The 55,752-nt window shown below is 60.4% G+C and carries 55 protein-coding genes (2 of these 55 only partly in view); 32 read left to right on the forward strand and 23 right to left on the reverse strand.

Annotation, left to right across the window (positions count from 1 at the left end):
• Window positions 1-33 carry the 5' end (the start) of a TetR/AcrR family transcriptional regulator gene (locus tag ACP7CZ_RS17225; RefSeq protein ID WP_034128300.1) on the reverse strand. It extends 534 nt beyond the left edge of the window, so 33 of the gene's 567 nt are visible here — the first part of the coding sequence; it begins with the start codon at window positions 31-33; its stop codon lies off the left edge, out of view.
• Between the two features lie 125 nt (window positions 34-158).
• Here ACP7CZ_RS17225 and ACP7CZ_RS17230 point away from each other — a divergent pair, with 125 nt between their 5' ends.
• Window positions 159-947 (forward strand): SDR family NAD(P)-dependent oxidoreductase, encoded by a 789-nt coding sequence (locus ACP7CZ_RS17230; protein WP_057976206.1) that lies wholly within the window; start codon window positions 159-161, stop codon window positions 945-947.
• A gap of 61 nt (window positions 948-1,008) precedes the next feature.
• Window positions 1,009-2,037 carry an NADP-dependent oxidoreductase gene (locus ACP7CZ_RS17235; protein WP_294165266.1) on the forward strand — a complete coding sequence of 343 codons (1,029 nt, stop codon included), beginning with the start codon at window positions 1,009-1,011 and terminating at the stop codon, window positions 2,035-2,037.
• Here ACP7CZ_RS17235 and ACP7CZ_RS17240 read toward each other — a convergent pair.
• The 3 genes from ACP7CZ_RS17240 to ACP7CZ_RS17250 form a co-directional block, all read right to left on the reverse strand.
• On the reverse strand, window positions 1,994-2,863 hold the full coding sequence (locus ACP7CZ_RS17240; protein WP_034128297.1) for a carboxylate/amino acid/amine transporter: 870 nt from the start codon (window positions 2,861-2,863) through the stop codon (window positions 1,994-1,996). The two genes, ACP7CZ_RS17235 and ACP7CZ_RS17240, sit on opposite strands and share 44 nt — an antisense overlap.
• 202 nt (window positions 2,864-3,065) lie before the next feature.
• Entirely contained in the window at window positions 3,066-3,665 is a 600-nt protein-coding gene (locus ACP7CZ_RS17245) for an FMN-dependent NADH-azoreductase (protein WP_294165263.1), read from the reverse strand.
• Between the two features lie 151 nt (window positions 3,666-3,816).
• Entirely contained in the window at window positions 3,817-4,131 is a 315-nt protein-coding gene (locus tag ACP7CZ_RS17250; RefSeq protein ID WP_014719425.1) for a 3-phosphoglycerate kinase, read from the reverse strand.
• Window positions 4,132-4,180: 49 nt separating this feature from the next.
• On the opposite strand from ACP7CZ_RS17250, the gene ACP7CZ_RS17255 reads away from it, so the two are divergent.
• The 5 genes from ACP7CZ_RS17255 to aqpZ all read left to right on the forward strand — a co-directional run bounded on the left by ACP7CZ_RS17255 (window position 4,181) and on the right by aqpZ (window position 9,281).
• Window positions 4,181-5,104: a LysR family transcriptional regulator gene (locus ACP7CZ_RS17255; RefSeq protein ID WP_003193120.1), complete on the forward strand. Its 924-nt coding sequence runs from the start codon at window positions 4,181-4,183 to the stop codon at window positions 5,102-5,104.
• 14 nt (window positions 5,105-5,118) lie between these two features.
• Window positions 5,119-5,922: an alpha/beta fold hydrolase gene (locus ACP7CZ_RS17260; protein ID WP_054897839.1), complete on the forward strand. Its 804-nt coding sequence runs from the start codon at window positions 5,119-5,121 to the stop codon at window positions 5,920-5,922.
• A gap of 3 nt (window positions 5,923-5,925) precedes the next feature.
• Window positions 5,926-6,489: a peptidylprolyl isomerase A gene (locus ACP7CZ_RS17265; protein ID WP_014719428.1), complete on the forward strand. Its 564-nt coding sequence runs from the start codon at window positions 5,926-5,928 to the stop codon at window positions 6,487-6,489.
• 82 nt (window positions 6,490-6,571) lie between these two features.
• Entirely contained in the window at window positions 6,572-8,404 is a 1,833-nt protein-coding gene (locus tag ACP7CZ_RS17270) for an ABC transporter ATP-binding protein (RefSeq protein WP_294165257.1), read from the forward strand.
• Between the two features lie 175 nt (window positions 8,405-8,579).
• Complete coding sequence (gene aqpZ, locus ACP7CZ_RS17275) at window positions 8,580-9,281, forward strand: aquaporin Z (protein WP_294165255.1); 702 nt, start codon at window positions 8,580-8,582, stop codon at window positions 9,279-9,281.
• A 120-nt stretch (window positions 9,282-9,401) separates the two neighbouring features.
• On the opposite strand, the gene ACP7CZ_RS17280 is transcribed toward aqpZ, so the two are convergent.
• A complete protein-coding gene (locus ACP7CZ_RS17280) occupies window positions 9,402-10,535 on the reverse strand; it encodes a GNAT family N-acetyltransferase (protein ID WP_294165251.1) in 1,134 nt (377 codons plus the stop codon).
• Between the two features lie 285 nt (window positions 10,536-10,820).
• Between ACP7CZ_RS17280 and ACP7CZ_RS17285 the strand changes: the two genes are divergently transcribed.
• Window positions 10,821-12,143, forward strand: a complete 1,323-nt coding sequence (locus ACP7CZ_RS17285; RefSeq protein WP_003193136.1) for a putative porin — start codon at window positions 10,821-10,823, stop codon at window positions 12,141-12,143.
• A gap of 132 nt (window positions 12,144-12,275) precedes the next feature.
• On the opposite strand, the gene ACP7CZ_RS17290 is transcribed toward ACP7CZ_RS17285, so the two are convergent.
• The 5 genes from ACP7CZ_RS17290 to aceK form a co-directional block, all read right to left on the reverse strand.
• Window positions 12,276-12,512: an anti-sigma factor family protein gene (locus ACP7CZ_RS17290; RefSeq protein ID WP_020302662.1), complete on the reverse strand. Its 237-nt coding sequence runs from the start codon at window positions 12,510-12,512 to the stop codon at window positions 12,276-12,278.
• Window positions 12,506-13,120, reverse strand: a complete 615-nt coding sequence (locus tag ACP7CZ_RS17295; RefSeq protein WP_294165241.1) for an RNA polymerase sigma factor — start codon at window positions 13,118-13,120, stop codon at window positions 12,506-12,508. The genes ACP7CZ_RS17290 and ACP7CZ_RS17295 overlap by 7 nt, the downstream gene beginning before the upstream one ends.
• Window positions 13,121-13,265: 145 nt before the next feature.
• Window positions 13,266-14,387 (reverse strand): beta-ketoacyl-ACP synthase III, encoded by a 1,122-nt coding sequence (locus ACP7CZ_RS17300; protein ID WP_034128411.1) that lies wholly within the window; start codon window positions 14,385-14,387, stop codon window positions 13,266-13,268.
• A gap of 240 nt (window positions 14,388-14,627) precedes the next feature.
• Window positions 14,628-18,539 (reverse strand): ATP-dependent RNA helicase HrpA, encoded by a 3,912-nt coding sequence (gene hrpA, locus ACP7CZ_RS17305; protein WP_294165235.1) that lies wholly within the window; start codon window positions 18,537-18,539, stop codon window positions 14,628-14,630.
• Window positions 18,540-18,671: 132 nt separating this feature from the next.
• Window positions 18,672-20,381, reverse strand: a complete 1,710-nt coding sequence (gene aceK / locus ACP7CZ_RS17310) for a bifunctional isocitrate dehydrogenase kinase/phosphatase (protein ID WP_034128409.1) — start codon at window positions 20,379-20,381, stop codon at window positions 18,672-18,674.
• A 161-nt stretch (window positions 20,382-20,542) separates the two neighbouring features.
• Between aceK and ACP7CZ_RS17315 the strand changes: the two genes are divergently transcribed.
• Window positions 20,543-21,427, forward strand: coding sequence for a DMT family transporter (locus ACP7CZ_RS17315; RefSeq protein ID WP_054897844.1), 885 nt, complete (start codon window positions 20,543-20,545; stop codon window positions 21,425-21,427).
• A gap of 130 nt (window positions 21,428-21,557) precedes the next feature.
• Here the strand turns inward: ACP7CZ_RS17315 and ACP7CZ_RS17320 are convergent, their stop codons facing one another.
• Window positions 21,558-22,418 carry a DMT family transporter gene (locus ACP7CZ_RS17320; protein WP_054921759.1) on the reverse strand — a complete coding sequence of 287 codons (861 nt, stop codon included), beginning with the start codon at window positions 22,416-22,418 and terminating at the stop codon, window positions 21,558-21,560.
• A gap of 96 nt (window positions 22,419-22,514) precedes the next feature.
• On the reverse strand, window positions 22,515-22,679 hold the full coding sequence (locus ACP7CZ_RS17325; protein ID WP_158688696.1) for a hypothetical protein: 165 nt from the start codon (window positions 22,677-22,679) through the stop codon (window positions 22,515-22,517).
• Window positions 22,680-22,839: 160 nt separating this feature from the next.
• Here ACP7CZ_RS17325 and ACP7CZ_RS17330 point away from each other — a divergent pair, with 160 nt between their 5' ends.
• From ACP7CZ_RS17330 to ACP7CZ_RS17345, 4 genes are all read left to right on the forward strand, one after another.
• Complete coding sequence (locus ACP7CZ_RS17330) at window positions 22,840-23,631, forward strand: CPBP family intramembrane glutamic endopeptidase (RefSeq protein ID WP_054921757.1); 792 nt, start codon at window positions 22,840-22,842, stop codon at window positions 23,629-23,631.
• A gap of 216 nt (window positions 23,632-23,847) precedes the next feature.
• On the forward strand, window positions 23,848-25,413 hold the full coding sequence (locus ACP7CZ_RS17335) for a methyl-accepting chemotaxis protein (protein WP_034128405.1): 1,566 nt from the start codon (window positions 23,848-23,850) through the stop codon (window positions 25,411-25,413).
• Between the two features lie 163 nt (window positions 25,414-25,576).
• Entirely contained in the window at window positions 25,577-26,425 is an 849-nt protein-coding gene (locus tag ACP7CZ_RS17340) for a hypothetical protein (RefSeq protein ID WP_294165222.1), read from the forward strand.
• Window positions 26,426-26,510: 85 nt separating this feature from the next.
• Window positions 26,511-26,957, forward strand: a complete 447-nt coding sequence (locus tag ACP7CZ_RS17345) for a hypothetical protein (protein ID WP_181124897.1) — start codon at window positions 26,511-26,513, stop codon at window positions 26,955-26,957.
• Between the two features lie 43 nt (window positions 26,958-27,000).
• Here the strand turns inward: ACP7CZ_RS17345 and ACP7CZ_RS17350 are convergent, their stop codons facing one another.
• Window positions 27,001-27,687, reverse strand: a complete 687-nt coding sequence (locus tag ACP7CZ_RS17350) for an alpha/beta family hydrolase (protein ID WP_072447440.1) — start codon at window positions 27,685-27,687, stop codon at window positions 27,001-27,003.
• A gap of 79 nt (window positions 27,688-27,766) precedes the next feature.
• Here ACP7CZ_RS17350 and ccoN (ACP7CZ_RS17355) point away from each other — a divergent pair, with 79 nt between their 5' ends.
• The 16 genes from ccoN (ACP7CZ_RS17355) to hemN all read left to right on the forward strand — a co-directional run bounded on the left by ccoN (ACP7CZ_RS17355) (window position 27,767) and on the right by hemN (window position 42,563).
• Window positions 27,767-29,191 carry a cytochrome-c oxidase, cbb3-type subunit I gene (gene ccoN, locus ACP7CZ_RS17355; protein WP_034128402.1) on the forward strand — a complete coding sequence of 475 codons (1,425 nt, stop codon included), beginning with the start codon at window positions 27,767-27,769 and terminating at the stop codon, window positions 29,189-29,191.
• A 10-nt stretch (window positions 29,192-29,201) separates the two neighbouring features.
• Window positions 29,202-29,810: a cytochrome-c oxidase, cbb3-type subunit II gene (gene ccoO, locus ACP7CZ_RS17360; RefSeq protein ID WP_003193159.1), complete on the forward strand. Its 609-nt coding sequence runs from the start codon at window positions 29,202-29,204 to the stop codon at window positions 29,808-29,810.
• A gap of 3 nt (window positions 29,811-29,813) precedes the next feature.
• Window positions 29,814-30,014 carry a cbb3-type cytochrome oxidase subunit 3 gene (locus ACP7CZ_RS17365; RefSeq protein ID WP_003193161.1) on the forward strand — a complete coding sequence of 67 codons (201 nt, stop codon included), beginning with the start codon at window positions 29,814-29,816 and terminating at the stop codon, window positions 30,012-30,014.
• On the forward strand, window positions 30,011-30,958 hold the full coding sequence (ccoP, locus tag ACP7CZ_RS17370) for a cytochrome-c oxidase, cbb3-type subunit III (RefSeq protein WP_294165210.1): 948 nt from the start codon (window positions 30,011-30,013) through the stop codon (window positions 30,956-30,958). Before ACP7CZ_RS17365 ends, ccoP (ACP7CZ_RS17370) begins: the two co-directional genes overlap by 4 nt.
• Window positions 30,959-31,375: 417 nt before the next feature.
• Window positions 31,376-32,818: a cytochrome-c oxidase, cbb3-type subunit I gene (ccoN, locus tag ACP7CZ_RS17375; protein ID WP_014719443.1), complete on the forward strand. Its 1,443-nt coding sequence runs from the start codon at window positions 31,376-31,378 to the stop codon at window positions 32,816-32,818.
• Window positions 32,818-33,426: a cytochrome-c oxidase, cbb3-type subunit II gene (gene ccoO / locus ACP7CZ_RS17380; RefSeq protein ID WP_003193167.1), complete on the forward strand. Its 609-nt coding sequence runs from the start codon at window positions 32,818-32,820 to the stop codon at window positions 33,424-33,426. Before ccoN (ACP7CZ_RS17375) ends, ccoO (ACP7CZ_RS17380) begins: the two co-directional genes overlap by 1 nt.
• 5 nt (window positions 33,427-33,431) lie before the next feature.
• A complete protein-coding gene (locus ACP7CZ_RS17385; protein ID WP_003193169.1) occupies window positions 33,432-33,617 on the forward strand; it encodes a CcoQ/FixQ family Cbb3-type cytochrome c oxidase assembly chaperone in 186 nt (61 codons plus the stop codon).
• Window positions 33,614-34,591: a cytochrome-c oxidase, cbb3-type subunit III gene (gene ccoP, locus ACP7CZ_RS17390; RefSeq protein WP_014719444.1), complete on the forward strand. Its 978-nt coding sequence runs from the start codon at window positions 33,614-33,616 to the stop codon at window positions 34,589-34,591. The genes ACP7CZ_RS17385 and ccoP (ACP7CZ_RS17390) overlap by 4 nt, the downstream gene beginning before the upstream one ends.
• Before the next feature lie 169 nt (window positions 34,592-34,760).
• Entirely contained in the window at window positions 34,761-35,015 is a 255-nt protein-coding gene (locus tag ACP7CZ_RS17395; RefSeq protein WP_034128400.1) for a type II toxin-antitoxin system Phd/YefM family antitoxin, read from the forward strand.
• Window positions 35,015-35,425, forward strand: coding sequence for a type II toxin-antitoxin system VapC family toxin (locus ACP7CZ_RS17400; protein WP_057976224.1), 411 nt, complete (start codon window positions 35,015-35,017; stop codon window positions 35,423-35,425). Before ACP7CZ_RS17395 ends, ACP7CZ_RS17400 begins: the two co-directional genes overlap by 1 nt.
• Window positions 35,426-35,632: 207 nt before the next feature.
• Entirely contained in the window at window positions 35,633-37,036 is a 1,404-nt protein-coding gene (gene ccoG / locus ACP7CZ_RS17405; RefSeq protein WP_057976226.1) for a cytochrome c oxidase accessory protein CcoG, read from the forward strand.
• 14 nt (window positions 37,037-37,050) lie between these two features.
• Window positions 37,051-37,590: a FixH family protein gene (locus ACP7CZ_RS17410; RefSeq protein ID WP_014719446.1), complete on the forward strand. Its 540-nt coding sequence runs from the start codon at window positions 37,051-37,053 to the stop codon at window positions 37,588-37,590.
• Window positions 37,591-37,715: 125 nt separating this feature from the next.
• Window positions 37,716-40,166 (forward strand): heavy metal translocating P-type ATPase, encoded by a 2,451-nt coding sequence (locus ACP7CZ_RS17415; RefSeq protein WP_198791450.1) that lies wholly within the window; start codon window positions 37,716-37,718, stop codon window positions 40,164-40,166.
• Between the two features lie 22 nt (window positions 40,167-40,188).
• Window positions 40,189-40,401, forward strand: a complete 213-nt coding sequence (gene ccoS / locus ACP7CZ_RS17420; RefSeq protein ID WP_054898601.1) for a cbb3-type cytochrome oxidase assembly protein CcoS — start codon at window positions 40,189-40,191, stop codon at window positions 40,399-40,401.
• Window positions 40,394-41,077 carry a sulfite exporter TauE/SafE family protein gene (locus tag ACP7CZ_RS17425; protein ID WP_198791449.1) on the forward strand — a complete coding sequence of 228 codons (684 nt, stop codon included), beginning with the start codon at window positions 40,394-40,396 and terminating at the stop codon, window positions 41,075-41,077. The genes ccoS and ACP7CZ_RS17425 overlap by 8 nt, the downstream gene beginning before the upstream one ends.
• Window positions 41,078-41,180: 103 nt before the next feature.
• On the forward strand, window positions 41,181-42,563 hold the full coding sequence (hemN, locus tag ACP7CZ_RS17430) for an oxygen-independent coproporphyrinogen III oxidase (RefSeq protein WP_054921742.1): 1,383 nt from the start codon (window positions 41,181-41,183) through the stop codon (window positions 42,561-42,563).
• On the opposite strand, the gene ACP7CZ_RS17435 is transcribed toward hemN, so the two are convergent.
• Window positions 42,564-43,031 (reverse strand): FlxA-like family protein, encoded by a 468-nt coding sequence (locus tag ACP7CZ_RS17435; protein ID WP_080757733.1) that lies wholly within the window; start codon window positions 43,029-43,031, stop codon window positions 42,564-42,566. It abuts the gene before it with no gap.
• Between the two features lie 152 nt (window positions 43,032-43,183).
• On the opposite strand from ACP7CZ_RS17435, the gene fnr reads away from it, so the two are divergent.
• Together fnr and ACP7CZ_RS17445 are read left to right on the forward strand one after the other, a co-directional pair.
• Window positions 43,184-43,918, forward strand: a complete 735-nt coding sequence (gene fnr / locus ACP7CZ_RS17440) for a fumarate/nitrate reduction transcriptional regulator Fnr (protein WP_005790290.1) — start codon at window positions 43,184-43,186, stop codon at window positions 43,916-43,918.
• Window positions 43,919-43,994: 76 nt separating this feature from the next.
• On the forward strand, window positions 43,995-44,543 hold the full coding sequence (locus ACP7CZ_RS17445; protein ID WP_034128393.1) for an adenine phosphoribosyltransferase: 549 nt from the start codon (window positions 43,995-43,997) through the stop codon (window positions 44,541-44,543).
• Window positions 44,544-44,651: 108 nt separating this feature from the next.
• Here the strand turns inward: ACP7CZ_RS17445 and ACP7CZ_RS17450 are convergent, their stop codons facing one another.
• From ACP7CZ_RS17450 to ACP7CZ_RS17475, 6 genes are all read right to left on the reverse strand, one after another.
• Window positions 44,652-45,800, reverse strand: a complete 1,149-nt coding sequence (locus ACP7CZ_RS17450) for an acyl-CoA dehydrogenase family protein (protein WP_054921740.1) — start codon at window positions 45,798-45,800, stop codon at window positions 44,652-44,654.
• A 218-nt stretch (window positions 45,801-46,018) separates the two neighbouring features.
• Window positions 46,019-46,621: a recombination mediator RecR gene (recR, locus tag ACP7CZ_RS17455; RefSeq protein ID WP_014719453.1), complete on the reverse strand. Its 603-nt coding sequence runs from the start codon at window positions 46,619-46,621 to the stop codon at window positions 46,019-46,021.
• 66 nt (window positions 46,622-46,687) lie between these two features.
• On the reverse strand, window positions 46,688-47,722 hold the full coding sequence (locus tag ACP7CZ_RS17460; RefSeq protein WP_003193196.1) for an NADP-dependent oxidoreductase: 1,035 nt from the start codon (window positions 47,720-47,722) through the stop codon (window positions 46,688-46,690).
• A 140-nt stretch (window positions 47,723-47,862) separates the two neighbouring features.
• A complete protein-coding gene (locus ACP7CZ_RS17465; RefSeq protein WP_003193199.1) occupies window positions 47,863-48,201 on the reverse strand; it encodes a YbaB/EbfC family nucleoid-associated protein in 339 nt (112 codons plus the stop codon).
• 43 nt (window positions 48,202-48,244) lie between these two features.
• Complete coding sequence (gene dnaX / locus ACP7CZ_RS17470; RefSeq protein ID WP_054898606.1) at window positions 48,245-50,320, reverse strand: DNA polymerase III subunit gamma/tau; 2,076 nt, start codon at window positions 50,318-50,320, stop codon at window positions 48,245-48,247.
• A 77-nt stretch (window positions 50,321-50,397) separates the two neighbouring features.
• Window positions 50,398-51,339 carry a DMT family transporter gene (locus tag ACP7CZ_RS17475; protein WP_054898607.1) on the reverse strand — a complete coding sequence of 314 codons (942 nt, stop codon included), beginning with the start codon at window positions 51,337-51,339 and terminating at the stop codon, window positions 50,398-50,400.
• A gap of 98 nt (window positions 51,340-51,437) precedes the next feature.
• Between ACP7CZ_RS17475 and ACP7CZ_RS17480 the strand changes: the two genes are divergently transcribed.
• Window positions 51,438-52,301: a LysR family transcriptional regulator gene (locus tag ACP7CZ_RS17480; RefSeq protein WP_060772981.1), complete on the forward strand. Its 864-nt coding sequence runs from the start codon at window positions 51,438-51,440 to the stop codon at window positions 52,299-52,301.
• A 141-nt stretch (window positions 52,302-52,442) separates the two neighbouring features.
• Here ACP7CZ_RS17480 and ACP7CZ_RS17485 read toward each other — a convergent pair whose 3' ends face one another.
• The 3 genes from ACP7CZ_RS17485 to ACP7CZ_RS17495 form a co-directional block, all read right to left on the reverse strand.
• The gene (locus ACP7CZ_RS17485; protein WP_034128387.1) at window positions 52,443-53,033 is read right to left on the reverse strand and encodes a hypothetical protein; all 591 of its coding nucleotides are present in this window, start codon (window positions 53,031-53,033) and stop codon (window positions 52,443-52,445) included.
• Window position 53,034: 1 nt separating this feature from the next.
• Window positions 53,035-54,081 (reverse strand): N-acetylmuramidase family protein, encoded by a 1,047-nt coding sequence (locus tag ACP7CZ_RS17490; protein WP_034128386.1) that lies wholly within the window; start codon window positions 54,079-54,081, stop codon window positions 53,035-53,037.
• 158 nt (window positions 54,082-54,239) lie between these two features.
• On the reverse strand, window positions 54,240-55,752 hold the 3' portion of the coding sequence (locus ACP7CZ_RS17495) for a hypothetical protein (protein ID WP_054898609.1). Its footprint extends 449 nt past the window's final position; 1,513 of the gene's 1,962 nt are visible here — the last part of the coding sequence; the start codon falls outside the window, past its right edge — the gene reads right to left on this strand; it ends in the stop codon at window positions 54,240-54,242.

Consider the following 55,752-nt stretch of genomic DNA (forward strand, 5'->3'; position numbering starts at 1 on the left):
ATTGCTCTGTGACTGCGCCTTGGTGATCTTCATGTCTGTGGTCCTGACAGCGTGCGAGATAGGCATATTACTATGATGTCGATCATAATCAAAACCGTTGACAGCTTTGATTATGATCGACATCATAAAACCTCCTCGCACTCACAGAGCATCACACCATGAGTACTTCCAACACCGTTCTGATCACTGGCGCTTCGACCGGCATTGGCGCCGCCTACGCCGAACGCTTTGCCGCACGCGGCCACGACCTCGTACTGGTCGCCCGTGACATCACGCGCCTGGAAGCGCTCGCCGCCAGGTTGCGTGAGCACCACGCCGTCAGCGTTGATATCCTCCCCGCCGACTTGACCCAGACCGCTGACCTGGCAGCAGTTGAAGCGCGCCTGCGTGATGACGCCAGCATTGGCACCCTGGTCAACAATGCCGGCGCCGCGCAGTCCGGCGGTTTTATCGAGCAGTCCACCGACAGCGTCGCGCAGTTGGTCGCCCTCAACACCACTGCACTGGTGCGCCTGGCCAGTGCCATCGCCCCGCGCCTGGCGGCAGTCGGCAACGGCGCTATCATCAACATTGGCTCGGTAGTGGGCCTGGCCCCGGAATTCGGCATGACGGTGTACGGCGCGACCAAGGCGTTCGTGCTGTTCCTGTCCCAAGGCATGAGCCTGGAACTGGCGCCCAAAGGCGTGTACGTGCAAGCCGTGCTGCCCGCTGCCACGCGTACCGAGATCTGGGAGCGTGCGGGCATTGATATCAACACCCTCACCGACGTGATGGAAGTGGGTGATCTGGTGGACGCAGCGCTGGTCGGTTTCGACCGCCGCGAGCCGGTGACCATTCCGCCGTTGCAGGACGGCGCCCGTTGGGACGCGTTGCAGGCTGCGCGGCAAGGCTTGCTGGCGCAGATCAAGCAGTCCCAGGTTGCCGAGCGTTACCTGGCCAACGCCTGATCAACCGGTAGCAGGCGTGCTCCGCGCCTGCCCTTCTCACCGAAGCAACGAGCGTTGAACCATGAAGGCATTTTCCATCGAACGGTACGGCAAGCAGCCCGGCCGCCTCATCGAGACCCCCGCGCCTGTTGTGGGTGAACATGACGTGCTGGTCCAGGTGCGGGCCAGCAGCGTCAATGTGCTGGATGCAAAGATCGCCAAGGGCGAATTCAAACTGATCCTGCCCTATGCATTGCCGTTGACACTGGGCAACGACCTGGCCGGCGTGGTGCTCAGCGTCGGCGCTGCGGTACGACGCTTCAAGCCGGGGGACGAAGTCTACGCTCGTCCGCCCCAGCAACGTATCGGCACCTTCGCCGAGCGGATTGCCGTGCACGAAGACGCACTGGCGCGCAAACCCGACAACATCACCATGGAGCAAGCCGCGTCCCTGCCCCTGGTCGCGCTCACGGCGTGGCAGGTGCTGGTGGAAACCGCGAAGCTGAAGAAAGGCCAGAAGGTGTTCATTCATGCGGGCTCAGGCGGGGTGGGCAGTATCGCCATCCAGCTGGCCAAGCATTTGGGCGCTTTTGTCGCCACCACCACCAGCACCGCCAATGTGGAGTGGGTCAAGGCGTTGGGCGCGGATGTAGTGATCGACTACAAACAGCAAGCCTTCGAGGCCGTGCTGCGGGATTACGATGTGGTGCTGAACAGCCTGGGCCCGGATGCGCTGGCCAAGTCACTGAAGATTCTCAAGCCCGGCGGTCAGCTCATCTCCATCTCCGGGCCGCCGACACCCGCCTTCGCCCGCGCCCAGAACCTGCCCTGGTTATTGGGCCTGGTCATGGGTGTGTTGAGCAGCGGTATCCGCAGGAAAGCACGCAAGCAAGGCGTGAGCTATGAGTTTGTCTTCATGCGTGCCAGTGGCGCACAACTGGATCAAATCACCGCGCTGGTCGAGTCCGGCAGTATCCGGCCGGTTATCGACCGTACCTTTCCGTTCGAATTCACAGCGGCGGCCCTGGACTATGTCGAACAAGGCCGCGCCAAAGGCAAGGTGGTGATCACGATGGGGACGATACCGCCCGACGCACACCCAGCCGGCTGATCCACACCGCCCCCAGAATCACCAGACCGCCCAGGGCCAAACGGCCCAGCGGTTCGTGCTGGTTCCAGATCAGCAGGTTCAGCAGCAACCCCACCGGCACATGCAGGTTGTTCATCACCGCCAGGGTGCCGCCATTGACCAGGCAGGCGCCCTTGTTCCACCAGTACATGCCCAGCGCAGTGCTGACCAACCCGAGGAACACCAGCACACCCCATTGCAGCGGCGCTTGCGGCAGGAAGTCAGCCTTGCCGAACAGCAGGAACGCCGGCAACACCACCAACAAGGCGCCCAGGTAGAAATAACCGAAACGCCGGAAGTGCGGCTGGTCACTGGGATAACGCGCCACCAGGTGCTTGTACATGACTTGCCCGGCGGCGTAGGTGAAATTGGCCAATTGCAGCAGCAAGAACCCCATCAGGAAATGCGGGGTGATCTGATCGAAACGAATCACCGCCGCCCCCCCCACCGCCACCAGGGCCGCCACCAGTGCCCAGGGATTGAAGCGACGATTAAGCGCGTCCTCGATCAGGGTCACATGCAACGGTGTGAGGATGGTGAACAGCAGCACTTCCGGCACCGTCAGCACACGAAAGCTCAGGTACAGGCATACGTAGGTCACGCCGAACTGCAATGCACCGATCACCAACATGCCGCGCATGAACGCGGGCTCCACCGAGCGCCAGCGCGTCAGCGGAATAAAGATCAGCCCGGCCAGCACCACGCGCACCAGCACCGCAAAGTAACTGTCGACGTGACCGGCGAGGTATTCGCCAATCAAGCTGAAGGAAAATGCCTGAATCAGGGTGACAACCAGTAGATAGCCCATGCGCGCCTCGTTTCGAATGGGCGCGACATTAAAGCTTTTTGGTTTTTGAAGAAACTCGGCGCAAAAAAAACCCGACCTCGCTAAAGCGGCAGTCGGGCGGGAGCACTCAGGAGCAAAAGTGCAAAGGGAGGTTCGATACGCGTACTTGAAGGGTTTGCGTGGGGCTATATAAGCAGCACGGGATTATCTGACGATTAACGCCTCAGGCCACCTGGGCCAGTTGCGCCTTGGCATGATTGAGGCCCTTCTCCTGGAAGTCGCCGCCCAGGTTGACGCCTTCGGCGTGAATGAAGGTAACGTCATGAATGCCGATAAATGCCATGACCTGGCGCAGGTACGGTTCCTGGTGATCCGAGGTGGCGCCAGTGTGGATACCACCGCGTGCGGTGAGCACGATAGCGCGCTTGCCGGTCAACAGACCCTGGGGCCCGGTGGCGGTGTATTTAAAGGTCACACCCGCCCGCAACACGTGATCCAGCCAGGCTTTAAGGGTGCTCGGAATGGCGAAGTTGTACATCGGCGCGGCCATCACCAACACGTCGGCGGCCAGCAGTTCGTCAGTTAACTCGTTGGAGCGGTCCAGGGACACCTGTTCGTCGTCGTTACGCTGCTCCGCCGGTTTCATCCAGCCGCCCAGCAGGTTGGCATCCAGATGGGGTACCGGATTGAGCGCTACGTCGCGCACGGTGATGCGGTCTGCCGGACGGGCGACTTGCCATTGGCTGATGAACTGTTGGGTGAGCTGGCGGGAAATGGAATCCTGCTGGCGCGCACTGCTTTCGATGATCAGAACATTGGACATGGCTTCGTAGGCTCCATCGGTAATTGCTGTAAGTCGATGGAGAGAAGGTTAACCAGGGCCTATTCGATAAAAAAGCGCAAAAAACTGCTACAACCCATCTAGAAATTTGTTTATAAGCGGAGTATTCCTGTGAGCACGCTCCGCTGTTGCTTTATTTTGGCGCGCAGTCCAGGGCAATACGCATCTTGATGATGGCGCGGTTGAACTTGACCGTGGTGTTAGTGCTTTTGCCAGCAGGCACGGTCACGGTACGACGGCGTGGCGATTCCGGGCCGTTGGTAAAGGTGACCTTGCACACCGCGTCCTGGGCGCCGTAGTTGTTCAGCTGGATCGAACTGATGTCGCCGTCCACATCGGAGGCGGTGTAGTCAATGCTCACGCCATCGATCTTTTTCGTCACGTCGATAGGATAGGCAAACGCGCTCATCGGCAGCAACGCCAGCAACACACAACACAATTTTCTCATTCGGCAGTCTCCAATAAGGACCGCCAGCTTAGGACAAGAGGAGCTCATCTTGAAAGCGCCCCGCGTTACCCTCGATCAATGGCGCACCTTGCAAGCCGTGGTCGACCATGGCGGCTTTGCCCAAGCCGCCGAAGCGCTGCATCGTTCGCAATCTTCAGTGAGCTACACCGTGGCGCGCATGCAGGACCAACTCGGCGTCCCCTTGCTGCGTATCGACGGGCGCAAGGCGGTGCTGACCGAGGCCGGTGAGGTGCTGCTGCGCCGATCCCGCCAACTGGTGAAAAACGCCAGCCAACTGGAGGACCTCGCTCATCATATGGAACAGGGCTGGGAAGCCGAAGTGCGCTTGGTGGTGGACGCCGCCTACCCCAGCGCACGTCTCGTTCGCGCATTAACCGCCTTTATGCCGCAAAGCCGTGGCTGCCGGGTACGCCTGCGCGAAGAAGTACTGTCCGGCGTCGAAGAGTTGCTGCTCGACGGCATGGCGGACCTGGCCATTTGCGGGTTTATCATCCCGGGCTACCTGGGCACGGAAATGAGCGATGTGGAGTTCGTCGCCGTGGCCCACCCCGATCACTCGCTGCATCGCCTCAACCGTGAGCTGAGTTTCCACGACCTGGAGAGCCAGATGCAGGTGGTGATCCGTGACTCCGGCCGCCAACAACCGCGCGACGTCGGCTGGCTCGGCGCCGAACAGCGCTGGACCGTCGGCAGCCTCGCTACTGCCGCCACCTTCGTCGGCAGCGGCCTGGGCTTTGCCTGGCTGCCCCGGCACATGATCGAGCGCGAACTCAAGGAAGGCGTGCTCAAGCAGCTTCCCCTGGAAAAAGGTGGCAGTCGCAACCCGACGTTTTACCTGTACTCCAACAAAGACAAACCCTTGGGGCCCGCCACGCAGATCCTCGTGGAATTGCTGCGCACCTTTGACACCGCTCCCCTGGACGCGCCCTTCGCCGCTCCCCAACAAGCCTGAAACGGAGTTCATCCATGGCCTGGTTCGATCATGAAGGCTGCAGCCTGCATTACGAGGAATACGGCCATGGCAACCCCCTGATCCTGATTCACGGCCTGGGCTCCAGCAGCCAGGATTGGGAACTGCAAGTACCGGTACTCGCCCGGCACTACCGCCTGATCGTGGTTGACGTGCGCGGCCATGGTCGCTCGGACAAACCCCGGGAGCGCTACAGCATCAAAGGGTTTACCTTCGACCTGGTCGCCCTGATCGAACACCTCGACCTGCCAGCGGCCCACGTGGTGGGTTTATCCATGGGCGGCATGATCGCCTTCCAACTGGCGGTGGATGAACCCCTGCGGGTCAAAAGCCTGTGCATCGTCAACAGCGCGCCTGAGGTCAAGGTGCGCAGTGCCGACGACTATTGGCAGTGGGCCAAACGCTGGACCCTGGCCCGCGTGCTCAGCCTGGGCACCATCGGCAAGGCCTTGGGCGATCGGCTGTTCCCAAAACCTGAGCAGGCCGACCTGCGCCGCAAGATGGCCGAACGCTGGGCAAGCAACGACAAACGTGCTTATCTCGCCAGCTTCGACGCCATCGTGGGCTGGGGCGTGCAGGAACAACTGTCGAGAATTGCCTGTCCAACCCTGGTCATCAGCGCCGACCATGACTACACCCCCGTGGCGCAGAAAGAAATCTATGTAAAACTGCTGCCCGATGCGCGGCTGGTGGTCATCGAAGATTCCCGCCATGCCACGCCCTTGGATCAACCCGAGGTCTTTAACGCGACCTTGCTCGAGTTTCTAAAGACCGTCGAAACCACTACCCAGGATCACTGACCCATGCTGAAAAAAATCGCCTTCTTTGCCGGTTCCGCCCTGTTCGCTGCCAACCTGATGGCGGCCGAGCCGGCCAAGGCGCCACACGTGTTGCTCGACACCACCAACGGCCAGATTGAAATCGAACTGGACCCGGTCAAGGCGCCGATCAGCACCAAGAACTTCCTGGCCTATGTCGACAAGGGCTTCTACACCAATACGATCTTTCACCGCGTGATCCCGGGCTTCATGGTCCAGGGCGGCGGGTTCACCCAGCAAATGTCACAAAAGCCGACCGAAGCACCGATCAAGAACGAAGCCAGCAATGGCCTGCATAACGTGCGTGGCACCTTATCCATGGCTCGCACCAATGACCCGAACTCGGCCACCAGCCAATTCTTCATCAACGTGGCCGACAATGCCTTCCTCGACCCGGGCCGCGATGCCGGTTATGCCGTGTTCGCCAAAGTGGTCAAGGGCATGGACGTGGTCGACATCATCGTCAACTCCCAGACCACCACCAAGCAAGGCATGCAAAACGTGCCTATCGATCCTGTGATCATCAAGTCGGCCAAGCGCATCGACTGAGGTCCGCAGGCAGCTTTGCACGGTGCCCGCATGGCACCGTGCACCTTTGAAAGGAGAGCCCGCCCGGCGGGCGTCAAACCTAATGCTCTATCGTCGTTTTGAACAACTGATCGATATTTTCCGCGACGCCCCCAGCGCGGCCCCTCCCGAAAAAGTCCTGCCCTTCTATCTCTATTACCTGCGCCAGGTGTGGCCGTGCTTCGCCGCACTGCTGGTGGTGGGGCTGGTCGGCGCCCTGATCGAAGTTGCGTTGTTCAGCTACCTGAGCCGCATCATCGACCTGGCCCAGGGCACGCCACCGGCGAATTTTTTCCAGATCCACAGCGCCGAGCTGATCTGGATGGCCGTGGTCGCCTTGTTGTTGCGCCCGCTTTTCAACGGCCTGCATGACTTGCTGGTGCACCAGACCATCAACCCTGGCATGACCAGCCTGATTCGCTGGCAGAACCACAGCTACGTGCTCAAGCAGAGCCTGAATTTCTTTCAAAACGATTTCGCCGGGCGCATCGCCCAGCGGATCATGCAAACCGGCAACTCCTTGCGTGACTCGGCGGTGGCGACCGCGGAGGCTATCTGGCACGTGTCGATCTACGCCATCAGTGCCCTGGTGTTGTTTGCCGAAGCCGACTGGCGGCTGATGATTCCGCTGATCACCTGGATCGTTTGCTACAGCCTGGCCCTGCGTTACTTCGTACCTCGGGTGAAAGAACGCTCGGTGATTTCCTCCGAGGCGCGCTCCAAACTGATGGGCCGAATCGTCGACGGCTACACCAATATCACCACTTTGAAGCTGTTCGCCCATACGCAGAACGAACAGGAATACGCCAAGCAAGCGATCATCGAGCAGACCGAAAAAACCCAACTGGCCGCCCGCGTGCTCACCAGCATGGACACCGTGATCTGTATTCTGAACGGCCTGCTGATCGTCACCACCACCGGCCTGGCCCTGTGGCTGTGGACCCAGTCGCTGATTTCCGTGGGCGCGATTGCCCTGGCCACCGGCCTGGTGATCCGCATCGTCAACATGTCCGGCTGGATCATGTGGGTGGTCAACGGCATTTTCGAAAACATCGGTATCGTGCAGGACGGCCTGAAGACCATCGCCCAGCCACTGGCCGTTATCGATCGTGAAAACGCTCCGCGCCTGACGGTGCCCCACGGCCAGGTACGCTTTGAGCAAGTGGACTTCCACTACGGCAAGAAGAGCGGAATCATTGGCGGCCTCAACCTTGAGATCAAGGCCGGGGAAAAGATCGGCTTGATCGGCCCATCCGGCGCGGGCAAATCGACGCTGGTCAACCTGCTGCTGCGCCTGTACGACCTGCAGGGCGGGCGTATCCTCATCGACGGCCAGGACATCGCCGAAGTGGCCCAGGAAAGCCTGCGCGCGCAGATCGGCATGATCACCCAAGACACCTCGTTGCTGCACCGCTCGATCCGCGACAACCTGCTGTATGGCAAGCCCGACGCAACTGACGAAGAACTCTGGGCGGCGGTGCACAAGGCCCGCGCCGATGAGTTCATCCCGCTGCTGTCGGATTCCGAGGGCCGCACCGGGCTGGATGCCCATGTGGGTGAACGCGGGGTGAAACTCTCCGGCGGGCAACGCCAGCGTATCGCTATCGCCCGCGTGCTGCTCAAGGACGCGCCGATCCTGATCATGGACGAAGCCACCTCCGCGCTGGACTCGGAAGTAGAAGCGGCGATCCAGGAGAGCCTGGAAACCTTGATGCAGGGCAAGACGGTGATCGCAATTGCACACCGGTTGTCGACCATCGCACGAATGGACCGCCTGGTGGTGCTAGAAAAAGGCCTGATTGCCGAGAGCGGCAGCCATTCCGAGTTGCTGGCATACGGCGGGCTTTATTCGCGGTTATGGCAGCATCAGACCGGGGGTTTTGTCGGCATAGACTGATTTCGCTGGGTAAAGCCCCGCTCAATTCCGAACAATTCTGACAGCTTCCTCTATCTGGCTGGTCTTGCGACACAATCCTGCTGTACTGCAATCAGGCCCCAGGAGGGCCCTGATTTAAGGCGGCAGGGAAGCCACACAGACCGTTAATCAGATAGAGCAATCTAAGGAAGTGTTCATGTCACTGTTCAAACGTTCCGTAACGGAAGGACTGGGTACGTTTTGGCTGGTGTTGGGTGGCTGCGGGAGTGCGGTATTGGCCGCAGTGTTCCCCAACGTTGGCATCGGCCTGCTCGGGGTGTCCCTGGCTTTTGGGCTCACGGTGCTGACCATGGCATTTGCCATAGGGCATATCAGCGGCTGTCACCTTAACCCGGCCGTCTCGGTGGGGTTGGTGGTCGGCGGCAGATTCCCGGCCAGGGAGTTGCCGGCCTACATCGTGTCGCAAGTGATCGGTGGCGCCATCGCCGCCGCACTGCTGTACTTCATCGCCAGCGGCAAACCCGGGTTCGAACTGGCCTCCGGGCTGGCAAGCAATGGTTATGGCGAGCATTCACCCGGTGGTTATTCAATGGCGGCAGGCTTTGTCTGTGAGCTGGTGATGACGGCGATGTTCGTGCTGATCATCCTTGGCGCCACCGACCGTCGAGCCCCGGCAGGCTTCGCGCCCATCGCCATTGGCCTGGGGCTGACGCTGATCCACCTTATCTCCATCCCGGTGACCAACACCTCGGTCAACCCGGCCCGCAGCACAGGGCCTGCGTTGATTGTCGGCGGCTGGGCGCTGCAGCAATTGTGGCTGTTCTGGCTCGCGCCCATCCTCGGCGCGGTGATCGGCGGCATTACGTACCGATGGGTGGGTGCAGAAAAAACAGCTTGACCCAATCCCTGCAGGAGCGAGCTTGCTCGCGAAAAACGCCAACGATGACGCGGTGCATACAGCTGTAATCCCGCGTCGTCTGCACGTTCTTCGCGAGCAAGCTCGCTCCTACAGGGTGTTTCACGTGCCGTCAGAGTGCCGATAAGGCAGGGCCGCCCTCGCCTCTTCGGCATACGCCAGAACCCCCACCCGTTCGCGCTCAAGAAAATCTTCCACAGCGTTCTTCAACCCCGGGTGGCGCAGGTAGTGCCATGACCGCGTAATCACCGGCTCAAACCCGCGAATCAATTTGTGCTCCCCCTGGGCACCCGCATCGAAGCGTTGCAGGCCGTGGGCGATGGCGTAGTCCATGCCTTGGTAGAAACAGGTCTCGAAATGCAGGCGGTCGAATTCCGCCAGGCAACCCCAGTAGCGGCCGTAGAAGCTGTCGCCACCGATCAGGCTGAAGGCCATCGCCACCGGGCGCGTGCCTTGTTTGGCCAAGACTACGCGTATGGCTGTGGGCATGCGCTCAGCCAACAGGCTGAAAAATGCGCGGGTCAGGTAGGGCGATTGCCGACGCACCGCGTAGGTGTTGGCGTAGCAGGCGTAAACAAAATCCCACTGGGATTCGCTCAGCTCATGGCCTTGCAACCACTCGAACTCGATACCCTGCCCTGCCACTTGTTCGCGCTCTTTGCGCATCTGTTTGCGCTTGCGTGAACTCAGGGCGTCGAGGAAATCCTGGAAGTCGCGGTAACCACGGTTCTGCCAATGAAACTGACAACCCAGGCGTTGCAACCAGCCGGGGTGTTGGGCCATGGCTTCATCGGCGAGGGCATCGGCAAAGTTGATATGGGCGCTCGACAGGCCCTCGATCTCCAGATACCCCGGCAGGCTATTAAGCAATTCGAAAGCGTCTGCGGCACTGGCAGCCAATACGCGCGGCCCACCGACCGGGCTGAACGGCACGGCCGTCAGCAACTTGGGGTAATAGTCGATGCCGGCGCGCTCGCAAGCGTCGGCCCAGCCGTGATCGAACACGTACTCGCCATAAGAATGCCATTTGCGATAACCCGGCAATGCCGCCATCAACCGGTCGCCTTCCCAGTGCAGCAAGTGCTCCGTCTGCCAGCCCGAATGCGGGCCGATGCTGGCGCTGTCTTCCAGCGCACTGAGAAACCCATGCTGCATAAACGGCTGGGCCTGTGGCATCAGGGCATCCCACGTGTGCGCAGCGATATCGGACAGGCTGTCCAGGCGTTGCAGCGGCATCGGCATCCTCATTGTTTCTTGGCATGAAAACCTGGGGAGTATCGCTGATCACAGCCGCGCACACATCCTCAAAACACGCGGACAGACGTCAAAACCCTTAGTTCCGTTGCGTAACGATTTGTCATCTAGATGAAATCACTTAGCCACTACTCCGTCATAAACGGTCGCGATACTGACGCCAGTTTTTAGAGCGTCCGGGTCTACCGGGCGACATTTTTTCCGTCCGTCATGGGTCGGTTGTGTCCTGGAGGGTGTTGCCCTCCCTCCTCACTTTCGGAGATTGATATGCGTCTTGCTTCCACTAAAACTGCGGCGGTCCTGTGTGGCGGCCTGTTGCTGGCACTGAGCGTTCCGGCCAGCGCTGCAGTCGACGCTAAATTGCTCGACATGCTCAAGGCCAACGGCCAGATCACCGCGGCGCAGTACACCGAACTGCAAATGGAACTGGCCAGGGATCAGAAAGAGCAGCAGATCGCACGCCAGGCTCAACAAGAGACCAACGAGCAGATCGCGGCCACTGCGAAAAAAACCAACGAGCTGAGCAGCTTCGACCAGAAATTGGCTTGGGCAGCCAAGACCCAGTTCAAGGGTGACGTGCGCTTCCGCCAGGAAACCATCAAGATCGACGGCGAGCCCAACAACGGTGGGCGTGACAAAGACCGTCAACGCATTCGTGCCCGCCTGGGTGCCTACACCGAAATCAACCCGCAGGTGGACACTGGTATCCGTATCGCCACCGGCGGCGGCGATGATGCACGCTCCACCAACCAAGACCAGGATGGTTACTTCGATAAGAAGTCGATCTGGCTGGACCTCGGCTACATCGACTACCACCCGGACCAGATCAAGAACCTGCACGTGATCGGCGGCAAGATGCTGCAGCCGTGGGTGAACATGGGCGATGTGATCTGGGATAGCGACATCAACCCTGAAGGCCTGGCCGTCACCTACAAATACCCACTGGGTAGCAGCGCTGAGCTGTTCGGTAGCCTGGGTAACTACAACCTCAAGGACAACGTGGACGGTGACGGCGTGCAATTTCGCCATGACCTGCGCCTGACGTCCGGCCAGTTGGGCACGCGGTTCTCGGTCACCGACAACCTGAAAATGACCTTGGGCGGCAGCATCTACGCCTACAAGAATGACGAAGACAGCCGCTGCACAACCACCACCACGCCTTGCGCATTGGCGGTCAACGGCAACTCGGCCAACAATGAATTCCGCTTGTACGAAGGCTTTGCGCAAGCAGACATCGGTGGCCTGGCCGTGCCGCTGTCGTTCTACGGCCAGTACGTGAAAAACAACGATGCGGTGACCGACCAGGACACCGCCTGGTTGCTGGGTGCCAAGTCCAAGGTGTTCGGTTTGAACCTGGACTACAACTACCGCGACGTTCAACGTAACGCCGTCGTAGGCGCCTTCACCGATTCGGACTTCGCCAACGGCACCACCGGCTCGCGCGGTCACAAGATGAAAGTCAGCTATGACATCGACAAGAACTTCGCCATCGGCGCCACCTACTTCCTGACCAAGGCTGACTTCGCCAGCCGGACCCAGCGGGATGCCGATACCAACACCTTGCAGCTGGATGCTGAAGCCAAGTTCTAACGCTTAGCATGTAGGAGCGAGCTTGCTGTGGCGAGCAAGCTTGCTTGCGCTGGGGTGCGAAGCGCCCCCAAAAGCCTGCGACTGCTGCGCAGTCGAGCGGGAGCAAGCTCCCTCGCCACAGCAAGCTCGCTCCTACATGATGTCTTTAAGCCGCTCGGCGGCCAGTTGTTCGGCCAGCGCATCAACACCCTCCACCGGTTCCTGAGGCATGCGCTTGAGCGTTGCCTGCATCAGGCGCATCTGACGGATAAAGCGCCGGCAGTTCGGACAAAACATCAAGTGATGACGCACCAGCAGACGCTCCCGAAAGGTCAATTGCCCATCGAGATAGTCACTGGAACGCGCTACTTGTTCTTTACAGGTCAACATTCGCCCGTTTCCTCAAAATGCTCCACCGTGGCGAAGACTTTAAGCCGCGCTCGATGCAACAGCACACGGACGTTGGAGAGTGAAAGGGTCAGAAGATTACAGATTTCTTCCAGTTCCAGGCCCTGGCGTTCACGCAGGACCAGCACACTGCTTTGCAATTCGGACAAACTCAGAATCGTATGCTCCAGGCATTTGCGCAGTTCATCTTCGGTCAGCAGCGCTTCCGGGGTGTCCTGGTGCCAAGCGTAAGGGGCGACAGCCCAATGGCCATCATCCGGGCTGAAGCGTTCATCGCCAATGGTGCCGTGGGGTGAGGGCAAATCGTCGAGAAGGACTTCCCGACGACTTTGTTTGTAACGGCTCTTTGCGGAGTTGGCAGTGATCGTCAATAACCATGTCTTGAGGCTCGATCGCCCTTCGAACTTGGCCAGGTTGCGCACCACCGAGAGCCAGGCATCTTGCACCACCTCATCGGCATGGCGCTGGCCGACGATGGCATACGCCACTGCCCGCATCGCACTCTGGTAAGTGTTGACCAAATCCTTATAAGCCCGCTGCTCACCCTTGAGCAGGCGTTCAAGCAGGTGCGCATCGTCCGCTGCTGCCATCGATTACCTCAATATTGCCGTGGAAATACGCTCAATGTGGGAGCTGGCTTGCCTGCGATCCAGACAACTCGGTGATTCAGGCACACCGAGCCGATGCCTTCGCAGGCAAGCCAGCTCCCACAGTTGATCGCGTCCGGCCACACACTCAGCGTTTGCGCAGGATCACACTGCCAATCGAATACCCGGCGCCAAAGGAGCTGAGTACGGCAACCGCGCCCTTGGGCAGGTCATCCTGATAAGTGTGAAACGCAATCACCGAGCCGGCCGAGCTGGTATTGGCGTAAGTATCGAGGATCACCGGCGCTTCTTCCACCGATGCCTCGCGCCCCAGCAATTTTTTCACGATCAAGTGATTCATGCTCAGGTTGGCCTGGTGCAGCCAGAAACGCTTCACATCAGTCACACTCAGCTGGTTTTCTGCCAAGTGCTCGCCGATCAATTCGGCCACCATCGGGCAAACATCGCGGAATACCTTGCGGCCTTCCTGCACGAACAGCTTGTCGGGGGCGCCGATGCCCTCTTCCGCCGTGCGGTTGAGAAAGCCGAAGTTGTTGCGAATGTTGTTGGAAAACTTGGTCAGCAGCTTGGTGCTCACCACATCGAACTGATGTTCGGACGTCGCCAGGTCAGCACGTTCCAGGATCACCGCCGTGGCGGCATCACCGAAGATAAAATGGCTGTCACGGTCACGAAAGTTCAGGTGGCCGGTGCAGACTTCCGGGTTGACCATCAGGATCGCCCGGGCCTGGCCCAACTGGATGCTGTTGGCCGCGTTCTGGATGCCGAAGGTGGCCGAGGAACACGCCACGTTCATGTCGAAGCCGAAACCCTGGATACCCAAGGCTTCCTGGACTTCAATGGCGATCGCCGGGTAGGCACGTTGCAGGTTGGAGCAGGCGACAATCACGCCATCAATGTCGGCGGCGGTCTTGCCGGCGCGCTGCAGGGCTTGTTCGGCGGCACCGATGGCCATCTGGCAAAGCACCGACCATTCGTCGTTGCTGCGCTCGGGCAGGCGCGGCGCCATGCGCTGCGGATCGAGGATGCCGTCTTTGTCCATCACAAAACGGCTCTTGATGCCGGATGCCTTTTCGATGAATGCCGCGCTCGACTCGGTCAGCGCCTGCACCTCGCCACGTTCGATCGCGGCGGCGTTGTCGGCGTTGAACTGTTGGACGTAGGCATTGAAAGACTGCACCAGCTCTTCGTTGGAGATGCTGTTGGCCGGGGTGTACAGGCCGGTGCCGCTGATGACGACGTTATGCACGGTCGTTCCTCTAAATCTGTCAGGCAGAAGATATTGGTACCGTCGTACCAAACTGTAAGTCGTTTGATTCCGTCCAGCAGGCATCAAACTGGCAACGCTTTATCTAATCTTGTAACCGCGAAGTTTGCCACAACGCCGGTGATTTGGCGCCATATGCCAGACAAACATCCAATTGTGGGAGAGGTTTGTCCTCATACCTGTAGGAGCGAGCTTGCTCGCTCCTACAGTTGGGGAAGCGCTTCAGGGCTCTACCTGACTCCACTGCTTGCTCAAGCGCTTATCGGAAATCGGCACTTTGGTACCCAACTGCTGGGCAAACAGCGACACCCGGTACTCCTCCAGCCACCAGCGATATAGCTCCAACTGCGGGTCGCGCTTGCCTTCCTGGGTGTGTTTGTTCAGGCGGTTCTGGTACTGCGCCCACAGGCCGCCCAATTCGCTGCTCCACACGCGGTCCTTTTGCACCTGGCTCGGCAGTTTTTCCAGGCGCAGTTCGATGGCCTTGAGGAAACGCGGCAGTTCCTTGAACCACTGGGCCGGGGTTTCCCGCACAAAACCTGGATACACCAGGTTGCTCAGTTGCTGCTTGATATCGTTCAAGGCCACGGCCTGGGCCAGGTCGATCTTGCCTTTGAAGCGTTTTTGCAGGCCGTGCCAGAGTTTCAGCACTTCCAGGGTCAGGCGCGCGAGGCGTTCGGCGTGCTCAGTCCAACTGCCGCGCTTGCGTTCAGCCAAGGCTGCCAGGCCAGCGCCATCGCGTGGCAGGCTGGCTTCGCCTTCAAGTACACAGGTATCGAGGCTGGCCAGCAGGATGTCTTCCACCAGCGCGTCGATTCGCCCCAGTTCACGGTACATCAAGCCCAGTTCGGTCAGGCCCGGCAATTTGCCGCGCAGGAATTTCGCCGGCTCCGCCAATTGCTGCATCAGCAGGCGCTGCAAGGCGCGACGGTGCTGGAACTCGGCTTCGGCAGCGGTGGAGAAGCGCCCCTCCTTGACCGTGCCGTTCTCTTCCACCAGTGCCGGATACACCGTCATCGACAGGCCGGCGATGTTCTGCTGGGTCTTTTCCGCCACCGCCGCAAACACCTTGGCCTCTACCGGCTGCTGGCTTTTCGCGGTTTGCGGCACGGCCAAGGCCGCCTGACTGGCTTCGGCGAACCGTGCGGTGAGCTCGGCCAAGTCACGGCCTTCGCCGAGGAACTTGCCCTGGCCGTCGACCACTTCCAGGTTCATCTTCAGGTGGTTTTCCACCTGTTGCGCCGCCTCGGCCCACGCCTCATCGCTGACCCGCGCACCGGTCATGCGCAGCAATTCACGCCCCAGCGCCTGGGGCAGAGAGCCCTGGCCGAATTCGATACGTTGCAGCGCAGCCTTGACGAAGTCCGGCACCGGCACGAAGTTTTTGCGCAGCGCCTTGGGCAAGTTGCGCACCAGAGCGATACACTTGGCTTCGATCAACCCCGGCACCAGCCACTCCAGGCGCTCGGCTGGCAACGCCGGCAACAACGGCGCCGGCACCCGCAGGGTCACGCCGTCACGGGGGTGGTTGGGTTCGAAGTGGTAACTCAAGGCCAGGGCCAGGTCGCCCAGGTGCAAGGTGTCCGGGTAATGCGCGGCGGTGACTTCACTGGCCTCGCGGGCCAGTACGTCTTCTTCACGCATGATCAGCAGTTGCGGGTCTTTCTGGCTGTTGACCTTGTACCAACTGTCAAAGGTGGCGGTCTGGTGAATCTCTGCGGGCAGGCGCGCATCGTAGAAGGCGTACAGGGTTTCTTCGTCGGCCAGGATGTCGCGACGGCGGGCCTTGGCTTCCAGCTCGTCGAGTTGCTCCAGCAGTTTCTGGTTGGCCGTCAGGCACTTGGCACGGGACTGAATCTCGCCGCGCACCAGGCCTTCACGGATAAACAACTCACGGGACACCACCGGGTCAATCGGCCCGTAATGCACCGGCCGGCGCCCGACCACGATCAGCCCGAACAGGGTGATCTGCTCAAAGGCCACCACCTGGCCACGCTTCTTCTCCCAATGGGGTTCGAAGTGGTTCTTCTTGATCAGATGCCCGGCCAGCGGCTCGATCCAGTCGGCGTCGATTTTCGCCACCATGCGTGCATAGAGCTTGGTGGTTTCCACCAGTTCAGCGGTCATCAGCCATTGCGGGCGCTTCTTGCCGATGCCCGAAGACGGGTGAATCCAGAAGCGACGCTGGCGCGCCCCGAGGTAATCGCCGTCTTCGGTCTTCTGGCCAATCTGGCTGAGCAGGCCGGACAGTACCGCCTTGTGCAATTTTGGGAAGTCTGCTGGTTCTTTATTGATGCTCAACTGCATGTCGCGGCAGATGAGGCTCAACTGGCGATGGGAGTCGCGCCACTCGCGCAGGCGCAAGTAGTTGAGGAAGTTTTTGCGGCACCAGTTGCGCAACGGACTGGCGGTCAGTTCCTGGCGCTGCTCCTCGAAACCGCGCCACAGGTTGACCAGCCCGGCGAAGTCCGAATCCGGGTCTTTCCACTGTGCGTGGGCCTGGTCGGCCGCTTGTTGACGCTCCGGTGGGCGCTCGCGCGGGTCCTGGATCGACATGGCGCTGGCGACGATCAACACTTCCTGCAAACTGCCCAGCTTGGCCGCTTCCAGCAACATGCGGCCCATGCGCGGGTCCACCGGCAAGCGGGCAAGCTGGCGACCCAACGGCGTGAGCTGGCTGTTGCGGTCTACCGCCGAGAGTTCTTGCAGCAGGTTGAAACCGTCGCTGATGGCCTTGCCATCCGGCGGTTCGATAAACGGGAAATCGGTGATCTCGCCCAGGCGCAGGTGCAGCATCTGCAGGATCACAGCAGCGAGGTTGGTGCGCAGGATCTCCGGATCGGTAAATTCCGGGCGCCCGATAAAGTCTTCTTCGCTGTACAAGCGCACGCAAATACCCGGCTCAACCCGGCCGCAACGGCCTTTACGCTGGTTGGCGCTGGCCTGGGAAATCGCCTCGATGGGCAAACGCTGCACTTTGGCGCGGTAGCTGTAGCGACTGATGCGCGCCGTACCGCTGTCGATCACGTAGCGAATGCCCGGCACGGTCAGCGAGGTTTCCGCGACGTTGGTCGCCAGTACCACGCGCCGGCCCGGGTGGGACTGGAAAATGCGCTGCTGCTCGGCCGGCGACAGCCGTGCGTACAACGGCAAAATCTCGGTGTGCTTGAGCTGGGCCTTGCGCAGCATGTCGGCCGCGTCACGAATCTCGCGCTCGCCGGGCAGGAACACCAATACATCGCCAGGACTGCGCCGTTCGCTGCGCTCATAGGCGGCGATTTCATCAAGGGTGGCAAGGATCGCCTGGTCGACGGTCAGGTCGTCCTCGACGCGGTTGCCCTCCTCGTCCTGTTCCAGGGTGAGTGGGCGATACCAGGTGTCCACCGGGAAGGTACGGCCCGACACCTCGACAATCGGCGCATCGTCGAAGTGCTTGGAAAAGCGCTCCAGGTCGATGGTGGCCGAGGTGATGATGACTTTCAGGTCGGGGCGACGCGGCAACAGGGTCTTGAGGTAGCCGAGCAGGAAGTCGATGTTCAGGCTGCGTTCGTGGGCTTCGTCGACGATGATCGTGTCGTAGCGCTCGAGGTAGCGGTCGTTCTGGGTTTCGGCCAGCAGGATGCCGTCGGTCATCAGCTTGATCAGGGTGTTGGAGTCACTCTGGTCTTCGAAGCGCACTTGGTAACCGACCAGCGCACCCAATGGCGTGGCCAGCTCTTCAGCGACGCGGCTGGCGACACTGCGCGCCGCGATCCGGCGCGGCTGGGTGTGGCCGATCAGGCCGAACTGGCCACGGCCGATTTCCAGGCAAATTTTCGGCAACTGCGTGGTTTTACCCGAGCCGGTTTCACCGGCGATGATCAGTACCTGGTGCTTGTTCAGCGCGTCCTTGATCTCATCGCGCTTGGCGGCAATCGGCAGGCTGTCGTCGTAGCGAATCACCGGCAGGCTGGCACGCCGCGCCGTGACCTGGGCGCACGATGCCTGCATGCGCGCCACCCACTGCGCCAACTTGTCCTCGTCGGGCTTCTTGCGCAGCTCAAGCAACTGCCGGCGCAAGCGGTGGCGGTCGGCGAGCATGGCGTGATCGAGGGTTTTGAGCAGTTGGTCGATGGTGGGTGCTTGGTCAGTCATCAGGTGCGTTTGGGTCGTCTATTTATGCAGGGGGCGGATTGTCGCAGAAAAGCAGCTGCTAGCGGCAAGCTTCAAGCAGCAAGTAAGGGCAGACCTACTTTCACTTGCCCCTTGCAGCTTGCAGCTTGCAGCTTATGGCTGCTCTTTCCTCTTATAAGGGAACACGTCGATCACCTTGCCGGCACGAATCGCGTCCTGCAGGCCTTTCCAGTAGTCAGCGTTGTACAACTCGCCATGCAGCTCATCGAACAACCGGCGCTGCCCGGCGTCGGCAAACAGGAACGGCGGGAACTCTTCGGGGAACACATCCAGCGGGCCGATGGAATACCAGGGCTCGGAGGCCATTTCATCCTCGGGGGTGCGCGGCGCGGGAATATGGCGGAAGTTGGCTTCGGTGAGAAAGCAGATTTCGTCGTAGTCGTAGAACACCACGCGGCCGTGGCGGGTGACGCCAAAGTTCTTCAGCAACATGTCGCCGGGGAAGATATTCGCCGCCGCCAGTTGCTTGATCGCCAGGCCGTAATCCTCCAATGCTTCGCGCACCTGAGCGGGGTTGGCGTTGTCGAGGTAGAGGTTGAGCGGGGTCATGCGTCGCTCGGTCCAGCAGTGGCGGATGAGCACGGTGTCGCCCTCCACTTCGACGGTACCGGCGGCGACTTCCAGCAGCTCGGCCAGGCACTCGGGCTCGAACTTGCTCAAGGGGAAGCGGAAGTCGGCGAACTCCTGGGTGTCGGCCATGCGCCCTACCCGGTCGACGCTTTTCACCAGACGGTACTTTTCGATCACCGTGGCGCGGTTGACGTTTTTTGACGGCGAGAAGCGGTCCTTGATGATCTTGAACACCGTATTGAAACCCGGCAGCGTGAACACGCTCATGACCATGCCGCGCACGCCGGGAGCCATGATGAACTGGTCGTCGGTGGTGGCCAGGTGGTTGATCAGCGCGCGGTAGAACTCGGATTTGCCGTGCTTGTAGAAACCGATGGAGGTGTACAACTCGGCAATGTGCTTGCCCGGCAGGATGCGCTTGAGAAAGCCGATGAATTCCGCTGGCACGGGTACATCGACCATGAAATAGGAACGGGTGAACGAGAAGATGATCGACACGTCGGCTTCGTCAGTGATCAACGCATCGATCTGGATGCCACGCCCTTCGCGGTGCAGCAGCGGAATCACCAACGGCCATTGTTCGTCGCGGGTGTAGATGCGCCCCACAAGGTAGGCGCCTTTGTTGCGATACAGCACCGAGGAAAACAACTCGACCTTGAGGTCCGGGTCCTTGCATACCCAATCCGGCAGGTTTTCCCGCAACTGGGCTTCGAGGCGGCGCAGGTCGGCGGGCAGGTCGGCGTAGGGCTCGCTGAAGCTGTAGTCAGAGAAGACCTGCGCCAGCATGTCCGCTATTTTACCGGCCGGCGTGTAGATACGGGTTTGCGCCGCCCGCGCCCGGCGCAGGCTAGGCCGAGTGGTGTGGATGAACATGCAGCCGTCACTGATCAGGTCATGGCTGAACAGGCCGCAGAAGATCGAGTTGTACCAGGTCTCCGACAGCTCATCGTCAAAGCGCAGGTCGATCAAACCGATATAAGCGCTTTTTACCAAGGGCCACTGGCCGATGTCCTGCAATCCAGCAGGGTCGAAACTGGCGCGCAGACGGGTAGTCACCTCAGCGACTTTCTCCTCATAGAGATTGATGCGCGCCGCCGACGCGGCCTGCCCCTGCTGCCACTGGGCCTTCTCGAAACGCTCACGGGCGCCATCGGTGATCTGGCGGAAGTGCTCACGGTAATCGTCGAAACCGTCGAGGATCATCCGGGCGATAGCGAGGGCGGACTGCGACATGCGGGAAACCTCGAACGGGTATCTGGAAGCCCAGAGCTTAGCCAGTGAACCGAGGCAGGAGAAGAATGATTTTGCACGGGGGCAAACTGACTGCAATTAGCCATTGTGCCGACCTGCCCGCTGGGCAACACTTCTGCGCCCGATTGGCATAGGAGTTTTCCGTGAGACCTGTTGACACCCTGTATCTGCTGGGGCTGGCTGCCATCTGGGGCGCGAGTTTCCTGTTTATGCGCATCATCGCGCCGGAAATCGGCACGGTGCCCACCGCGTTTTTCCGCGTGTCGATTGCCGCCGCGGGCCTATTGGTGATCCTGGCGATGCTGCGCGTGAGCTGGGATTTCCAGGGCAAGTTCAAGACGGTCCTGCTGCTGGGCGTGATCAACTCGGGGATTCCCGCGACGATGTACTCGGTGGCGGCGCAGGTACTGCCGGCGGGTTATTCGGCGATTTTCAACGCCACTACACCGCTGATGGGTGTGCTGATCGGCGGGTTGTTTTTCAGCGAACGCCTGACGCCGGCAAAAATAGCGGGTGTGGCCTTGGGTCTGCTTGGTGTTGCCGTGCTCACCCGCGCAGGGCCGGTGGCATTTGATCTGGAACTGTTAATAGGCGCATTAGCATGCCTGCTGGCGACCACCTGCTATGGCTTCGCCGGTTTCCTGGCGCGACGCTGGCTGGATCAGCGCGGCGGGTTGGACAGTCGTCTCTCTGCCTTGGGCAGTATGCTGGGTGCTACGTTGTTTTTGCTGCCGTTCTTCGCCTTCAGCGCCATCACCCAGCCACCGGCGAGTTGGGGCGGCTGGCAGGTGTGGGTGTCGCTGCTCGGATTGGGGCTGGTATGTACGGCGTTCGCCTACATCCTGTACTTCCGCCTGCTGTCATCCATCGGCCCGGTCAAGTCAATGACCGTGACCTTCATGATTCCGCCGTTCGGCGTGTTGTGGGGGGCGTTGTTGTTGGATGAACCGCTGTCCATGGCTCATCTGTATGGTGGTGTATTGATTGCCGGGGCGTTGTGGTTGGTGTTGCGCCCGCAAAAACTGTAGGAGCGCCCCTGTGGCGAGGGAGCTTGCTCCCGCTCGACTGCGTAGCAGTCGCAAGCTCCAGGGGGCGCTTCGCACCCCAGCGCAAGCAAGCTTGCTCGCCACCGCTAGCTCGCTCCTACAGGGGTGGTTTCTAGCTCTTACGGAACACGAAGACCAAGCCGACGATGATCAACGCCATTCCCAGCACGCTCAACAGCGCCAGGCGGTTACCGAAGATCAGGTAGTCCATCACCGCGGTCACCGCCGGCACCAGATAGAACAAACTGGTGACATTCACCAGGTTGCCGCGGGCAATCAGCCGATACAGCAACAGCGTCGCCAGCACCGACACCACCAAGCCCATCCACAGCACCGGCAGGTAAAAGCCTGCACTGTGCTCGAAGTGGAACGGCTGGAACGGCACGAACACTCCGCACAGCAACAGCCCGGCCAAGTATTGCAGTGGCAGCGTGCCCAAAGGATTGTCGGTGATGCGCTTTTGCATGATCGAGCCAAACGTCATGCTCGCCAGCGCCAGCAGCCCGAACAGCATCCCCGCCAGGGACATGCCCGCCAACCCGATGCCCTGGTACACCACCATGATCAAGCCAGCCAACCCCAACCCCAGGCCGAACAGCCGGCGCCAGGAGCGTTGGCGCTCCATCAGTACCACGGTGAGGATCGGCTGCACACCCATGATGGTCGCCATCACCCCAGGGGTGACGTTGAGGTCCAGGGCCAGCAGATAGAAAATCTGATAGGCCCCCAGCAAGACCAGGCCCGTCGCCGCCGCATACAGCAGCGGCTTGCCGGGACGTGGCAGCTTCAACTTGAGGAGCGGGACCAGCACTACCAACCCCATCAGGGCAATGGCAAACCGGATCAACAGAAAGGCAAAGGGCGACGCATGGGCCAGGCCCAACTTGGAGAAGATCGCCCCGCTGCTCCACAGCAAGACAAACACGCTCGTCGAGGCCGCCGCGGCCACGGATTGTTTCGAAAGCACAGACATGGTTACCACCTGTTATCAGGCAAAAAAGCCGACTCAGTAAAAAACTGAATTTCAGTAGGTTTTTTCAGGCAGGCACGGGCAACAGCGAATCGCTGATCAGCCCGAAATGCCAACACCCGGCGGTGATACGACTGCGTACACCGGCGTGCTACTGACAGGTGGGGGGTAATGACTGATCTGCGCAGGCTGCTTGCCACGGCACGGCACGACCACGGCGTTGACCGCTGAATCGACTACCGCTATGCGCTGGGAAGCTGGCATGTGCTGATCTTTTTGAAGGGATATAAAGACGCGACGACTATAACCAGCCGCAAACATACTTTGCAATCCTTTCCCCCTTGCCTTGTACATGGAGGCGTTTTCATGCCCTGGAACCTGGCCACTCGCTATAATGCCGCCCGGATTTTTCGAAGGATTTCACATGATTGCTTTGCCCTGGCTGTACCTCACCCTACTTTCCATTGGCTATGTCGTGGCTTTGATCTACGGCCAACTGGGCGTACTGGCGGCGGTCTCCATCGCACTGCTGCTGGTGGCCGGGTACGCCGTGCGCCAGCAACGCAACCCTTGGGCACGCTACTTGGGCCAAGGCTTGTTTATCGTACTGGCCCTGGGCCTGGTGATGCACTGGCTGCCGGGTTTCTATAACGGCCGCGGTATTGCGCCCCAGCGTTTAACTCCGGACTCAGTGCCCTTCTCGATGTACCTGAACCAGGACAAGCCCCTGATAGGCTTCTGGCTGTTGCTGGCCTGCCCGTGGATTGTGGCGCGACGCTCATTGCGCCTGTCGATCTGCGTCACCGCCCTGGCACTGACCCTGACCGCCATCGTCGCACTGGGTGGTGCCGCACTGATGGGAATGATCAGTTGGGCGCCGAAATGGCCGGACCAGGCATGGCTGTGGGTACTCAATAACCTGCTGCTGGTGACGCTGGTGGAAGAAGCGCTGTTTCGTGGCTATGTTCAGGGCGGCCTGAGCCAACGTTTCAAACACTTGCCCTACGGCGAGAACCTTGCGCTGCTGCTGGCTTCGCTGTTATTCGGCCTGATGCATTTCGGTGCGGGTTGGCAATGGGTGACGCTGGCCAGTATTGCCGGGGTCGGTTACGGCCTGGCGTATCGCTTTGGCGGGCTCGGCGCAGCGATTGCCACGCATTTTGGCTTGAATCTGCTGCACTTCGGCTTGTTCACCTACCCAATGCTGGCCAGCTAAGCCTGCCCGACTGTAAGAACGAGCTGTTGTGGCGACGGAGCTTGCTCCCGCTCCGGTGCGTAGCGCCCGCAAGTTGTTTGGGGCCGCTTCGCAGCCCAGCGGGAGCAAGCTCCCTCGCCACAGTCGGCACTCTGCTCCCAGGATTGTTGCAAAAATAAGTTAAATAAATGCCCAGCATGGCCGATAACCCCTGAAAGCCTTGCGGATTGAACAATCATGCGTAATAACCAACCCGTTACCCAGCGCGAACGTACCTTCCCTGCTCAGCAACGGTTGATCTCCACCACAGATGCCAAGGGTGTCATTACCTACTGCAACGACGCGTTTGTCGAAATCAGTGGGTTCACCCGCGACGAACTGGTCCGTGCTCCGCACAACCTGGTGCGTCACCCGGATGTGCCCTCGGCGGTGTTCGCACACATGTGGTCCACGCTCAAACAAGGCTTGCCATGGATGGGCATTGTCAAGAATCGCTGCAAGACCGGTGACCACTACTGGGTTAACGCCTATGTAACACCGGTGTTCGACGGTAACCAGGTGATCGGCTACGAATCGGTGCGTATCAAGCCCACCGCCGAGCAGATCCGCCGGGCCGAGGCGCTCTATCAACGCATCAACCAGGGCAAGTCGGCGATTCCCCAGCGCGACAAATGGCTGCCGGTGCTGCAGGACTGGCTGCCGTTTATCCTGGTCAGCCAACTGAGCTTCATGATCGGCGCCACCCTCACCTCCCAGTGGGGCTTTGCCTTGGCGGCAGCGTTGTCCGTGCCGTTGGGCCTGCTGGGGCTGAGCTGGCAACAGCGCGGCCTCAAGCGCTTGCTGCGCCTGGCCGAGCAGACCACGTCCGACCCGCTGATTGCGCAGATGTACACCGACAGCCGTGGCGCCCAGGCCCGACTGGAAATGTCGATTCTCAGCCAGGAAGCGCGTCTGAAGACCTGCCTGACCCGCTTGCAGGACACTGCCGAGCACCTCAACGATCAGGCGGCACAGTCCAACACCCTGGCGCACAGCAGCTCCAGCGGCCTGGAACGTCAGCGTGTGGAAACCGAACAGGTGGCCACCGCCGTCAACCAGATGGCTGCAACCACCCAGGAAGTCGCCAGCCACGTGCAGCGCACCGCCGACGCCACCCAGGAAGCCAACCGCCTGACCGGTCGCGGCCGCGATATCGCCGGGGAAACCCGCGAGGCGATTCAGCGGCTTTCGGCCGCCGTTGGCGAGACCGGCGTGACCGTCACTCAACTGGCCAAGGACAGCGATGAAATTGGCGGCGTTGTCGATGTAATCAAGGGCATCGCCGACCAGACCAACTTGCTGGCACTCAACGCCGCTATCGAAGCCGCGCGTGCCGGTGAGATGGGCCGTGGTTTTGCGGTGGTCGCCGATGAAGTGCGCCAACTGGCGCAGCGTACGGCCGAATCCACCGGGCAGATCCATGCCCTGATCGCCAAGCTGCAACACACGGCGGCCGCGGCCGTGCAAACCATGGACGCCGGGCACCGCCAGGCCGAAGAAGGTGTGGCGCGGGTGATGGAAGCGGACCAGGCATTGGTGGGTATCAGCGAGGCGGTGGCCAATATCACCGACATGACCACCCAGATTGCCGCGGCCACCGAGGAGCAAAGCGCCGTGGCCGAGGAGATCAGCCGTAACATCAGCACTATTGCGCTGTTGGCAGACCAGACCTCAGAGCAGGCGATGAACTCGGCGCAGTTGAGTGAAGAACTGACTCATACGGCGAATACTCAGTACTCGCTGGTGGAGCGTTTTAACCGGTAGAACTTCAAGGGCTCACTTTCTCCAACAAGTGAGCCCCTTGCAGATGGCTATCACTCATCATCTTTTTATCACCAAGCATTCTATAAAACTGTCAATTCTCACAGTTAACCTTTGAACGCCTCCCTCCTTATAGTGTGAACCTGTCAAACAGGAGCACACCGCCATGTCCCGACCTGCCGATTCAAATAGCGCCCTGCATCCCTTCCCAAAAACCATGGGGCGTGTGCAATGGACTGAAAAATCATCGAACAACGAAAGAACATTGGAAGGCTGGGCTCTCCCACTGCACCTATCCGAATACAATAATCAGTATTGGGTCAAGTTGACGCTCCAGTCCCCAGACACTCAACAATCACTGTTACTGAAAATACCTTGCGACTCCATAAGTACATCACCTAACAAATCAATCAAGCAAAACCCGGAAGCCTTCACCCACCTGTACATTCAAGGTGCAAACAATAACGCACCTGAAACGGAAGAACGTATTAAACCTGTCGGCGACATTGAAGTAACCGTTGACGAAAGCACAGGGAACACAACGCTGAATTTCGAAGGTTCTTTCACTGACACAGCGTCGGAATTACGCGAAATAAAATGCTGCTGTGAGTGGCCTGGAACTACCCTTGCCTCACAACATTCGATCTTTAAGTGGACAGAAGGACAAACTCAATACAAAACGGAGGGCTGGCTGGCCTACTCCAGTTCAAGCAAGGCATGGTATCTGACCAGCGAGGAGGGAGAATGGGGTACGCCTCAATACCGTGAGTGGGCTATTTTTATTTACTGCGACGATGAAAATGAACAGATCATCGATGAAACATTTAAAAACGGTGATGAGAAATCGAATTTTTACTATGCTCCCTTCGGCGGTGGCACCTATGAAGACGAATACAATGTAACGCTTACACTGACTCAGCAGCCGTTGCGCTGCGAAGCCACCTTTAAAAATAAAATCCGCGACCGTGTAGACATGACTAACGGCACGTTTCAGCCTATAAAAGACTGCCCCTAGCCACATCGTTTTCACGGATGCTCGTACAGTGAGACCTCAACCCCCTGACAAACTTAAACCCACCCCGATATAAAGGAGCTTTATAATGTCGACCGACCTCTACTCCTTGGAAAATCAAGAAAACTACACGTCTAAAAATACGTTTACGTGGATTAAATGCAACGAAAGTACATCTGCGGAAAAAGTGTATTTTTACCACAACAAAGATAAAACGCAATGGGCTATCGAAGGATTAATAGGATCTTATAAGGATAAGAACCTGCTGGGTTATCATTTCAACATCCCTTATGAAGAAGGCGATATAACTAAAACTTATAACCTCACAAGTGAATTTGTAGCTTACCACTCCACCGACTCTCCAGGTCATGAAACTCAAAGTTACAGAGCTGAGGAGGCCGAAGTAACGATTAGCATCAATACGTTTACCGAAAGAGCAACAGGTTCTTTCAAAGCAACCTTTAGAGAACAGTCGGCCCACATGAATGTTACAGGTGATTTCGAAATGTACTATATTCAAAAAGAATACCTTTAAAAAAACTCATCACCTTTGCAACACCCAACCTCCTCACAAAGCGTCAGGCGAGAAAACCTGACGCTTTGATGGCCGCCGCCTCCAAATGCTGCTCATGACTGAACCCCGACGCCTTCAACGGCTTCAAATCATGATCCCCCGCCACCAGCCACATCACCTCAATGCTCGGCGATAACGCATACCCCTCCACCGCCGCTCGATTGCCCAAGGCATCACGCTCGCCCTGCACTATCAGCGTCGGCGTCGCAAGCGCAGCCAGATGCTCCACCCGAGGCTTTTGCGGCTTGCCCACCGCATAAAACGGATAGCCCAGGCACACCAACCCATCTGCGCCCAGCTCATCGGCCAACAAACTGGCCATGCGCCCGCCCATGGACTTGCCGCCAATCGCCAGTTTCCCAGCGACATGACGTCGCACCTGGGCATACACCTCACGCCACGCCTCCAGCAGTTTCGGTGCCGGATTCGGCGGGCGTTTGCCCCCGTCCAAGCGGCGCTGGGCCATGTACGGGAACTCGAAGCGCAACACGTTCACACCATGCCCGGCAAGGCGTGCAGCCATGTCGTTCATGAACGCCGAGTCCATCGGTGCACCGGCGCCATGGGCCAGAATCAGCGTGACCGGCTCGCCCGAACGCTTGCCCGTGGCGACATCCCACAACCAGCCATGTTCCCGTACACACTGCGCCCATTGATCCCCGTCAATACTGGCCTTGTGCTCTTTGCCCATGCTTGCCTCGCTTTTTAGTCTGCCTATAACTCCAGCCCAAGTGCCGCACTTGCTTGGGTTGAACCGTGGATGGGGAACCATGAACACTACTTTAAGTACCGCCTATAACTACAAGGTGGTCCGCCAATTCGCCATTATGACGGTGGTGTGGGGCATCGTCGGCATGGGGCTCGGGGTTTTTCTCGCCGCCCAATTGGTTTGGCCTGCGCTCAACTTCGATTTGCCCTGGACCAGCTTCGGCCGTCTGCGCCCATTGCACACCAATGCGGTGATCTTCGCGTTCGGTGGCTGTGCGCTGTTCGCCAGCTCCTTTTACTCGGTGCAACGCACCTGCCAGACGCAGCTGTTCGCGCCGAAAGTCGCCGCGTTCTGCTTCTGGGGCTGGCAGCTTGTGATCCTGCTGGCCGCCATCAGCCTGCCACTGGGCTACACCAGCTCAAAGGAATACGCCGAGCTGGAATGGCCCATCGACATCCTGATCACCATCGTCTGGGTCGCCTACGCCATCGTGTTCTTCGGCACGATCATGAAACGCAAGACCAAGCACATCTATGTGGGTAACTGGTTCTTCGGCGCGTTCATCATCACCGTGGCCATTTTGCATATCGTCAATAACCTGGAAATCCCGGTCAGCCTGACCAAGTCCTACTCGCTGTACGGCGGTGCGACCGATGCCATGGTGCAGTGGTGGTATGGGCACAACGCGGTAGGCTTTTTCCTGACTGCGGGCTTCCTCGGCATGATGTACTACTTCGTGCCCAAACAGGCCGAGCGCCCGGTGTATTCCTATCGTTTGTCGATCGTGCACTTCTGGGCGTTGATCACCCTGTACATTTGGGCCGGTCCTCACCACTTGCACTACACCGCCTTGCCGGACTGGGCGCAGTCCCTGGGCATGGTGATGTCACTGGTGCTGCTGGCGCCAAGCTGGGGCGGCATGATCAACGGCATGATGACCCTCTCGGGTGCCTGGCATAAGTTGCGCAGCGACCCGATCCTGCGCTTCCTCGTCGTCTCCCTGGCCTTCTACGGCATGTCGACCTTCGAAGGCCCGATGATGGCGATCAAGACCGTCAACGCCCTCTCCCACTACACCGACTGGACCATCGGCCACGTACACGCCGGGGCGCTGGGCTGGGTGGCGATGATCTCCATCGGCGCGCTGTATCACATGATCCCGAAAGTCTTCGGTCGCGAGCAGATGTACAGCCTCGGCCTGATCAACGCGCATTTCTGGCTGGCCACCATCGGCACCGTGCTCTACATCGCCTCGATGTGGGTCAACGGCATCGCCCAGGGCCTGATGTGGCGTGCGGTCAACGAAGACGGCACCCTTACCTACTCCTTCGTCGAAACCCTGGTGGCCAGCCACCCAGGCTTCATCGTGCGTCTGGTGGGCGGTGCGATCTTCCTCAGCGGCATGTTCCTGATGGCTTACAACACATGGCGCACCGTGCGTTCGGCGCAACCTGCCGAAGTCACCGCTGCCGCGCAGATGGCCTGAGGAGTCGATGATGAAACACGAAACGATTGAAAAGAACGTCGGCCTGTTGATGCTGCTGATGGTGCTCGCCGTGAGCATCGGTGGCCTGACCCAGATCGTCCCGCTGTTCTTCCAGGACGTGACCAACAAACCGGTCGAAGGCATGAAGCCCTACACCGCGCTGCAACTGGAAGGCCGCGACATCTACATCCGCGAAGGCTGCGTGCAGTGCCACTCGCAGATGATCCGCCCGTTCCGCGCCGAGACCGAGCGCTACGGCCACTACTCGGTGGCTGGCGAAAGCGTGTGGGACCACCCGTTCTTGTGGGGCTCCAAGCGTACCGGGCCGGACCTGGCCCGCGTCGGCGCGCGCTACTCGGACGACTGGCACCGCGCGCACTTGTACAACCCGCGCAACGTGGTGCCGGAGTCGAAAATGCCGGCCTACCCCTGGCTGGTCACCGCCGCCGTCGACAGCAGCCACACCGAGACCAAGTTGAAAGTGATGCGCACCCTCGGCGTGCCGTACACCGACGACGACATCAATGGCGCCGTCGCCAGCCTCAAGGGCAAGACCGAGATGGACGCGCTGGTTTCCTACCTGCAAGTGCTCGGCACTGCCATCAAGAGCAAGAGGTGAGCCATGGGATTTGAATTCGATGCGGGCACCATCCGCGGCCTTGGCACGCTGGTGGTCGCCATCGCCTTTATCGGCCTGTCGCTGTGGGTGTTCAACAACCGCCGCAACGCGGAATTCGAGCAGGCCCGCCTGCTGCCGTTTGCCGATGAACCTTCCCCACCCGACGCTCAAGCAGAGCCAGCCACAAGGAGCACTCGGCCATGACTACGTTTTGGAGTACATGGATCTGCGTATTGACCCTGGGCAGCCTGATCGGCCTGACCTGGCTGTTGGTCGGCACCCGCAAGGGCGAAACCAAGGGCAGCGTCGACCAGACCATGGGCCACGCCTTCGACGGTATCGAGGAATACGACAACCCGCTGCCCCAGTGGTGGTTTATGTTGTTCGCCGGCACCCTGGTATTTGCCGTCGGCTACCTGATCCTCTACCCGGGCCTGGGCAACTGGAAAGGCGTACTGCCGGGCTATGAAGACGGCTGGACCCAGACCAAGGAATGGGACAAGGAAATGGCCAAGGCCGACGCCAGGTTCGGGCCGATCTTCGCCAAGTTCGCGGCCATGCCGGTGGAAGAAGTCGCCAAGGACCCGCAAGCGTTGAAGATGGGCGGTCGCCTGTTTGCCTCCAACTGTGCGGTGTGCCACGGCTCGGACGCCAAGGGCGCCTATGGCTTCCCCAACCTGGCCGACAACAACTGGCGCTGGGGCGGTTCGGCCGAGGCCATCAAGGCCACCATCCTGAACGGTCGCCACGCGGCGATGCCGGCCTGGGGTGAAGTGCTGGGCGAGGACGGGGTGAAGAACGTCGCCGCCTACGTGCGTCACGACCTGGCCAAGCTGCCGTTGCCCGCCGACAACACCGCCGACCTGGCCGCCGGGCAAGCCGCCTTCAGCACCACTTGCGTGGCGTGTCATGGTCCGCAAGGTCACGGCGTGGAAGCCATGGGTGCGCCCAACCTGACCGAGCCTGCCGGCTTTATCTACGGCACCAGCCTGGCGCAGTTGCAGCAGACCATCCGCCATGGTCGCCAGGGCCAGATGCCGGCTCAGGACGTGCTGCAAGGCAATGACAAGGTGCACTTGCTGGCGGCGTACGTGTACAGCCTGTCCCATAACGCTGATGACGCAACGCCAGACAGCCAACCGCAGTAAAAGCTCTACCTGTGGCGAGGGAGCTTGCTCCCGCTGGAGTGCGAAGCGCTCCCACGATTTTGGGGCCGTTGCGCAGCCCAACGGGAGCAAGCTCCCTCGCCACAGACATAAGTCGCGACCAAGTGTCGCACCCCTTCCAAACCCAACTTTCCCCTCCTCCTATTCGGGTCTACGCTTGTTCCCACAGTGGAGCAATTCTGGCGTAGACGACGGTATCCGTTGCGCCCCCTGAAATTCCTGTCCACTTGATCAGCTTTCTATTTCGGTCTTTATCCTTACACCAAACATGGAAAGGGCGCAGAATCTGGCGTGGAACGCATTGATACAGGTCAGCCATTGCGTTGCAATGGCCCCTCGGTTTCTACATACTTGCGGCCGATTTTACCTATAAAAAAACCTAAACCGTGGAACCTTAGAATGAGCACAGCAATCAGTCCGACTGCTTATAACTATAAGGTAGTCCGCCAGTTCGCCATCATGACGGTGGTCTGGGGGATCCTTGGCATGGGGCTCGGGGTGTTCATCGCCTCGCAACTGGTTTGGCCGCAATTGAATTTCGACCTGCCCTGGACGACTTTCGGCCGCCTGCGCCCACTGCACACCAACCTGGTGATCTTCGCCTTCGGCGGATGTGCACTGTTTGCCACCTCCTACTATGTCGTGCAGCGCACCTGCCAGACGCGACTGATTTCCGATGGTCTGGCCGCCTTCACCTTCTGGGGCTGGCAGGCGGTCATCGTCGGCGCCATCATCAGCCTGCCCCTGGGCTACACCACTACCAAGGAATACGCCGAGCTGGAATGGCCGATCGCCATTTTGCTTGCCATCGTGTGGGTGACCTACGGCCTGGTGTTCTTCGGCACCATCGTCAAGCGCAAGACCAAGCACATCTACGTGGGCAACTGGTTCTACGGGGCCTTTATCGTGGTCACGGCGATGCTGCACATCGTCAACCACGCCTCCCTGCCGGTGAACCTGTTCAAGTCCTATTCGGCCTATTCCGGCGCAACGGACGCGATGATCCAGTGGTGGTACGGCCACAACGCCGTAGGCTTCTTCCTCACCACCGGTTTCCTGGGGATGATGTACTACTTCGTGCCCAAGCAGGCCGAGCGTCCGATCTACTCTTATCGCCTGTCCATCGTGCACTTCTGGGCGCTGATCACCCTGTACATCTGGGCCGGCCCTCACCACCTGCACTACACCGCCTTGCCGGATTGGGCACAGTCCCTGGGCATGGCGATGTCGATCATCCTGCTGGCGCCAAGCTGGGGCGGCATGATCAACGGCATGATGACCCTCTCGGGCGCCTGGCATAAGCTGCGCACCGACCCGATCCTGCGGTTTCTGGTGGTGTCCCTGGCGTTCTACGGCATGTCGACCTTTGAAGGTCCGATGATGGCGATCAAGACCGTCAACTCGCTGTCCCACTACACCGACTGGACCATCGGCCACGTACATGCCGGCGCTCTGGGCTGGGTAGCGATGATCTCCATCGGCGCGCTGTACCACATGATCCCCAAACTGTTCGGCCGCGTGCAGATGCACAGCGTCGGGCTGATCAACGCACACTTCTGGCTGGCCACTATCGGCACCGTGCTCTACATCGCCTCGATGTGGGTCAACGGCATCACCCAGGGCCTGATGTGGCGTGCGATCAACGATGACGGCACCCTCACCTATTCCTTCGTCGAAGCGCTGCAAGCCAGCCACCCGGGCTTTATCGTACGTGCCCTGGGCGGTGCGTTCTTTGCCAGTGGCATGCTGTTGATGGCCTACAACGTCTGGCGCACCGTGCGTGCCAGCGACCCTGTAGAAGCCGAAGCCGCCGCCAAGATCGCCGTTGTGGGAGCTCACTGATGAAGCATGAAGTCGTCGAGAAGAACATCGGCCTGCTGGCCTTCTTCATGGTCATCGCCGTGAGCATTGGCGGCCTGACCCAAATCGTCCCACTGTTTTTCCAGGACGTGACCAACAAGCCGGTCGAAGGCATGAAGCCGCGCACCGCCCTTGAACTGGAAGGCCGCGACGTTTACATCGCCAACGGTTGCGTGGGCTGCCACTCGCAGATGATCCGCCCCTTCCGCGCCGAAACCGAACGCTACGGCCACTACTCGGTCGCCGGTGAAAGCGTGTGGGACCACCCGTTCCTGTGGGGTTCCAAGCGCACCGGCCCGGACCTGGCCCGTGTGGGCGGGCGTTACTCCGATGACTGGCAGCGTGCGCACCTGTACAACCCGCGCAACGTCGTGCCTGAGTCGAAAATGCCGGCGTACCCGTTCCTCGTGGAAAACAAGCTCGACGGCAAGGACACCGCGAAGAAGATGGAAGTCTTGCGCACCCTGGGGGTGCCCTACACCGACGAAGACATCGCCGGTGCGGCCGCCGCCGTGAAGGGCAAGACCGAAATGGACGCATTGGTGGCCTACCTGCAAGGCCTTGGCACCATCATCAAAAGCAAACGGTGACCTACATGGATATCGGGATGATTCGTGGCCTGGGCACCGTTGTGGTGATGGTGGCCTTTATCGGCCTGGCGTTGTGGGTGTTCAGCCCACGGCGCAAGTCGGAGTTTGACGACGCGACCATGCTGCCCTTTGCAGATGATCCCGAAGCCATCAAGCACGTCGAGCAAGCTTCTAGGAGTAACAAAGAATGACTACGTTCTGGAGTCTGTACGTCACAGTCCTCAGTCTGGGTACCATCTTCGCCCTGACCTGGCTGCTGCTGTCGACCCGCAAGGGCCAGCGCACCGAGCAGACGGACGAGACCGTCGGCCACTCGTTCGACGGCATCGAGGAGTACGACAACCCGCTGCCCAAGTGGTGGTTCATGCTGTTTGTCGGCACCATCGTCTTCGCCCTTGGTTACCTGGTGCTCTACCCTGGCCTCGGGAACTGGAAGGGCCTGCTGCCAGGCTACAACTACCTCGACAACGACAAGCAAACCCCGTTCGCCAACGGCCAGACCGGCTGGACCGGCGTGCACGAGTGGGAAAAGGAAATGGCCAGGTCGGAGGCCAAGTTCGGGCCGATCTTCGCCAAATTCGCGTCGATGCCGATTGAGGAAGTCGCCAAGGACCCGCAAGCCTTGAAGATGGGTGGCCGCCTGTTCGCCTCCAACTGCTCGGTGTGCCACGGCTCCGACGCCAAGGGCGCCTACGGCTTTCCCAACCTGACCGACGCCGACTGGCGCTGGGGTGGCGAACCCAACACCATCAAGGAAACCATCATGAAGGGCCGCCACGCGGTGATGCCAGGCTGGGCCGAAGTCATCGGCGAGCAAGGCGTGGCTGACGTAGCAGGCTTTGTGGTGACCCAACTCGATGGTCGCAAACTGCCGGAAGGTGCCAAGGCCGATGTGGCCAACGGTGAGAAACTCTTCGCCGCCAACTGCGTGGCCTGCCACGGCCCGGCCGGTAAAGGCACCCCCGCCATGGGCGCGCCGGACCTGACGCATCCGGGGGCGTTCATCTACGGTTCAAGCTTTGCGCAACTGCAGCAGACCATCCGTTATGGCCGCCAGGGCCAGATGCCCGCGCAGGAGCAGTTGCAGGGCAATGACAAGGTGCACTTGCTTGCGGCGTATGTGTATAGCTTGTCGCATGGGGATAAGAAGGCTGAGGAGCAGTAAGACCTCTGAAACAATAATGGAGCCCCGCGCAGCGAATGCTGGCGGGGCTTTTTTGTTTTAGCTGCGAAACTTTCAAAGCCAAATCTACCGTTCGTAGCCTCAACCTTGCCGCGCGCACTCGCCAAGTAGTAACGTAACTACATTCACTCCAGCGAAGGGGACCTACCCCATGACCATCACGACCATTTCCAGCCGCGAATTCAACCAAGACACAAGTGGTGCCAAAAAAGCCGCCCGCAAAGGGCCGGTTTTTATCACTGATCGCGGCAAGCCTGCCCATGTACTGCTAAGCATTGAGGACTACCAGAAGCTGACAGGTCTGAATGCCGACATCGTTGACCTGTTGGTGATGCCGGAAGCGGCCGATATCGACTTCGAAACCGAACGTGCCGTGATCATTCATCGACCCGTGGACTTTTCTTGATGTATTTACTCGACACGAATGTGATCTCTGAACTGCGTAAACCTCAGGCTGATTCAAATGTCGTGGCGTGGGCAAAAAGTGTGGTGGCTCCACGTATGTTTATTTCGGCGATCACGCTGAAGGAATTGGAAACCGGAGTCCTGCGAATTGAGCGGCGAGACCCGGCGCAGGGGAAGGTGCTGAGAGCCTGGCTCAAGCGTCATGTGATGCCCGCCTTTGATGCCAGAATCCTGCCCGTCGATGCAGCGGTCGCGTTGCGTTGCGCACACTTGCATGTACCCGACCGAGCCAACGAAAGTGATTCATTGATTGCCGCAACTGCGCTGGTTCATGGGCTCACCGTCGTCACGCGCAACATCAGCGACTTCCAATCGAGCGGCGTTGCACTGATCAATCCATGGGACGAATGACCGGCTTACCGACAAAAACCGTCCATACTTGCCAAGTCAATTGATCCAGGTCACGTACACCATCAATTGATTTCCCCCAACGCGACCAAAGGTCGCACCCTTTGCGCACCATCGGGGGCGTATCATTAGGCCACTGCAACACCCTTAATTTGACCCCGGCTGGCACGTACTGGCCGAGGCAAATCTCCACCGCCGTGGGATGCAATGATGAGCGACCAGATACCGGTACATGACGTTACCCCGCCTGCCAAGACCGTCGACCTTTACGCTTCGAGAGAGAAGATCTACACCCGCGCCTTCACTGGCTTGTTCCGCAACTTGCGCATGGTCGGCGGTGCCGCTCTGTTCCTGTTGTACTTCGGCACGGTGTGGCTGAATTGGGGCGGTCACCAGGCGGTGTGGTGGAACCTGCCGGAGCGTAAATTCTTTATTTTCGGCGCAACGTTCTGGCCTCAGGATTTCATCCTGCTGTCGGGCATTCTCATTGTCGCGGCCTTTGGCCTGTTCTTTATCACCGTATACGCCGGGCGTGTGTGGTGCGGCTATACCTGCCCACAGAGCGTGTGGACATGGATCTTCATGTGGTGCGAAAAGGTCACCGAAGGCGACCGCAACCAGCGCATCAAGCTCGACAAAGCGCCCATGAGCGCCAACAAATTCCTGCGCAAGTTCAGCAAGCACAGCCTGTGGCTGCTGATCGGCTTTGCCACCGGCATCACCTTCGTCGGCTACTTCTCGCCGATTCGCGAACTGGTGTTCGACTTTTTCACTGGCCAGGCCGATGGCTGGTCGTATTTCTGGGTGGGTTTCTTCACCCTCGCCACCTACGGCAACGCCGGCTGGCTGCGTGAGCAGGTGTGCATCTACATGTGCCCCTATGCGCGCTTCCAGAGCGTGATGTTCGACAAGGACACCTTGATCGTGTCCTATGACCCGCGCCGTGGCGAAGTGCGTGGCCCACGTAAAAAGGGTACCGACTACAAGGCCCAGGGCCTGGGCGACTGCATCGACTGCACGATGTGCGTGCAGGTGTGCCCTACCGGTATCGATATCCGCGACGGGCTGCAAATCGAGTGCATCGGTTGCGCCGCCTGTATCGATGCCTGCGACAACATCATGGACAAGATGGAGTACCCACGCGGCCTGATCAGCTACACCACCGAACACAACCTGTCGGGGCAGAAAACCCATAAGCTGCGCCCGCGCCTGATCGGTTACGCCCTGGTGTTGCTGGCGATGATCAGCCTGTTGGTGTCGGCCTTCTTCATGCGCTCGCTGGTAGGTTTCGACGTCAGCAAAGACCGCGTGCTGTATCGCGAGAACGCCGAAGGGCGCATCGAAAACGTCTACAGCCTGAAGATCATGAACAAAGACCAGCGCGACCACACCTACGTGCTCGACGCCGCTGGCCTGCCAGACCTCAAGCTGCAAGGCCGGCGCGAAATCAAAGTGGCCGCCGGCGATATCGTCAGCATGCCGGTGGAGTTGTCGAGTGCGCCCGAGCAGTTGCCGTCGAGCACCAACGAGGTGACCTTCATCCTCGAAGACGCCGATGACACCAGCGTCCATATTGAAGCCAAGAGCCGATTCATCGGCCCACAAGTCCGTTAACAGGGAACATACGCATGCCCGCAACTACTGCCGCCAGCCCTTGGTACAAGCACCTCTGGCCCTGGATCATCATCGCGATTCTGGCCTGCTCGGTGACCCTGACCTTGTCCATGGTGACCATCGCAGTGAACAACCCGGACAATCTGGTCAACGACAACTACTACGAGGCCGGCAAAGGCATCAACCGTTCCCTGGACCGCGAACGCCTGGCCCAGACCCTGCAACTGCGCGGCAAGCTGCACCTGGACGAACTGACCGGCGAGGTCGAGCTGCAACTGACTGGCTACAGCAATCCAAATACCCTGGAGCTGAACCTGATCTCCCCGACCCAGCCAGAGAAGGATCGCAAGATCAACCTCACCCGCAGCGACAGCGAGCCCGGCCGCTACATCGGCCAGGTCACCGACAAGGTCGAAGGTCGCCGTTTCGTGGAACTGCTTGGCGTGGAAGGCGGCAACACCTGGCGCCTGTTCGAAGAAGAAGAGGTCAGCCATGACAAGGATTTGTTGCTGGGTGACGAACCGTTGCAGGGCGCTGAAGACTTGAAGAAGTAGACGATGATCGTTCCCACGCTCTGCGTGGTAACGCCTTGCTGGACGCTCTGCGTCCGCTTTGTGACGCAGAGCGTCACGGGCAACATTCCCACGCAAAGCGTGGGAACGATCTGCGGAACCGAGTAATGACCCAACCCACCCCCTGCTACCACTGCGCCCTACCCGTCCCCTCCGGAAGCCGGTTCACCGCCCAGATCCTCGGCGAACGCCGCGAACTCTGCTGCCCGGGCTGCCAGGCCGTGGCCGAGGCGATAGTGGCCGGCGGGCTGGAAAGCTATTACCAACACCGCAGCGAAGCCTCGGCCAACCCCGAGGCGCTGCCCGTGCAATTGGTGGACGAGCTGGCGCTGTACGATCGCGCCGATGTGCAAAAACCCTTTGTCCGCCATCAAGGCGACCTGGCCGAAACCACCTTGCTGATGGAAGGCATCAGTTGCGCCGCCTGCGGCTGGTTGATCGAGAAACACCTGCGCAGCCTGCCTGCGGTGGCCGAAGCGCGATTGAACCTGTCCAACCACCGCCTGCACGTGCGCTGGGCCGATGGGCAATTGCCGTTGAGCCAACTGCTCAGCGAGCTGCGCCATATCGGTTACGCCGCCCACCCTTACCAGGCCGACCGCGCCGCCGAACAATTGGCCAGCGAGAATCGCCTGGCCCTGCGACAACTGGGGGTCGCCGGCTTGCTGTGGTTCCAGGCCATGATGGCAACCATGGCCACCTGGCCGGAATTCAATATCGACCTGAGCCCGGAACTGCACGTCATCCTGCGCTGGGTCGCGATGTTTCTGACCACGCCCATCGTGTTCTACAGCTGCGCGCCCTTCTTCAAAGGCGCCCTGCGTGACCTGCGCACGCGCCACCTGACCATGGACGTGTCGGTGTCCCTGGCGATTGGCGGCGCGTACCTGGCCGGCATCTGGACGGCGATCACTGGCGTAGGCGAGTTGTATTTCGATGCCGTGGGCATGTTTGCCCTGTTCCTGCTGGCCGGACGCTACCTTGAGCGCCGCGCCCGGGAGCGTACTGCCGCAGCCACCGCCCAACTGGTCAACCTGTTGCCCGCCTCCTGCCTGCGCCTCAAGGATGATGGCCAGAGCGAACGCATCCTGCTCAGCGAGTTGGCACTGGGTGATCGTGTGCTGGTGCATCCCGGCGCAGTACTGCCGGCGGATGGGGTGATTCTCGACGGCCAATCCAGCATTGATGAATCCCTGCTGACCGGCGAGTACCTGCCGCAACCTCGGCGCACGGGTGACAGCGTCACGGCCGGCACGCTGAATGTCGAAGGCGCGCTGACCGTCCAAGTACGCGCCCTGGGGCATGACACGCGCCTGTCCGCCATCGTGCGCCTGCTGGAGCGCGCCCAGGCCGAGAAGCCGCGCCTGGCGCAGATCGCCGACCGCGCTGCGCAGTGGTTCTTGTTGTGCTCGCTGATCGCCGCCGCACTGATCGGCCTGCTGTGGTGGGAGCTGGACCCCATCCGGGCGTTCTGGATTGTGCTGGCGATGCTGGTGGCGACCTGTCCGTGCGCCCTGTCACTGGCCACGCCCACCGCCCTTACCGCCGCCACCGGTACCTTGCACAGTCTCGGGTTACTGCTGACCCGCGGCCATGTGCTGGAGGGCCTGAACCAGATCGACACGGTGATTTTCGACAAGACCGGCACCCTCACCGAAGGGCGCCTGGCGTTGCGCGCCATCCGGCCCCTCGGCGCGCTGGACAGCGACCAATGCCTGGGCCTTGCCGCCGCCCTGGAGAACCGCTCCGAACACCCGATTGCCCGTGCCTTCGGCCGTGCGCCGCTGGCCGCCGATGAAGTGCTGAGCACGCAAGGCCTGGGCCTGGAGGGTCGTGTGGGAGAATGTCTGTTGCGCATCGGCCAGCCGGGTTTTGTCTGTGAACTCAGTGGCTGCGCGATTCCCGCCTCGCCGGACGAAGCCGGGCAATGGCTGCTGCTGGGCGACCGCAGCGGGGCGCTGGCCTGGTTCGTACTCGACGACCGTCTGCGCAGCGACGCCCCCGCCTTGCTGGCCGCATGCAAGGCGCGGGGCTGGCGCACGCTGTTGCTCTCCGGCGACAGTTCGCCGATGGTAGCCAGTGTCGCCTCTGAGCTGGGTATCGACGAGGCCCACGGCAGCCTGCGCCCTGACGACAAGCTGCAGGTACTGCAAAACCTGCACAAGGAAGGTCGCAAAGTGCTGATGCTGGGCGATGGGGTCAATGATGTGCCGGTGTTGGCTGCTGCCGATATCAGTGTGGCGATGGGCTCGGCCACCGACCTGGCAAAAACCAGCGCCGATGCGGTGCTGTTGTCCAACCGCCTGGATGCGCTGGTGCAGGCCTTCAGCCTCGCGCGGCGCACCCGCCGAGTGATCATCGAGAACCTGTTGTGGGCCGGGTTGTACAATGGCCTTATGCTGCCGTTCGCCGCCCTGGGTTGGATCACTCCGATCTGGGCGGCCATCGGCATGTCCCTCAGTTCGTTGACCGTGGTACTCAACGCGTTGCGCCTGACTCGCCTGCCGAGCGCGCAAGCCCCGGGTACCGCCCCAGCAACCCGCCCGCTGCCGGCCTGAGCCGCGTGGGCATGGAGTACAGATGCCAGCTCTCTATGTGATGATTCCGGCAGCACTGCTGTTAGTGGGCGTGGCCATCTACATCTTCTTCTGGGCCGTGGACAGCGGCCAGTACGAAGACCTCGATGGCCCGGCCCATAGCGTGCTGTTCGATGACCAGGACCCGAACCACCTGGCCGCCATCGATGAAGCCAACAACCCCGAGCAACCGCCCAAAGAGCCCCCTCATGCTTGAGCTGATGCCCTTGCTGGTCTCGGCGCTGATCCTCGGCCTGCTCGGTGGTGGCCACTGCCTGGGCATGTGCGGTGGGTTGATGGGCGCGCTGACCCTGGCGATTCCCAAGGAACAACGCAGCCGCCGTTTTCGCCTGCTGCTGGCATACAACCTGGGGCGCATCCTCAGCTATGCCACCGCCGGTTTATTGATCGGCCTGGCCGGCTGGGCGGTGGCCAACAGCCCGGCGGCGATGTTCATGCGTGTGCTCGCCGGCCTGCTGTTGGTGTGCATGGGCCTGTACCTGGCCGGCTGGTGGAGCGGCCTCACCCGTATCGAAAGCCTGGGGCGCGGCCTGTGGCGGCATCTGCAGCCAGTGGCCAACCGTTTGCTGCCGGTGGCCAGCCTGCCCCGCGCGTTGTTGCTGGGTGCGCTGTGGGGCTGGTTGCCGTGCGGGCTCGTCTACAGCACCCTGCTATGGGCGGCGAGCCAGGGCAATGCACTGGACAGCGCCTTGCTGATGCTGGCGTTCGGGCTGGGCACCTGGCCGGTGCTGCTGGCCACCGGGCTGGCCGCCGAACGGGTGACGGCGTTGTTGCGCAAGCGCAGCGTGCGGGTGGCCGGCGGGGTGCTGGTGATGATCTTCGGCCTCTGGACCTTGCCCGGCCCCCATCAGCACTGGCTAATGGGGCATTAACAGGCCCTGTGGCATAGCGCCGCTCCCCGTTGATGCAAATCAAGATGGCTGTACCGCCCTGCCCCTAGACTCGGCCCACTAGCCAATCCGGGGGACCGCCCGCATGCTCGACGCCATTCGTTGGGACACAGATCTGATTCACCGCTACGACTTGGCGGGGCCGCGCTACACGTCCTACCCCACCGCCGTACAATTTGACAGCCAGGTCGGCACCTTCGACCTGCTCCACGCCCTGCGTGACAGCCGCAAGGCAGTGCGGCCACTGTCGCTGTACGTGCATGTACCCTTCTGCGCCAACATTTGCTACTACTGCGCCTGCAACAAGGTGATCACCAAGGACCGGGGGCGCGCCCAGGCCTACCTGCAGCGCCTGGAGCAGGAGATCCAATTGGTGGCCTGCCACCTCGACCCGCAGCAACCCGTTGAGCAACTGCATTTCGGCGGCGGTACGCCAACGTTTCTCAGCCACGATGAACTGCGCCAGGTGATGACACGCCTGCGCCAGCATTTCAATTTGCTGGATGATGACTCGGGCGACTACGGCATCGAAATCGACCCGCGCGAAGCCGACTGGGCCACCATGGGCCTGCTACGCGAACTGGGCTTCAACCGCGTGAGCATCGGCCTGCAAGACCTCGACCCCGAGGTGCAACGGGCGGTCAACCGCCTGCAAAGCCTGGAGGAAACCCGCGCCGTGATCGATGCAGCGCGCACCTTGCAATTTCGCTCGATCAATATCGACCTGATCTACGGCCTTCCCAAGCAGTCGCCGTTGAACTTTGCGCGCACCGTGGAGGAAGTTATCCGCTTGCAGCCTGACCGCCTGTCGGTATTCAACTACGCGCACCTGCCGGAACGCTTCATGCCCCAGCGGCGGATCAACACCGACGACCTGCCCTCGCCGGCAGAAAAACTGCTGATGCTGCAAACCACCATCGAACAACTGACCCAGGCCGGTTACCGCTACATAGGCATGGACCACTTTGCGCTGCCGGACGACGAACTGGCGGTGGCCCAGGAAGAAGGCAAGCTGCAGCGCAACTTCCAGGGTTACACCACCCACGGGCACTGCGACCTGATTGGGCTGGGGGTGTCGGCGATCAGCCAGATCGGCGACCTGTATTGCCAGAACAGCAGTGACCTGAACCAGTACCAGAATGCCTTGGCGGGCGCGCAACTGGCGACGAGCCGCGGCCTGGTCTGCACTACGGACGACCGGTTGCGACGGGACGTGATCCAGCAGTTGATCTGCAATTTCAGCCTGGCATTCGAGGGAATCGAACAGGCGTACAACATCGATTTTCGCGACTATTTTGCCGAGTTATGGCCGCAATTGCAGACAATGGCCGATGATGGCTTGATCGAACTGGACGCCCAGGGCATTCGCGTGCTGCCGGCCGGGCGCTTGTTGGTGCGCTCGGTGTGCATGGTGTTCGATGCCTACCTGGAGCACCAGAACAGGCAACGGTTTTCGCGGGTGATTTGATTACATCGCCAGGGAGGCAGCTTTCATCGAATCCTCGGCACTCATGCCTTTCATCGCCTTGGCCAGCGACGTCTGAGCCGACATCAGGCCAGCCTGCAGCGAACCGATCTCGGTCTGCAGCGCGCTCGCCTTGGCACGCGCCTCTTCAGGGGAAAGATTACTGTCCGCGGCCACCGCCGCCAGTTCGGCCTGTTTTTCGGCGATCTGTTGCTTCAGTTGGCGGATCATTTTCAGTACCTGTTTGACGTTGTCTTCCAGGCCACTGTCATCGATGTCCGCATTGCTGCGCTGCTCCACGCCTGCCGCTTTGAATGCCGCAGCGGAAATAGTCACTGTCACACCTTCCACGACCTTGGTTTCAGAAGATTTTTCAAGGGTGGGACCTTCGTCCTTGAGCGCAGTAACCGGCTTCGCGTCAGGCACAACAGGGATGCGAATAGCCGGGTTGTAGGCCGCTATAACAGACATGATCCGAGCTCCGTCTAAGAGATGTGCTCTTTGTATCGACCTCAAGCAACAAATCTTTATACCTGTGCAGGTTTTCTGTACACGCTGGCCTCGCTGCCCCCCAGTGCGTTACCCTTACGTCTTATGTGTGTTTTCCCACAAGGATTTAAGAAATGTCCGAGCCAGTCAAACTGCGCGCTCACAGCCAGGCCCATTGCAAGGATTGCAGCCTGGCCCCCCTCTGCCTGCCACTTTCGTTGAATCTGGAAGACATGGATGCGCTGGACGACATCGTCAAACGCGGCCGCCCACTGAAAAAAGGCGAGTTTCTGTTTCGCCAGGGCGACAAGTTTGATTCCGTCTATGCAGTACGCTCGGGCGCGTTGAAGACCTTCAGCCTCAGCGACGGCGGCGAAGAGCAAATCACCGGTTTCCACCTGCCAAGCGAGTTGGTCGGGCTGTCGGGGATGGACACCGAGATTCATCCGGTGTCGGCCCAGGCCCTGGAAACCACGTCGGTGTGCGAAATTCCTTTCGAGCGCCTGGATGAACTGGCCCTGCAACTGCCGCAATTGCGCCGCCAGTTGATGCGCGTGATGAGCCGCGAGATTCGTGACGACCAGCAAATGATGCTGCTGCTGTCGAAGAAAACCGCCGACGAGCGTATCGCCACGTTCCTGGTCAACCTGTCGGCGCGCTTTCGCGCCCGTGGGTTCTCGGCCAACCAGTTCCGCCTGAGCATGTCGCGCAATGAGATCGGTAATTACCTGGGCCTGGCAGTGGAGACCGTGTCCCGCGTGTTTACCCGTTTCCAGCAGAACCAGTTGATTGCCGCCGAGGGTAAAGAAGTGCATATCCTCGACCCGATCCAGCTGTGTGCATTGGCTGGCGGTTCGCTGGAGGTCTGATCCAGGCTGCGGCCGCGCCAATCGGCGAGGCCGCAGGTATACTTCGAGTCCGTTTTCCGCTCTGGACTCCTCGACGATGACTTTTGATTCGTTCGACATCAAATCCCTGATTCGCCCCGTTATCGACTTCCCCAAGCCGGGTGTGATCTTTCGTGACATCACGCCGCTGTTTCAATCGCCCCGCGCCCTGCGCCTGGTGGCCGACAGCTTTGCCCAACGCTATGTCGAAGCCGATTTCACCCATATCGGTGCAATGGATGCCCGTGGCTTCCTGATCGGCTCGATCATCGCCTACCAACTCAACAAGCCGCTCATCCTGTTCCGCAAGCAAGGCAAGCTGCCGGCGGACGTGCTGGCCGAGGGTTACCAGACCGAGTACGGCGAAGCCTTCCTGGAAGTGCACGCCGACAGCCTGTGCGAAGGCGATTCGGTGCTGATGTTCGATGACCTGATCGCCACCGGCGGCACCCTGATTGCTGCAGCGAACCTGGTGCGGCGCATGGGGGCAAAGATCTTTGAAGCCGCGGCGATTATTGATTTGCCGGAGCTGGGTGGCTCGCAGCGGTTGGCAGACATGGGGATTCCGACGTATTGCCTGACGCAGTTCGGGCTGACCGAGAGATAAGCGTCGTCAGTACTGACGCTTTCGCGGGCAAGCCCGGCTCCCACCGTGGAATGCATTCTCCTGTGGGAGCCGGGCTTGCCCGCGATGAGGCCGAAAGAACACCCCGGCTTACAACCCCATCTGCTTACTGATGATTTCATTCATCACTTCGCGCGTCCCGCCACCAATCGACAAAATCCGGTTATCGCGATACAGCCGCTCCACCAGACTGCCACGCATATATCCCTGCCCGCCCAATATCTGCACCGCGTCATACGTCACCCGATCAGCGGTATCGGTGGCCAGATTCTTGGCCATGGAAATCTCTTTGATTACGCTCTTGCCGGCGGCCATCTTCGCGGCCTGGCGATAGGTGAACTCGCGGGAAACCTCCACGGCGGTAGCCATTTCCGCCAGGCGATGCTTGAGCACCTGGAATTTGCCGATGGGTTTGCCGAATGCTTCGCGCTGGGCGGCCCACTGGAGGCTTTCCTCCAAGGCCAGTTGCGCGGTCATGTTGGCCATGAGGGCCAAGGCCAGGCGCTCGCTCTGGAAGTTGCCCATGATGCAGGCAAAGCCCATGTTCTCGACACCGACGAGATTGCCCACAGGCACGCGGCAGTCATCGAAGAATAACTCGGCGGTGTCCGACGCCCACCAGCCCATCTTCTTCAGTGGCTGGCCGACGGTAAAACCGGGCGTGTCTTTTTCAATCAGCAGCAGGCTGATGCCACCAAAGCCCGGCCCACCCGTGCGCACGGCCACGGTGTAGAAATCAGCGCGAATGCCGCTGGTGATAAAGGTCTTGGCACCGCTCACGCGGTAATGCTCGCCTTCACGTACGGCGCGGGTTTGCAGGTTGGCTACATCCGAGCCGCCGCTGGGCTCGGTGACCGCCAGGGCGATGATCTTCTCGCCGGCGAGCACCAGAGGCGCTATGCGCTCACGCACGTCGGGCCGGGCCCATTTGACGATGGGCGGCAGGCCGATATCCAGGGAGCCGAGCCCTGCCACCACGCCGCCGGAGCCGCAGCGCATCAGCTCTTCGCTGGCGGCGACCTTGGCGAACAGATCGCCTTCGTGGCTGCCACCCAGCGCCTCGGGGTAGCCGATGCCCAGAATGCCCGCCGCACCGGCCTTGAGGTAAAGCTCACGGGGAAAGCTCTCAGCTTCCTCCCAGTGCTCGATGCCCGGCAGCATCTCGCGCTCGACGAAGCGGCGCACGCTGTCGCGGACCAATTGGTGGCTGGGATCGAAGTATTCCTGATAGGCAGACATCGGCAAGCTCCATGGCGAGATGGAGCGAACTTACCAAGCGCTTGCTTGGTTATCAAGTCATACACAGGGACTGTGTCTGCGCTAATCCTGTAGGAGCGAGCTTGCTCGCGAAAAACGTCAACGATAACGCGTGCTTCCTGAGTGAACGCGGCGCCTATTAGTTTTTCGCGAGCAAGCTCGCTCCTACAGGGTTAGGAAGCTCCAGATTGCAGTGGCTTTTAGAGGGCGATGGGTTTGCGGCCTGCGAACGAGTGCGCCAGGGTGCCGCCGTCCACCAATTCCAGCTCGCCCCCCAACGGTACGCCATGGGCGATCCGTGAAGTAATCAAACCTTTATTGGTCAGCAACTGGGCGATGTAGTGCGCGGTGGCTTCACCTTCCACCGTCGGGTTGGTTGCCAGGATCACTTCGGTAAAGGTGCCCTGCTCTTCGATTCGCGCCACCAGTTGTGGAATACCGATGGCTTCCGGCCCCAAACCGTCGAGCGGCGACAGGTGGCCCTTGAGCACAAAGTAACGCCCGCGGTAACCGGTTTGCTCCACGGCGTACACATCCATCGGCCCTTCCACCACGCACAGCAACGTGTCGTCGCGACGTGGGTCGGCGCATTGCGGGCAGAGTTCTTCTTCGGTGAGGGTTCGGCACTGGCGGCAGTGGCCCACGCCCTCCATGGCCTGGCTCAGGGCCTGGGCCAGGCGGGTGCCGCCGCTGCGGTCACGCTCCAGCAGTTGCAGCGCCATGCGCTGGGCAGTTTTCTGGCCAACGCCGGGCAAGGTGCGCAAGGCGTCGATCAGTTGGCGAATCAGGGGGCTGAAGCTCATGGGCGAAGGGTCCGACAAAACAACGAGACGCGGTTTATACCCGCGCCCCGGATTAGCGTCAAATACTCAATCCTGCGCGACGCGCACCACCAACTTGCCGAAGTTGCGCCCTTCGAGCAGGCCGATAAAGGCTTCGGGCGCCTGCTCCAGGCCGTCGACCACGTCCTCGCGGAACTTGATCTTGCCCTCGCGCACCCAAGGCGCCATGGCACTGAGGAACTCCGGCTGGCGGTCGCCGTAGTCATCGAACACGATAAAGCCCTGGATGCGCACCCGCTTGGTCAGCAAGGTGCGTTGCAGGGCCGGCAAACGGTCAGGGCCGCTGGGCGCTTCATGGGCGTTATAGCCGGCAATCAACCCGCACAGCGGCACGCGCGCTTTGGGGTTGAGCAAAGGCAGCACGGCATCGAAGACTTTACCGCCGACGTTTTCGAAATAAATGTCCACGCCTTTGAAACAGGCCAGGGCCAGCTCATGGGCAAAATCTTCGCTCTTGTGGTCGATACAGGCGTCAAAGCCCAACTCATCCACCACGTAGCGGCACTTGTCTGCGCCACCGGCAATGCCCACCACGCGCAAGCCCTTGAGCTTGGCCACTTGGCCCACCACCGACCCCACCGCGCCAGACGCAGCCGCCACCACCAGGGTTTCCCCGGCCTTGGGCTGGCCGATATCCATCAAGCCCATGTAGGCCGTCATGCCCGGCATACCCAGTACGCCCAAGGCCATCGACGGACTCGGCAACCCCTTGGGCAGCGGGATCAGGTTATGGCCTTCGCAAATGCAGTGGCTTTGCCAGCCGGTGGCGCCGACCACCAGGTCGCCCACTTCGAATTTCGGGTTGCGCGATTGCTCGACACGGCTGACAGCCCCACCGGTCATCACCTCGCCGATTTCCACGGGCGCGGCGTAGGACGGCGCGTCACTCATGCGTCCACGCATGTAAGGGTCCAGGGACAGGTACAGGGTCTTGAGCAACACCTGACCGTCTGCCAGGTCCGGCAGGCTCACACGTTCCAGGCGAAAGTTTTCCGGCGTGGGTGCGCCTTGAGGGCGTGAGACCAGAACGATGCGTTGGTTGAGCGTCATTTCTTGAGGCATCAGCGGGGCTCCTTTATCGGTGAGTGGTTTCAACGGTATAGGGTGCAGACCATCGGTGAAGGCCTGGGGTTCGATGTTTCGACCGGCCAAAAAAAATGCCAGGCGCGATGCCTGGCATTTGAGTCTAGCTAAAGCGTGTATCAGAACGGCAGTTTCATGCCCGGTGGCAGTTGCATGCCAGCGGTCACGCCGGACATTTTGTCCTGGCTGTTGGCTTCGATCTTGCGCACAGCGTCGTTGACGGCTGCGGCGAACAGCGCTTCGAGCATTTCCAGGTCATCTTCACCCACGCCTGGCAATACGCTTGGATCGATGCTGACACGCTTGATGTCGTGACGACCGGTCATCACCACGCTGACCATATCGCCACCGGCTTTACCGGTGACTTCGGCGTTGGCCAGCTCTTCCTGCATCTTGGCCATTTTTTCCTGCATCTGCTGCGCCTGCTTCATCAGGCCGGCCATGCCACCTTTCATCATGGGAATCACCTCAAAAGTACGTGGATCAATGAGTAGCCCGGTGTCATGACGCTTGGGGCACCGGGGCTTCGACAGGTTCAATAGTATCGTGGCGGACGACCGCACCGAACTGTTGCATCATTTGTTGGATAAGCGGATCTGCGTGGATCGAGTCCTCGGCCTCGCGCTGGCGGTTAAGGCGCCGACGGGTCGCTGCCTGGGCCGGGGTTTCCTGCTCGGGCTTGATCAGCTCGATGGCGATGGTCAGCGTGCGCCCATGGTACTGGTTGAGCGCATCGTTGAGCCGGCGCTGCTGGGTGGCGTTGAACAAGGCGCTATGGGCCGGGTCCAGGTGCAGCAGCCAGTGGTCGCCTTCGATGGAAATCAGGGTGCAGTTGGCGGCGATACTGCCGGTCATGCCGGAGATCGGCAATTTCGGAAACAATTCCAGCCATTGCAGGGCCAGGCCGGTAGCCGGGGCCGCGGCAGGTTCTGCCTCGGGCTCGGGCGCAGGTTCCGCGGTGTGCTCACTGGCCAAATCATCCAGGTAGCTGTAGGCCGAATCCATGTCCGGCTCGATGTAGTCTTCATCCAGCGGCGGTTCGTCGTCCAGGTCAATGCCGGGAGTGGCCGCGTCGACCTGGGCGACCGTCGGTTCAGGAACGGGGGCCGATACCCACTCAGGGGCATCCGGCACCACGCTGTCCGGAGTCGGCGCAGGCATCGGCGTCAGCTCGGGTTGCTCGCCGGTGGTTTCCAGCACGGGCTCCACGGCGGGCTGTTGCTCGGGCTCTACTTGCGCTTCGACCGGGTCATTCCAAGGCAAGTCGACCACGGGCTCGGGCTCGATGACCGGCTCGGGCTCGACCACCGGTGCGACGGCAACCGGCGCAGGTTCGGGCTCAGGTGCCGGCGCAACCGGCTCAGGCACAGCAACCGCAGGCGCAGTAACTACTGGCGCGACAACGGCCGCGCCAGCCACTGGTTTGGCGGAATCAACTGTGGCCTGGCTGATCCCCACTGGCTTTAGCGGCTGTCTCGGTGCGTCTGCCGAATCTGCCGGCCGGAATGCCAGCATGCGCAGCAGCACCATTTCAAAGCCACCCCGAGGGTCGGGTGCCAGGGGCAGGTCGCGGCGACCGATGAGGCCCATCTGGTAGTAGAACTGTACGTCTTCGGCCGGCAAGGCCTGGGCCAGGGCCAATACGCGATCTCGGTCGCCATGGCCGTTGTCCACGCCTTCCGGCAGGGCCTGGGCGATGGCGACGCGATGCAATACGTTGAGGATTTCCGAAAGCACGCCATTCCAGTCCGGGCCTTGCTCCGACAGGTGGCGCACCGCTTCGAGCAACGCCTTGGCGTCTCCTTCGATCAGCGCGTGGAGCACGTCGAACACCTGGCCGTGGTCCAGGGTACCGAGCATGGCGCGCACGTCGGCGGCCATGACCTTGCCTTCACCAAACGCGATGGCCTGGTCGGTGAGGCTCATGGCATCGCGCATCGAACCATCAGCGGCGCGGCCCAGCAACCACAGCGCGTCGTCTTCGAACGGTACGTTCTCGACGCCCAGCACATGGGTCAAATGCTCGACCACACGCTCGGGGGTCATGTTTTTCAGGGAGAACTGCAGGCACCGCGACAAAATCGTTGCCGGAAGTTTCTGCGGGTCGGTGGTGGCCAGGATGAACTTGACGTAGGGCGGCGGCTCTTCCAGGGTTTTCAACAAGGCGTTGAAGGAGTGGCTGGACAGCATGTGCACTTCGTCGATCAGGTAGACCTTGAAGCGGCCACGGCTCGGCGCGTACTGCACGTTGTCCAGCAGCTCGCGGGTGTCTTCGACCTTGGTTCGGCTCGCGGCATCGATCTCGATCAGGTCGACGAAACGCCCCTCGTCGATCTCACGGCACACCGAACAGGTGCCACACGGCGTCGAGGTAATACCGGTCTCACAATTCAGGCACTTGGCGATGATGCGCGCAATCGTGGTCTTGCCCACCCCACGCGTACCGGTGAACAGGTAGGCATGGTGCAGCCGTTGGCTGTCCAAGGCATTGATCAGAGCCTTGAGCACATGGGTCTGGCCGACCATTTCGCGGAACGAGCGCGGGCGCCATTTACGTGCAAGAACCTGATAACTCATCGAAAACCGTCGCAACTGGGAAGCAGAAGCCGGTAATGCTAGCGGAGCAAGGGGGAAATTGCATCCGGCACGCTCTTCTAATCTGACGAAGCTTGTTCGATTGGCCTCCCGGAGGGCACCTGCGGGCGTTTTGCTGGCACCTTGGGGCGCCAATTCCCTTCCAGACTGATAGCGGCGACACTTGCCAGCACGATCACCGCGCCCAGCATCACCTGCAGGGTGACGTGTTCGCCAAGCAGCGTGGCGGCCATCAGCATGGCAACCGGTGGAATCAGGTACATCGCCACCGACGCACGACTGACCTCGACGTGCTTCAACACGTAACCCCAGGCCAGATAGGCCAAGGCACTGGGAAAAATGCCCAGCACCAGCACGGCAAGATTCTCCACCATCGGTGCCTGCACGATGGCGACGGGCAGGCCCGGCAGGTTCACGCACAGCATCAGGGTGCCGGACCACACCATGTAGCACGCCATCGTCAACGGGCTGTAGCGATGGGCGTAATGTCGCTGAATGGCGAAGTACACACTCCATGAGCAGGCCGCCAACAAGATCAGCAAACCCCGTGGGTTGATATCGCCTATGCCCCGGTCGCCCCAGATCACCACCACTACGCCGGCCAACCCCAACAGCACGCAGCCCCAGCGCCAGGCGCTGACCTGCTCCTTCAAGCACAAAAACGCAATCAACACACTGAACAACGGCGCCGACTGTGCCAACACACTCGACGCAGCCGCCGTCACCCATTGCTGCCCGTAATTGAGACTGGTGTGGTGCAGGAACACCCCGAAAAAGCCCAGCACCAACAACCACGGCAGGTCGCGCAATGGTGGCCGTCCAATTCCCACCACCGAGGCCACGCCGCCCATGAATACCGACGCGATCAAAAACCGCAGCAGCGCCAATTGGCCGGGGCTGTAACTGTGCAGCCCCATGTGCACGCCGATGGGGGAATACGCCCAACAGAGGATGACGCTGGCAATGACTAGCGTAAGCTTCAGAGGTGACGGAGTATTCATCGACAGCATCCACGCAAAAGGAATGCTGCCAGTCTTGGCCCAGGCAAGGCATAGGACAATTAAGCGTTTCTGACTTCTGAAATCATTGGAACTGAGCAATGGAACTGGCCCAACTGAAAATGGTGCGAGCCGTGGCGCAAACCGGCAGCGTGGCCCAGGCTGCGCTGCAATTGCACTGCGTGCCGTCCAATATCACCACGCGCATCAAGCAGCTGGAAAGCGAGTTGGGCACACCGCTGTTTATCCGTGCTGGCCGAGGGCTGGCGATCAGCGCCGCGGGAGAGATCTTCCTGGATTACTGCGAACGTATCCTGGCCTTGGTGGATGAATCCAAACGCGCCGTGGATGCCAGCGCCATTCCCCGTGGCACCTTGCGCATCGGTGCGGTGGAATCCAGCGCCAGCGGGCGCTTGCCGCCGCTACTGGCGGAATACCACCGGCGTTATCCCGATGTCAGCCTGGAACTGGTCACCGGTGCCTGGGCGCAACTGCTGGACGACCTGCAGCACCACCGCCTGGATGTGGCGCTGGTGGCTGCCGGCGGCAAACGCACGAAGCTGGAACAGAGCGTGGTCTACAGCGAGCGCCTGGTGCTGATCGCCAGCGCGTGCAGCGCACCTATCAACAGTGCCGAGGACCTGGCCGGCCGAACCCTGCTGGTGTGGCCGCCGGGCTGCCCTTATCGCGCCGCCCTGGAAAACTGGCTCAAGCCCCATGACATCAAGCCAGCAATCGCCAGCTACGCCAGTTGGGGCACGATCATCGGATGCGTGAGCGCGGGGATTGGCGTGGCGTTGGCGCCCGAGGGGATCCTGGCGCGCTATGAACAGGCCAATCAGCTGGCATCGTATCGCTTTGAAGCACTGGCGCCCGTGGACAACCTGTTGTTCTGGCACACGGACACCCAGCGGCACCTGGCGCGAGATGCGTTTGCCGGGCTACTGCGCGAGACCTTTGGCTGACACAGTCCTAAATGTGCGACGAAAATCGCCCTGATACCAAGTAGGAGCGAGCTTGCTCGCGAAAAACTCACAAGCGCCGCGTTTATTCAGGAGGCACGCGTTATCGTTGACGTTTTTCGCGAGCAAGCTCGCTCCTACAATTCAGGGCTTCGGCGCAGCCAACCGTGCGTACTGGCCCTGGCTGATCCAGCCCGTGAACGAACGGTCGTCAGCGTTGATGAACTCCACCTGCGCCCAACCGTCCTTGAACGCCAGTACGCCCACCACGTCATGCTTGACGATGTAGGGCCGCTTTGCCGCTTTGGCGCCCGGCGTTTTCAGCAAGTAAGCCTTGTCGGCAGACACCGTCACCAAGCCTATCCATTGTTTGCTGGCCGTCTGGCTCAGCTCCAGGCCGGTGGCGATTTCCGGCATCAGCACATTGATGCAGCCGGGGTGTTGACGGCCCTGCGCCACGGTCAGGGTCACCCCGTCGGACGCCGCTGCCACACTGCCTGGGTAGGCAGCGTCCAGCCAGGTGGTGAGCGCTTCGGGTTTGCCTTGCAAGTAGAACGTGCAACCACGGGCCACACCCTCGCCCATCGACTCCTGGTAGAAACCCTCCACCTGATGCCCCGGCGTCACCGCCAGCATCAGCCCTTCATATTTGCCTGAATGCAACGCCGCCGAGCCGGCCAACGCAGGCGCCACGGCGCACCACGACAACACTCCCATCGCCAGATAACGAATCATCTTATTTCTTCCCTTCAAAGGCTTCGTAGGCTTGTTTCATCAGGACGTCATAGTTGCCGTAATCATCGCCGTTATAGTTTCGGGCCATGGCGGTAAAATCCTTGTTTTTCATGGCACTCAATAATGCCGAGTTGTGGCTGCAAAGGCTGAGATAGGCTTTGAGTTGGTTACCGGCATTGATCTTTAATGACGCCACGAACTCAAACACCGTCTTGAATCCGCACGCAGCAAAATTGAACCCCATGATTTGAAACATGCCCCAGGAGGCCGACATCAAGGCGGCTTCCTGGTCCAGCGCAAAGGCAGTGGCCATGGTCTCCCAGGCCTTGACCTGATCCTTATTGTTCGTCTGCCATTGCGGGCCGGCTTTTTTCTTGTAGATATACGACAGCAACGGCTGCGACTGGTCGTAGATGTGCTTGGTGTACTTGCGAAAGTGGTGCCCTTCAAAAGCGATGATCGGCAACTTGGCGGGCCCGAACCCCACCTTCCCGCCCGACTCCACCGTGGCGAACGCCTTGACCACATTCACCGAAATGCCGTTGCCCAATTGCTTGGCGGCGTTCTGGAAATCCGTGTCGCTCAATGTCGTCCCGCCATCGCAGGTGGACTGCATCATCAACTGCCGGTTACGCCGCTCGGCCTCGATCACCGCACGCACGCGGTCCAGGTACACATTGACCGTGGCCTGTACCGCATCGACGTTGTTATTGCCGAAAATGTTGAGAAACGTCGGAATGCGCGTATTGGGAAAAGCCCGCACCGGTACCTTCAGCGCCTCTTCGATCAGACTGTTGAACGTCCGCCCGGTGGGGTCGATCACGCCATCGGGATGGGCGTACTTGAGATGGCGAAACTGATACTGGCTGATGCATTGCACCAACTGGCCGTCGCACTTGCCGTTTTCCAGCAAGGCAAACCCCATCTTGGGAATGATCAAATTGAATAAATACTGGATGCACTGAACATCGGCGGGCAAGTTGCGGGCTTTGCCGGGCGTCCCTACCGACGCGCTGATAAGACGAGGCAACCCTTGCAGGCTTTTCATGACAGACATCCTTGTGAGTGAAAGAAGTGATAGCACTTCAATATCAAATCCATGCCCTTGTCATATTCTGAAACAAGTGGCCGGCGCAAGCTAACAAGGCGGTCTGTGGATTGTCCAGAGGGCTTTATGAAAGTTGTGAAACAGCCGGATTAAATCCGTCAGTAACCGTGGGATTCACGGGTCTTTTGATACTTGTGGTAGTCGAGCCACTCGACCACATCGTAGGGCAGGTACAACTGCACCCTGGCCCGTGAAATCGCGATATACACCGCACAGAGTCGTTGATCGAACGCGTAAGCGTCCTGGAACTTCACATTGGTCAACAATTCCGGGGTGAGCAGTACCCGGTCGAACTCCATGCCGCCCGCATCCTGCGCCAGCATCAACAGGACGCGCTCGTCCGGATGGCCAATCAACCTGTTCAAACGCGTGACATCCGCCACGTTAAAGCCTTTTTCCAGCTCGGCCTCGACCCACAGAAACGCCTCATCGAACTGGCAGGCTTCGCGCACCTGCTGCCAATCGGCCATGTCGCTGAAAAACGCATGGGGGCCGAGGTCATTGAACTCATTGCTATAGAAATCGGGTTTGAACAACGCGATGACCGTGTCCATGAAATGCTTGAGCGACTGCTGGGCCTCTTTGCTCGCGAGGCCGAACGCACAGCGGGCGTGGCTCAACTGGATCGCCCACTGCATGGTGTCCCAATGGGAAGCGGTCAACACCACGCAACCTTGCGGGGGCACGAAACCCTGCGGATAAAACTCAATGCCGACATCGGCATCGCGGGCGCCCTCGAAAAGCGATTTGCTTTTTTCCGAGTGCAAGCTGATCAACGGGTTGACCAGGCGCTCGACATTGCGCCCGGAACGCACGGAGTAGCACACGTCGGTATGGCGAACCTCACGGGCACGCTTGACCACGCCGCCACTGGCCTGCTGATACTCATCCCCCAAAGTGATCAGCACCTGGCGCCCGCGCTCGATGATTTGCAACAGCGGCGCCGGGATGTCCTGGCTCTCATCGATGAGCACGTGGGTATAGCGCTCGGGCACCACGCAGCCTGCAAGGCTGGCGCGCTTGATCATCAACAAGGCTTCAAACCCGGTATGCCGGCCCCAGGCCGGGTTAGCCTCTAGGTAGCCCCATAACCGGCTGGCATATTCGAGCAGCGCCCTGGCATCGACGCCGGCGAGCGGTTGCTTGAAATGCGGCAAATGCTGGGCCGACAAGCTGTACTCCCAGGAGCGGCAGTAGGCCTCAAGCACCTTGAGGCACACCTCCACCACCGCTTGCCCTTCCAGGCGGCGGAAACCAAAGATATTCAGTTCTTGAGCGAGCGCCTGCTTGGTCGGCACCCTCACCGGCGTATTCAGCGGCTTTGGCCTCGGGCCATGCAATAGAGCATGGGCGAAGTCCTGGAAGGTATGCCCGGCCTTACGCTCCCGCGCTCCCACCATGCGCGCACGCAGGGTTTCGAGTTTTGCCGGGGTGCGTGCCAACAGTAAGGTCTTTTCCGGGCGCAGGTGCTCCAGCAAGGCCACCAGCAGGTGACTCTTGCCAATGCCTGCATAGCCTTGAACATGCAGGTCTTCGTTCAGGTTGGCGCGGAAGGTTCTGAGCAGCTTGTCTTGCTCGGCGCTCAACCAGCGCTCGCGATGCCTGGGCGTG

The organism is Pseudomonas sp. DWP2-2, assembly GCF_049897065.1.
Taxonomy (GTDB): domain Bacteria; phylum Pseudomonadota; class Gammaproteobacteria; order Pseudomonadales; family Pseudomonadaceae; genus Aquipseudomonas; species Aquipseudomonas paracarnis.

What these genes read in the sequence shown, in the direction of transcription:
- ACP7CZ_RS17230 (WP_057976206.1), top strand. Translation starts at nt 159, where the DNA reads ATGAGTACTTCCAACACCGTTCTGATCACTGGCGCTTCGACCGGCATT.
- ACP7CZ_RS17235 (WP_294165266.1), top strand. Translation starts at nt 1,009, where the DNA reads ATGAAGGCATTTTCCATCGAACGGTACGGCAAGCAGCCCGGCCGCCTC.
- ACP7CZ_RS17240 (WP_034128297.1), bottom strand. Translation starts at nt 2,863, where the DNA reads ATGGGCTATCTACTGGTTGTCACCCTGATTCAGGCATTTTCCTTCAGC.
- ACP7CZ_RS17245 (WP_294165263.1), bottom strand. Translation starts at nt 3,665, where the DNA reads ATGTCCAATGTTCTGATCATCGAAAGCAGTGCGCGCCAGCAGGATTCC.
- ACP7CZ_RS17250 (WP_014719425.1), bottom strand. Translation starts at nt 4,131, where the DNA reads ATGAGAAAATTGTGTTGTGTGTTGCTGGCGTTGCTGCCGATGAGCGCG.
- ACP7CZ_RS17260 (WP_054897839.1), top strand. Translation starts at nt 5,119, where the DNA reads ATGGCCTGGTTCGATCATGAAGGCTGCAGCCTGCATTACGAGGAATAC.
- ACP7CZ_RS17265 (WP_014719428.1), top strand. Translation starts at nt 5,926, where the DNA reads ATGCTGAAAAAAATCGCCTTCTTTGCCGGTTCCGCCCTGTTCGCTGCC.
- ACP7CZ_RS17270 (WP_294165257.1), top strand. Translation starts at nt 6,572, where the DNA reads ATGCTCTATCGTCGTTTTGAACAACTGATCGATATTTTCCGCGACGCC.
- aqpZ (WP_294165255.1), top strand. Translation starts at nt 8,580, where the DNA reads ATGTCACTGTTCAAACGTTCCGTAACGGAAGGACTGGGTACGTTTTGG.
- ACP7CZ_RS17280 (WP_294165251.1), bottom strand. Translation starts at nt 10,535, where the DNA reads ATGCCGCTGCAACGCCTGGACAGCCTGTCCGATATCGCTGCGCACACG.
- ACP7CZ_RS17285 (WP_003193136.1), top strand. Translation starts at nt 10,821, where the DNA reads ATGCGTCTTGCTTCCACTAAAACTGCGGCGGTCCTGTGTGGCGGCCTG.
- ACP7CZ_RS17290 (WP_020302662.1), bottom strand. Translation starts at nt 12,512, where the DNA reads ATGTTGACCTGTAAAGAACAAGTAGCGCGTTCCAGTGACTATCTCGAT.
- ACP7CZ_RS17295 (WP_294165241.1), bottom strand. Translation starts at nt 13,120, where the DNA reads ATGGCAGCAGCGGACGATGCGCACCTGCTTGAACGCCTGCTCAAGGGT.
- hrpA (WP_294165235.1), bottom strand. Translation starts at nt 18,539, where the DNA reads ATGACTGACCAAGCACCCACCATCGACCAACTGCTCAAAACCCTCGAT.
- aceK (WP_034128409.1), bottom strand. Translation starts at nt 20,381, where the DNA reads ATGTCGCAGTCCGCCCTCGCTATCGCCCGGATGATCCTCGACGGTTTC.
- ACP7CZ_RS17320 (WP_054921759.1), bottom strand. Translation starts at nt 22,418, where the DNA reads ATGTCTGTGCTTTCGAAACAATCCGTGGCCGCGGCGGCCTCGACGAGC.
- ACP7CZ_RS17325 (WP_158688696.1), bottom strand. Translation starts at nt 22,679, where the DNA reads ATGCCAGCTTCCCAGCGCATAGCGGTAGTCGATTCAGCGGTCAACGCC.
- ACP7CZ_RS17330 (WP_054921757.1), top strand. Translation starts at nt 22,840, where the DNA reads ATGATTGCTTTGCCCTGGCTGTACCTCACCCTACTTTCCATTGGCTAT.
- ACP7CZ_RS17335 (WP_034128405.1), top strand. Translation starts at nt 23,848, where the DNA reads ATGCGTAATAACCAACCCGTTACCCAGCGCGAACGTACCTTCCCTGCT.
- ACP7CZ_RS17340 (WP_294165222.1), top strand. Translation starts at nt 25,577, where the DNA reads ATGTCCCGACCTGCCGATTCAAATAGCGCCCTGCATCCCTTCCCAAAA.
- ACP7CZ_RS17345 (WP_181124897.1), top strand. Translation starts at nt 26,511, where the DNA reads ATGTCGACCGACCTCTACTCCTTGGAAAATCAAGAAAACTACACGTCT.
- ACP7CZ_RS17350 (WP_072447440.1), bottom strand. Translation starts at nt 27,687, where the DNA reads ATGGGCAAAGAGCACAAGGCCAGTATTGACGGGGATCAATGGGCGCAG.
- ccoN (WP_034128402.1), top strand. Translation starts at nt 27,767, where the DNA reads ATGAACACTACTTTAAGTACCGCCTATAACTACAAGGTGGTCCGCCAA.
- ccoO (WP_003193159.1), top strand. Translation starts at nt 29,202, where the DNA reads ATGAAACACGAAACGATTGAAAAGAACGTCGGCCTGTTGATGCTGCTG.
- ACP7CZ_RS17365 (WP_003193161.1), top strand. Translation starts at nt 29,814, where the DNA reads ATGGGATTTGAATTCGATGCGGGCACCATCCGCGGCCTTGGCACGCTG.
- ccoP (WP_294165210.1), top strand. Translation starts at nt 30,011, where the DNA reads ATGACTACGTTTTGGAGTACATGGATCTGCGTATTGACCCTGGGCAGC.
- ccoN (WP_014719443.1), top strand. Translation starts at nt 31,376, where the DNA reads ATGAGCACAGCAATCAGTCCGACTGCTTATAACTATAAGGTAGTCCGC.
- ccoO (WP_003193167.1), top strand. Translation starts at nt 32,818, where the DNA reads ATGAAGCATGAAGTCGTCGAGAAGAACATCGGCCTGCTGGCCTTCTTC.
- ACP7CZ_RS17385 (WP_003193169.1), top strand. Translation starts at nt 33,432, where the DNA reads ATGGATATCGGGATGATTCGTGGCCTGGGCACCGTTGTGGTGATGGTG.
- ccoP (WP_014719444.1), top strand. Translation starts at nt 33,614, where the DNA reads ATGACTACGTTCTGGAGTCTGTACGTCACAGTCCTCAGTCTGGGTACC.
- ACP7CZ_RS17395 (WP_034128400.1), top strand. Translation starts at nt 34,761, where the DNA reads ATGACCATCACGACCATTTCCAGCCGCGAATTCAACCAAGACACAAGT.
- ACP7CZ_RS17400 (WP_057976224.1), top strand. Translation starts at nt 35,015, where the DNA reads ATGTATTTACTCGACACGAATGTGATCTCTGAACTGCGTAAACCTCAG.
- ccoG (WP_057976226.1), top strand. Translation starts at nt 35,633, where the DNA reads ATGAGCGACCAGATACCGGTACATGACGTTACCCCGCCTGCCAAGACC.
- ACP7CZ_RS17410 (WP_014719446.1), top strand. Translation starts at nt 37,051, where the DNA reads ATGCCCGCAACTACTGCCGCCAGCCCTTGGTACAAGCACCTCTGGCCC.
- ACP7CZ_RS17415 (WP_198791450.1), top strand. Translation starts at nt 37,716, where the DNA reads ATGACCCAACCCACCCCCTGCTACCACTGCGCCCTACCCGTCCCCTCC.
- ccoS (WP_054898601.1), top strand. Translation starts at nt 40,189, where the DNA reads ATGCCAGCTCTCTATGTGATGATTCCGGCAGCACTGCTGTTAGTGGGC.
- ACP7CZ_RS17425 (WP_198791449.1), top strand. Translation starts at nt 40,394, where the DNA reads ATGCTTGAGCTGATGCCCTTGCTGGTCTCGGCGCTGATCCTCGGCCTG.
- hemN (WP_054921742.1), top strand. Translation starts at nt 41,181, where the DNA reads ATGCTCGACGCCATTCGTTGGGACACAGATCTGATTCACCGCTACGAC.
- ACP7CZ_RS17435 (WP_080757733.1), bottom strand. Translation starts at nt 43,031, where the DNA reads ATGTCTGTTATAGCGGCCTACAACCCGGCTATTCGCATCCCTGTTGTG.
- fnr (WP_005790290.1), top strand. Translation starts at nt 43,184, where the DNA reads ATGTCCGAGCCAGTCAAACTGCGCGCTCACAGCCAGGCCCATTGCAAG.
- ACP7CZ_RS17445 (WP_034128393.1), top strand. Translation starts at nt 43,995, where the DNA reads ATGACTTTTGATTCGTTCGACATCAAATCCCTGATTCGCCCCGTTATC.
- ACP7CZ_RS17450 (WP_054921740.1), bottom strand. Translation starts at nt 45,800, where the DNA reads ATGTCTGCCTATCAGGAATACTTCGATCCCAGCCACCAATTGGTCCGC.
- recR (WP_014719453.1), bottom strand. Translation starts at nt 46,621, where the DNA reads ATGAGCTTCAGCCCCCTGATTCGCCAACTGATCGACGCCTTGCGCACC.
- ACP7CZ_RS17460 (WP_003193196.1), bottom strand. Translation starts at nt 47,722, where the DNA reads ATGCCTCAAGAAATGACGCTCAACCAACGCATCGTTCTGGTCTCACGC.
- ACP7CZ_RS17465 (WP_003193199.1), bottom strand. Translation starts at nt 48,201, where the DNA reads ATGATGAAAGGTGGCATGGCCGGCCTGATGAAGCAGGCGCAGCAGATG.
- dnaX (WP_054898606.1), bottom strand. Translation starts at nt 50,320, where the DNA reads ATGAGTTATCAGGTTCTTGCACGTAAATGGCGCCCGCGCTCGTTCCGC.
- ACP7CZ_RS17475 (WP_054898607.1), bottom strand. Translation starts at nt 51,339, where the DNA reads ATGAATACTCCGTCACCTCTGAAGCTTACGCTAGTCATTGCCAGCGTC.
- ACP7CZ_RS17480 (WP_060772981.1), top strand. Translation starts at nt 51,438, where the DNA reads ATGGAACTGGCCCAACTGAAAATGGTGCGAGCCGTGGCGCAAACCGGC.
- ACP7CZ_RS17485 (WP_034128387.1), bottom strand. Translation starts at nt 53,033, where the DNA reads ATGATTCGTTATCTGGCGATGGGAGTGTTGTCGTGGTGCGCCGTGGCG.
- ACP7CZ_RS17490 (WP_034128386.1), bottom strand. Translation starts at nt 54,081, where the DNA reads ATGAAAAGCCTGCAAGGGTTGCCTCGTCTTATCAGCGCGTCGGTAGGG.